The sequence below is a fragment of the Vibrio sp. M60_M70 genome (assembly GCF_037162085.1).
Classification (GTDB): Bacteria; Pseudomonadota; Gammaproteobacteria; order Enterobacterales; family Vibrionaceae; genus Vibrio; species Vibrio diabolicus.
Window position 1 is genome coordinate 1,384,116 of record NZ_JARLUL010000002.1, and the last position, 57,671, is coordinate 1,441,786.

A 57,671-nucleotide genomic window follows, 5' to 3' on the forward strand; every position below is an offset into this window, starting at 1 on the left:
CCATAGGTGCCCGTGACGGTGGTGTTTGCAAAAATCGGATCGTCGCCATTATCAACATCAGTAATAGCAATGGAGCCTGTTGCGGTCGCGACATCACCGAGGTTGCCTTCGCTCACCTTGCTGGTAAACGTACCGTCAACAATAGGCGTGTCTTCGGTGCCCGTAATATCAATCACGATCTTTTGTTGGGTGCCATCGGTTGCCGTCAGGGTGACGGTGTCTTGCACCTGGTCACCCTCGTCCAGCTGTTGAACCTGGCTTTGGTCCAGCGTATACGTCCACTTCCCATCCACCAATACCAGCTCACCATAGGTGCCCGTGACGGTGGTGTTTGCAAAAATCGGATCGTCGCCATTATCAACATCAGTAATAGCAATGGAGCCTGTTGCGGTCGCGACATCACCGAGGTTGCCTTCGGTCACCGATCCCGTGAACGTGCCCGTCACGACTGGCGCGTCTTCGGTGCCCGTAATATCAATCACGATGTTTTGTTGGGTGCCATCGGTCGCCGTGAGAGTGATGGTGTCTTGTACTTTTTCACCCTCGTCCAACTGCTGAACCTGGCTTTGATACAGCGTATACGTCCACTTTCCATCCACCAATACCAGCTCACCGTAGGTGCCCGTAACGGTAGTGTTGCTGAACACTGGCTCATCGCCATTATCAACATCAGAGATAGTAATAGTACCTGTTGCGGTCGCGACATCACCGAGGTTGCCTTCGCTCACCTTGCTGGTAAACGTACCGTCAACAATAGGCGTGTCTTCGGTGCCCGTAATATCAATCACGATGTTTTGTTGGGTGCCATCGGTCGCCGTCAGGGTGATGGTATCTTGCACCTGCTCACCCTCGTCCAACTGCTGAACCTGGCTTTGGTCTAGCGTATACGTCCACTTTCCATCCACCAATACCAACTCACCATAGGTGCCCGTAACGGTGGTGTTTGTAAAAATCGGATCGTCGCCGTTATCAACATCAGAGATGGTGATGGTGCCTGTTGCGGTCGCGACATCACCGAGATTACCTTCGGTCACCGCCCCCGTGAACGTGCCCGTCACGACTGGCGCGTCTTCGGTGCCCGTAATATCAATCACGATGTTTTGTTGAGTGCCATCGGTCGCCGTGAGAGTGATGGTGTCTTGTACTTTTTCACCCTCGTCCAACTGCTGAACCTGGCTTTGATACAGCGTATACGTCCACTTCCCATCCACCAATACTAGCTCACCGTAGGTGCCCGTAACGGCAGTGTTGCTAAACACTGGCTCATCGCCATTATCAACATCAGAAATAGTAATGGTACCTGTTGCGGTCGCGACATCACCGAGGTTGCCTTCGGTCACCGACCCCGTGAACGTACCGTCAACAATAGGCGTGTCTTCGGTGCCCGTAATATCAATCACGATCTTTTGTTGGGTGCCATCGGTCGCCGTCAGGGTGATGGTGTCTTGCACCTGCTCACCCTCGTCCAGCTGTTGAACCAGACTTTGGTCCAGCGTATACGTCCACTTTCCATCCACCAATACCAGCTCACCATAGGTGCCCGTAACGGCAGTGTTGCTGAACACTGGCTCATCGCCATTATCAACATCAGAAATAGTAATGGTACCTGTTGCGGTCGCGACATCACCGAGATTTCCTTCAGTCACCTTACCGGTGAACGTGCCTGTCACGACTGGCATGTCTTCGGTGCCCGTAATATCAATCACGATCTTTTGTTGGGTGCCATCGGTTGCCGTCAGGGTGATGGTGTCTTGTACCTGCTCACCCTCGTCCAACTGCTGAACCTGGCTTTGATCCAGCGTATACGTCCACTTTCCATCCACCAACACCAACTCACCATAGGTGCCCGTAACGGTAGTGTTGCTGAACACTGGCTCATCGCCATTATCAACATCAGAGATAGTAATGGTACCTGCTGCGGTCGCGACATCACCGAGGTTGCCTTCGGTCACCGACCCCGTGAACGTACCGTCAACAATAGGCGTGTCTTCGGTGCCCGTAATATCAATCACGATCTTTTGTTGGGTGCCATCGGTCGCCGTGAGAGTGATGGTGTCTTGCACCTGCTCACCCTCGTCCAACTGCTGAACCTGGCTTTGATCCAGCGTATACGTCCACTGCCCGTCCACCAATACTAGCTCGCCGTACATACCCGTAACGGTAGTGTTGCTGAACACTGGCTCGTCGCCATTATCAACATCAGAGATGGTAATGGTGCCTGTTGCGGTCGCGACATCACCGAGATTGCCTTCAGTCACCGCCCCCGTAAACGTGCCCGTCACGACTGGCGCGTCTTCGGTGCCCGTAATAGAGATCACAACTTCATGCTCAGTGCCATCTACAGATAAAACGGTAATACTTCTGATGATTGGGTCACTGTCATGATCCAAAGCCTGCACTTCTTCGTGCTCATTATTCAGCTGATAATTCCAGTTACCGAAAGCATCAATTGAGAAGACGCCCCAATAACTATCTTGAACCTCACTCTGTGATTGGAATAACGCTTCACCTGTATTTGGATCAGTAACACTGAGGTTGCCAGAAGTTCCAAGCGTCACGTCTTCTTGAACGGCACCTCTATCTTCACCATCAATCAACGCTTCAGTTTCACCAAGCTCTGAGGTTGTGAATCGAGAAATATTAAATAGCGTTGTACTTTGCTCTGTCGTCACGCCGGCGGTTTCAAAAAAAGTACTTGCTAGTACTTCTGCCCCCGTTCGTTCAACAGTGCCAGAGGCCGTCAAACTTGAACCCGTAACTTCACCAGCTTCAGTAGCATATTCATCACCTAGTTCGCTCGGGTCTTGTCCTTTTTCGATGGCCTCTAATATTTTCGCAAGCTTGTCGGTAGAATCAGTTTGAGCTTCACCTTCTGTGTCAGCAATATATACATGCTGAGGTTGGATCTTCCCCTCTACTAATTCAACGACCACTTCTCCCGGTAACAAGTTTTCTTTAGACGCAAAAGCTTTAATTTGACCATCTAGGCCGATTACAACATAGGTTTGTGCGGTTAATTTTGATGGTCCAACCAAGAGCTTATACCTCATTTAGTAAATACAAAAATCTCAAAGTCCATAAAACTAAGAAAGTAATAAGACTTATTTTCAAGAAGCGATATACACAATTGGGCGTAAGCTAGCATCAATTAACCCACCTAAAACACGCAATTATCCTATCAATAATTTTCATGTTTTAAATTTGTTTTATTTTGCACCGTAAAAACATATGTTATGCGACCTATTTTTAATATTCTTTAAACTTGTCATTAAATTTTCATTGAAATAGCAGCTTACATTCCAAAAAAGCAAGCAAAGGGAAACGTTTGCCTTGGGTAATATTAGTAATCTTTAATATTTATTTTTGAAAAATAACTGGCGTTAAATTATTTGGGGAGATTTTAGTGAAGCTAAGTAATATTAGTATCGCGTGTTTTGGTTTGCTAATACCACTGGTTTCTAGCGCACAAACTTTAGAACAAGCAATAGCGACAACATTTGCAACGAACCCTGATATCAAAAGTGCGTTTAACGAGTATATGAGTAGTCGTTATATTATCGATAAATCACGTGGAGCATATAAACCTAGTCTCGATATTGACGCGGGTATCGGTTACGAGAGCATTCACCCTTCCGACTCTACTGGTAAGAGTGATACCGAGATGACCCGTAAAGATATGGCAATTACTCTTACCCAGTTGATCTGGGATGGTTCAAAAACCCTATATGACATTGATCGTACCTCTGCAGATGCAGAGTCTGTGCGTTATCAGTTGCTTGCAGATGCCCAAAATGTTGCGTTAGAAGTCATCAAAGCTTATTTGGATGTAGTAAAAACACAAAAGCTGACTGCGCTTTCCACTAGCAACCTAAACACACATAAGCGAATTTATACTGATATTAAAAAGCGTACAGAGTCAGGAATTGGCTCAGTTGCCGACCTTAACCAGGTTAAAGCTCGTTTAGCAAAAGCTCAGAGTAATGTTTTAGCTGCACAAAATAACCATAAAGACGCTCAAACAGCATTCTTTCGCTTAGTTGGTGAAGCACCAACTAACCTTATTTTTCCGCACGCAGACCAAAACTTTATCCCCAATTCTCTAGACGAGGCCCACTCGCAGGCTTTTGACAATCATCCTGTCATAAAAATAGCACTCGCAGATGTCGATTCTGCCAGGTTCCAATATAAACAAGCGGATGCAAACTATTTCCCAGTCATCTCATTTGAAGCGAAACAAAGCTGGAACGATGATGTAGGAGGAGTAAATGGTCTCAACTCTGAAACACAAGCAATGCTTCGTGTCCGATACAACCTTTACAACGGTGGCCGAGACTCTGCGAACAGTGACAGTATGGCCTATCAACTCAATAAAGCGAAAGACCTCAGAGAGCGAGCATACCGAAGTGTGGAGCAAGAGCTCCGCCTTTCGTGGAGCGCTCTTGAACTGACTAAACAACAAAAGTCTTTTTTAATACAACACGTTGATTCCATGTCAAACACCGTTATTGCATACCAAAAACAATATCGTATTGGAAAGCGCACCCTACTTGATCTGCTGAACACTGAAAACGAGTTGTTTGAATCACGCAAAAACTACTTAGAAACACAATTTGCACAGCAATACGCACAATATCGGACCCTGACTTCAACCGGGCAGCTTTTAGACGCATTGCGCGTCGACATACCGGAAGCGTGGACTCAATCGGTGGAGTACTAAATACAATGAAAAAGAACCTTCTAATCACTCTGGCTTTAATCATAATTAGTCATCATAGTGCGTACGCACAAGATGAGCTGACGTACATTCCTATACCAAAGGCGAATCAGATTGCTGACCTAAACGACTTGGACAAAGATGGTGTGATAAACGCTCGTGATCTTTGCGCAGGCACTCCAATAGGGGCAGAAGTGGACAATGATGGTTGTGAAACCTATTTGCATAAAGAAGAGCAATACCAACTTAAGATTTTGTTTGATAATGACTCTGCTCTTATTAACCAAATTTTTAAAAACAAGATAGATGAGTTGGCTGCATTTCTTAAAAAGTATCCAACCACTTCTATAGAGATACAAGGATACGCAAGTAAGGTAGGACGCGCAGAATACAATTTAAACCTATCTCGCCATCGTGCAGAGAATGTACGCAATCTATTGATAAAAAAAGGAATCCCGGGTGACCGCCTCGCAATTATTGCTTTTGGCGACACACAGTTAGCAGAGCCGGGTATGGATCGTGTCAGCCACGCATTAAACCGCCGCGTTACTGCCACTGTTGTCGGCCAGCAAGGGATGGTTAAAGATGAGTGGACGATATTCACTACCTTCCCAGAAGTAAAATAAACTTATACCCCTGCTTATTTGCATAGATGAGTGGGGGTATTTTTATGCCATTACGCCCAACTAATTAGACACAACTAATAAAACAAACACTAACATTAATCATAACTCACTAATATTATAGTAAAAATTAAAAGTGAGCCTTTGCTCTATATTAGTAGTAATATATTAGAGTCAAAATGAGAACCACCAATACTTTTAAATGGGAAGAAGATAAGCCAATCAATAACACTGAGGGGTTTAAGCAATCACCTTTCTTCACCACAATATGAAATCAATTTATTATATAGCTTTAATAAATCAATCATCTATTGAGGAAACATAATAAAACATGACAGAAACATGTCTTCGTAGATTGAGCCAGTTATTAAAACATTACAAACACTCTCAAACGTATCAGGTAAACCTCGACGATTTAGAACTGGTTTTTTCAACTTCTAGACGCAACATATCTAATATACTGAGAATACTTGACAGCTACAATTGGATCCATTGGGAGCCAGGTCGTGGCCGTGGGAAAGCCAGCACACTAAAAGTGACGGTAACAATACATCAAGCCCTCTACTTTACGATTCGTAATGAAATCAACAATGGTAGCTTTGACGTCATCTCGAGGTTACTTGAGCATTACCGTAGCACTGCTGTAAGCGCACTTAGCCAAGCACTCGCAGAAGTTTCAGAAGAAAACAAAGATTCAAATACACTCATCGTCAGCCAGTATCCTTGGGTAGATGAGCTAACCCCTTCACTGACTTATCGCTTTTCAGAACTGCAGGTAATACGCAGCTTGTATGACACCCTATTTACCGTTGATCACTACGGTCAATTAAAAAATCACCTCGCTTGTGAGTACAAAAATGAAGGCAGTTGTATATATATTTGGCTCCGCCCTGATATCTACTGTCACGATGGGCTAACATTACAAGCAGAAGATGTCGTACACTCTTTAAATAAGCTCGTTACAACAGATGGCCCCGTCCAAAAATTACTTCAGCAAGTCACTCGTATCAGCTTCGATAATGCCAAACAAGCTATACGTATTGACTTAAAGCAGCCTAATAACTTATTCATTTACTGCTTAGCAACCGCAAATGCGTCTATCACTACTCGACGTCAGAAGAGCTTTAAAGGTCGCAGTATCACAATAGGTACTGGCCCATTTGTACTTAGGCATTGGGATACCGACAAAATAGTACTGAAGAAACATCATAACTATTTCGCAAAAAAGGCATTATTGGAGCAAATCACGCTCTCTCATCAAGGGACTGAGCTGGATCAATACATCAGTTATAATCAGGAAACTGACGATACCGAATGTTATATGATTCAGGCATTTTCTTTTCTAGCACGTAATCGTCGCGCCGAGTGCTCACTAAGCGAGCAAACTTGGCAGCGCCTATTTTCTTTTATCGAGAGTCGTAGATTTGAATTTGCCAAAGCGAATGGCTTGGAAACGATGCACATTCTCGATGATAGCTCTCACAACGAGGATGTTCCTCAGCTTGAGGGAACGTTGGTCATAACCCATCCAAAGTGGACGATTGATTATTTAAGTAAAGCGAACCAATGGATCGTAGATTTAATCCGTCAAACTGGGTTGCATGTAGAATTTGTGGAGCTAACTGACGCTAGTAATCCTCAACTTGTAAAAGAACAAGCCGACTTGCTCTTTGTCGAAGATGTCGTTGAGCCACCTTTAACCTATGGAATTTATGAGTGGCTATTAACAGGTACAGGTATTCGATTTGCTCTTCACTCTGATGAATTTGAACAGCATGTTAATCACGTACACGATGCAGTCTCAGATCCCACGCCTGAAAAACGTTTGGAGGGAATACTCTCAGAGCTCAGAGATGATACAACAATCTTACCATTGTTCTGGGGGCAAGAAAAAATCACCAGAGCGAAAGGTGTAAGCGGTGTTCAACTCCGTAAATCTGGGTACAGTGATTTCTACAAACTAAGAGTCAGGGCCGGACAAGACTAATCTGTTAGAAGCTTCTGTTTACTAATTACTTTTGTAATCTACGATGTGAGTTTTCAAAATAATGCTTAATCACACTAAGCGAGCACAAAATTGAACTCACCGACGACTCGACCATCAATGTTGACAGGCTCAAACTGCAAATAATCACGGGCTTTTCCGCCCCACCACTCGTTACCAGTTCGCCCTTTCAAATAAAGCTGAGTCGTTAACAGCTCTTTCTCTCCACGCCACAATTTTACGTGGATGTGGGAGGTCGAGAGCTATATGGAACCGGAAATAACGTTTGAAAAAGGTAATTCCCATCTTCGCCAGTTAAAACTGCACCAAAGCCTGCAAAGTGAGGATCAAACTTATTATTGTTAGGTTGATTCGGGTGATCATAGATGCCTTGTCCATCACATTGCCATATTTCTATTTTCATTTCAGACAATGGGTTTCCTGCTGTATCCATTACCTTACCCTGAAGAAAAATGGGCTCACCAATAAGACCTTTCGACTGCAAAATCAAATTTTGACGAAGTGGCACTGGAACCACGGGATAAAATGGCCCTTCCGTTTGAGGCGGTGTCGGCTTCATTGGGCTAGCGGATTTTAGCGAAGGCGCAAATATTAGCGACCATAAAGCTAAAAAGTGTCTACGTTCCATATCATCACCAGTGATTGTTTACCTTACTTAAGTTTGGTGATTCTTGATGATTTTTCCAGCGTAGCAGTACACTAAAACAAACATGCCTCTGTTCAGGGCAACGCTGAACAGAGGCATTTACAAATTAGCTACTAATAATTAAACGGCTTCAAAGGCTAGTGCTTTCTTCTCTACCTGACGGAAGATAAGAGTGAGCAAACCATTTACGGTTAAATAAAATGCGCCTGCAATACCAAATACCGTCAACGTATCGTAAGTTTGTGCGTTAATGCGCTGCGCGTAACCCATCAGATCCATGATCGTGATCGTGCTCGCTAATGACGTGCCTTTGAAGACCAAAATCACTTCGTTCGAATAAGCCGGAACGGCACGACGAATAGCGTATGGCAGCAGCACTTTCAGTGTTGCGGTTTTGTTCATACCTAATGCACGACACGCTTGCCATTGACCGGAAGGAATCGCGTTAAACGCACCTTTAAACAGCTGAGTACTGTACGCCGCGGTATTCAACGCTAACGCCAACATCGCACAGAACCAAGGTTGGCTTAACCATGTCCAGAATACGCTTTCTCTTACAACATCAAACTGACCCGGACCGTAGTACACCAAGAAGATCTGTACCAACAAAGGCGTACCAGTAAACAAGGTGATGATGCCACGGCTTACCCAATGCAAACCCGGAGTACGTAGGATCAGAGTCAGCGTCATCATCAAAGCTAAGAGGCAGCCGACAACCAAGGAAGCGGCGGTTAATTGAAGGCTAGTACCTAAGCCATCCACCATTTGCCAAACGTGTTGTTCGTTCATGCGGTTGCCTCCTGTCCCATGCTCATACCTTGAATTGAGAATTTCTTATCAATCAGTTTTACGGCACGTTGCGTAATCAAAGTAATGCCTAAGTAAATCGCCGCAGCGGTTGCGTACCATGTAAACGCTTCATGCGTCGCTGCAGATGTTAGCTGCGCTTGTTTCAACAAATCCGTTACGCCAATCAGTGATACAAGCGCGGTGTCTTTCAGCAGAACCAACCATTGGTTAGTTAAACCTGGTAGTGCGTGTCTTACTGCTTGTGGTAAAACAATGCGAACGAAAGCGTGTGCTTGACTGATGCCGAGTGCACTTGCTGCTTCTCTCTGCCCTCTTCCAACGGCTTTTAATGCGCCACGTAGAGTTTGAGAAGCGTAGGAAGCGAAGATCAATGACAACGCCACCACGCCAGACAAGAACGGGCTAACTTCAATAAAGTCGCCGGTGATTAAAAACAGAACCTGCGTCGAACCAAAATAGATGAACAACACGACAAGGATTTCTGGCAAGCCACGTACAATCGTCACAAACGCCGTCATTGGCCATTTAACGAAAACGCGGCGAGACATTTCACCACTGGCGAATACCACTGCCAGAATCAAACCGACTAAAAGGCTTGTGAAGGCCAGCTGGACAGTCATCCAACTAGCTTGAACAAGCGATAAAGAGTAACCCGTTAGTGCCATATTACTTACCGAAGTACTTGTTGTAGATTACGTCGTATTCGCCGTTTGCTTTCACTGTTTTCAGTGCTGTGTTCAGCTTGTTCACTAGCTCGTCGTTACCTTTATTTACTGCGATACCGAAACCGTTACCGAAGTATTTAGGGTTAGTGACGTGCTCACCCACGTAAGCTAGGTTGTCTTCTTTCTTGAACCATTCTGCTACGACTGCTGTGTCACCGAATACAGAATCAATACGGCCATTTTTCATATCGATGAACGCGTCTTGGTAGCTTGAGTAAGGAACCGCGGTTACGCCCGGCATTTGCTCAATCAGGTAGCTTTGGTGTGTTGAACCGTTTTGAACACCAACACGCTTACCTTCTAGTGCTTTTTGATCAGCCACTTTTTCTTTGATAGAAACAAACGCTGCTGAGTTGTCATAGTATGCATTCGTGAAATTCACTTGCTCCAAACGCGCCTCAGTAATGTCCATTGCAGAGATTGCCGCATCGTAGCGCTTGAATTTTAATGCTGGGATCAGGCTGTCAAAAGATTGGTTGTGGAAGGTGCATTTTGCTTCGATTTCTTTACATAGTGCGTTCGCCAGATCCACATCAAAACCTTGGATTTGGTTGTTTTCATCCATGTATTCGAACGGTGCGTACGTCGCTTCCATCGCGAATTTGATCTCTTCTTGTGCTACTGCGTTTGCTGCCATAGTTGCAGAAGAAAGGCCGATTAGTGAAGCTAGTAGAATCTTTTTCATTGCAATACTCCGTGTGTACTTAGTGGGCTGACACTCGCAATGACAGCCGAGCTTATCTGTTAAATAGACTGAACTTTAAAAACGTAATTTAGTGATTTAAGTAGTCAGCAAACTGGGCGGTTTGCGGGTTAGAAAACGAATCATTTGTGCCGTGCTCGACGATGTGCCCTTTTTCTAAATACAGTACGTGGCTAGCGATTTTCTTGGCGAAATCCACTTCGTGCGTCACAACTACTTGTGTAATTCCGGTTTCGCTTAAATCTTTAATAATCTTAACGACTTGGTTAGTAATTTCCGGATCAAGCGCAGCGGTCGGTTCATCAAAAAGCAAGACTTCCGGTTTCATCATCAATGCACGAGCAATCGCTACACGTTGTTGCTGACCACCAGAAAGTTGCATCGGCCATGCATCCGCTTTGTCTGCCAAATGCAGCGTTGCGAGAATTTGCATTGCCTGCTTCTTCGCTTCTTCTTTATCCATGCCAGCGACTTTTACCGGAGCCTCAATCAGGTTCTCCATCACTGTCATATGCGGCCATAGGTTGTACTGCTGGAACACCATGCCCACTTTACGACGAAGCGCTAAACCTTGCTTCTCTTTGATTTCAGTTGAAAAGTCGAATGCGTCATTAGCGATGTTTAACTGGCCGTTATCCGCTCCTTCAAGAAGGTTAAGAACACGTAGTAGAGAGCTCTTCCCTGCACCACTCGGACCGAGTAACACCAGTGTTTCGCCGCTTTCACACTTAAAGCTGACATCGTGAAGCACTTGTGTCTCACCGTAGGATTTATTGATTCCGCTTACCTGAATAGTCATGCTGACATACCGCATTAATTGTCACTTGGTATTTATATTACTCAATTGGACTTTTTATGCAATAAAAATGTATAAAAATTTAATTTGTTAATTTTTTGTATGATCAGAAACCACCAAGACAGAGTATCTGACTGGTTTGAAGAGTGAGTTTTAACTGAATTTGTTGAAGAAAATCCAACGACATGGTGACGACCGAAACAAGGTTAAAATGGTGGTTACTTTTGTGCTGACGTGTAGAGGAAGTTTTGAGTCGATGAGGATACTCTATTCCAAGCACACCCGCTCATTTTTGCACAGCATCCCCTGTTAGTTTTCCTGTAAAGTCCTCTATGGTAGGGGCCAGATTACGACTTCGCGAATGGACTATAATTTCTTTTTGTATCTGACTCTTAATTTGAGTCATCTAAGTATTAATGGGATAACTCCATGTTGAAGTTGCATTGTTTTTCTCTCGTTACACTCATTTCTTTGAGCTTGCTTTCTGTACCCAACGTTTGGAGTAAAACAGCAATCGTGTTACCTGGGTTGCATGAACAGGGTATTGATCTTCAAGATAAGCCTATCTCTGCTGCCGCTGCACTTGAATGGGAGTTGGATAATGCCGATATCGTGTTTGGAGCTTACGAAAATAAGAGTGATAACGAGCGTGTAAAAGCGCTTGGTTACATGTACAACCAAAAGCTGGAACTTAACTCAGGTTGGCTGGAAAACGATATACGTAACCAAGCAGAACTGAATGGAGTTGACTACGAAGATTTCTTTCTCCACTTTTCTGAAGACACTATCATCGCAGAGGTTGACTCAAGCCATGGCGAGAATACTCTACTCAATCGAAAACCGATGATCTTTGTCTATACGGCTAGCGCTGACCACGCCGGTTTTTGGCTATATCAACCACCGCCATGGGATGCTGATGTATTTGGCCAGGCGAATAATGGTGGAGCCCTCTATGTCTATCACTCAGAGAAGTTCGACCGCTTAGCCTTTACGTTCTCTCAGCTTGCTCAAGGTGGCAGCTTTACGATTGAATACCCTTCTGCTATCGACTCGTTTGGTCAGGTATCGGAGTGGAAGCCCTTTGATATTAAGAAGGATAGAACACAGGGCATGACCAAAGACCAAACAGTAAACTGGTCTGTTCCTTCGGATTGGGTTCGCGCTACAACGCATGATGGTAGCGGAAAAACTTATGGTGGCGGTCAGTACTTTGGCTCCACCTTTTTACGCGACGGCGGCCGCCTTTACTTTGCGAAAATTACTTGGCATGACGACAACATAGAAAACCGCCCACGTCTCGAAAACATTCAACTCAAAGATAGCTTCCCTGTCGTCAATGTCTCAGGAGCACCAACGGAGACACCTGAAGGTCAAACCATTCAACGCTGGCGACAAATTCGTGGCTTCGACAAATCTGCAGATCGAAACCAAGACAATTATCTTTCTTGGCATGAATACAAAAACCGTTCGAATAAGAATGCAACGGCACGATTTCGTTGGGAGTCACGGGTTATTCCATTTGGTCGTATGTGGAATCAAACCTCTTCTTGGGCATTGACCAATCTCGGCAATCCCGTTTTTACCAATACAATGCGCCACTATTACCAAGCTGAATGGGCGAAACAAGGTTTAAATGGTGCGTACAACGACGACACGAATAAGTTACTCGGAGAAAATCAGTTCTACGTTTATTCCGGTGGTACGGTGGATGAGCTTGGTTTGGTGGCGGGTAGCCAAGCTGCTGACGATGCGTACCAAGCGCAATTCTCGGCGTTCTTAAACAAATTGGCGACGCTGGATGCGGATGCGTTAATTGGCCTCAACATAGGCGCGGCCAACTTATTCGGTCGTAACGGCCAAAACCACTTGGTTGGTGCTGGCTCCTTGTACTTGCGCGAGCATTACCTTTTCCCTTCTACCGGCTTTAGTGGCTATGCTGGCTTGGCTAAGTTTTGGGACAACTCTTCTCTCGCCAAAGTTGGCCAGAAAGTGATTTATCAAGCAACAACGCGTTATGGTCGCGTTCAATACTTTGGTAACACACAAAACAATTGGAAGCAGGACCAATATTCTGCACTAGCGGTGTTCTACTTAAACTATCACCCTGAGCACAGTTACTTTAGTCAGTGGAATAATGGTTACGTATATGGAAGCAATAACACCACCGGTAACAACTTCTGGAAGGCAGGCGTACCAAAGAATATTGCTTATCAACCTAGCACCTTGCTTGCCATCGATTTAGGTACGCCAGCCAATCAAATCCCAGATGGGTATCAGGCGACTCCGCTAATGATCTCCACCAGCACGCCCTATTCCGCCGATTACACGGTGATTGGAGATGCTTCTATGAGCAAAGTGGCTCATCCTGACTTGCCTAATGGCGCTATCGAATTGTTACCAACCCATACGTACTTTGCGTATCGCTCAGACGATACGGTAGTGATGCATGGCCCTACGGAGATGGTGTTAGCCCGAGAGTTCACCAAAGGCCGAGTGCTGTATCGGACTGATTTCTTTGGCAAGAATATCGATTACTTCTCCTCACCGAAGATAACTATCGCACTTCCAGAGCCTATGCGACCTGTAGATCAAGACGGTAACATCGGCGACTATGTTTCTCACATTGAGATCGGCGGCTACGAAGGGGGGTTCTTGCTGTATTAACTCCCTTTCAACCACTCTCACTAAACGCTTCATAAATCGCCGTTTTTATGCTTAACGTCACTGAAAAAACCTTGTTCACTGAATCTTTATAAACCGATGTATATACTGAAGTAAATGACAACGACAAGGAAATTCAGTCACATGAAGACGACACCTTCAATGCTCTCTGTTCTGCTGCTATCAGCATTATCAACTCACGCAAATGCGGATGAATGTGGAAAAATAACCATCGCGGATATGAATTGGAATTCGGCCAGCTTAATGGCGCACATCGACCAATTTGTCTTAAATGAAGGCTACCAGTGCGATGCGGAATTGATCCCTGGTGATAGCGTTCCTACAGGCACCTCTATGATTGAAAAGGGGCAGCCTGACGTTGCGCCAGAGTTATGGACAAACGGTATTAAAGAAGCACTTGATAAAGGGATTGCGGATAAACGCTTGCGTATCGCTGGTGAATCGCTTGTCAATGGCGGTGAAGAAGGGTTTTGGGTTCCCGCCTATCTGGTAAAACAATATCCAGAGCTCGCGACGATAGAAGGCGTCATCAAGCACGCCAAACTATTTGAACACCCAGAGGATGATGACAAGTTCGCCTTTTATAGCTGCCCTGCTGGTTGGACATGCCAAATCACCTCCGGTCACTTGTTTAATGCATTAGGGTTAAGTGAGCACGGCTTTGAGATGGTTGACCCAGGCTCTGGCGCAGCATTAGCTGGCACCATCGCCAAAGCCTATGATCGCAAAATGCCTTGGTTTGGTTACTACTGGTCACCAACACCCGTATTGGGCAAGTATGATATGGTCAAAGTGGATTTTGGTAGCGGAACGGATCTGGAAGAGTATCGCAACTGTACCACCCAGCCTGATTGCGCTTCACCAAAAGTAACAATGTACCCACCTTCTCCAGTTCGCACAGTAACAACTGAGGCGTTTGCGAGCAAAGAACCCCAAGCATTCGCGTACTTGCAGAAACGCGGATTTACCAACGAGCAAATGAGTGAAATGCTGGCCTGGATGGAAGATAACTACGCAGATGGTGAAGAAGCGATGTTTTACTTCTTTAATACCTACCCTGACTTATGGAAAGGTTGGGTATCTGAAGACGTAGCGGTGAAAATAGAAAAAGCGCTTTGATGATTGATACTTAGAGTGCCACAAATCATTTAACCTCCCATACCGTTTGAATAAACGGCATGGGAGACTAATCAACGATTCGTTAATACATGGTGTGGCCATTCAATGTTTCTTTAGGAATCTCTTGCAGAGCGTCCCAATGTTCGACGATTTTCCCATTATGATCAAAACGAAAGAAATCCATCGTCACGTATTCAATATCATTAGGCCATGTTTGGTGAGTGTGTAGTGCCACCAAATTCCCCTCAGCAATGGCTCGCACAAACGTAATGTCTTTATTGGGATACTCGTTTTGCATCCGCTCAAAATACTCGATAAAAGCCTCAGGGCCATTTCCAACTAATGGATTGTGCTGAATGTACTCATCGCCAACGTAGTCTTCAACTGCCTTTTTTGGATTACCTCGATAGGCGGTTTCGTAAAACGCAATGGCATTTCTTTTGTTCTCTTGCAGGTCCATTTTTCTTCCCTATGTCGCTCTACTTGGTATTTAACGATAATCATAGCCTTAGAACCTAAGAAGTGACCGAACATCGCGCACAAAAAAGGCCGCTAAACCGCAGCCTTCTCACTTGAAACTTGGAATCACCGTCCCTTCAGAGCTTAAACCACACCACCAGCGCCCTGCATGGAACGCTCACTATTCTCCACTAGCAATGCAGTTGCGGTTTGTTTCAATGTTTCCCACTCTTGGTCTTCGACAAAAATACCATTTTGCCAAGAGGCTTGTTGCGTGTTGCTTAACTCATCGCCTTCAATGTGAATGGTGTATCCCTGTGCGCTTTTCTCGATATCGAAATCGTTCACAGAGAGTTCGATAACCATACTATGCAAATTCGTATCATGCCCATCAAACTGATCCGAGAAAAAGACTTCTGGCGCGATTCGTCCACGGTTTAACACATAAAGCGTTCGTTTTGGACTAGAGCCATTGACCCATTGTGCACGGCACGCGATGCCTTTTGCAGAGAGCTTCAACAACTCACTAAAACCTAGCCAACGGTTATGGCACTGTTTCAATGTGATATTAATCGACTTGCTGTTGATCATTTTCTCAAGTGCGAAATCCAACACGGCGGGTAAGTGGCACGCCACACTGCCATTGTGCAAATCCATCTCGATACTCGATGGCGTGCTGTTGGTCACCGATACGGCGCAGTCCGAATCTAACCCAAGAAACAGGCTGGCGTTATTAAAGTGACGCACCCCGTGCAAGCCAACCATTTGCAAGTCCGCCACCATGTTCGCAATGACATCCGCCTCACCACAGTGACGGCGCATGCCAAGAAATGCCTTATTAACCGCGGCCACCAATTCGTTGTGAGAGACGATCATAATGCAAATCCTCCGTTGATTTTTTGATTGTCACTTTGCGCAATTTCTTCTCGTTCCGGCATGCTCGGGAAAATCCATGTGTCCGCCAGTTTAGGATCGTGAATTTCATCTAACAGCGGCGCACCTTGGAAGAAAGTAACTCGAACCCAACGATCCGAGCGCGGATCAAACTTAGTCGCACCAAAGATCGCCAACTTACAACGCAATAAGTGCATTGGCAGTGCATCTTGGCGTAGCACGTTCATTTGAATATCACCCATTGCTCGATTGCCTAACGTCCATACGCGACGTGTGATCGAACGGTAAGTCGGTTTTTGCAATAGAAACTCTGCTACGGACATTTCTTCATCACAACCAAGCAAGGCGTGGTACAAGCGATTCACTTGTCTGCCGATATCAAGCGGCAGCTCTTTTTCTTCTCCTGCCTCTTCCCCACGAACACCAAGCCTTGGTTCTTCTTTGTCTTGTGAACGATACCAGAACCAGTAGTTGTTCTCGGCTAGTGAGTAATCCGCATCAATCGCCCAGCGGTATTTGCTTTGCAACACCTCAAGTAAATCTTGGATCTTTTTCCCGCCCGGAATAGATAACGTTTCATCCGTATTCATTTGGCTGGCAAATTCGTCCACTAAAGATGGGTAGAGCTCGATCAAGCAAGAGGTGAGGATTTCTTGGGCTTCCACACTCATTGTTTTCTTTTGCTCGACCAAACTCGCCCAGTTCGGATGTGATGCCATTAACGTTGTTAGCTCCGATAGCAGTTGTTTGATGTCTGCTGTCGCTTGATGATTGAGCCTGTCTTGATGTTCATTGATGGTGATGACTTGCTCTAAATGACGCTGCGCTTTTTGTAGTAATCCTTGCAAAGGAGCATGGAATGAAGCTTCACACGGCATCGCAAAGACTCGCGCTACCGCACGTTCGCGAGAGGTCATCCATTGGTCAACGATGCACGGGTGATTAATCAAGTATGGAGCCATGCCCAAGCCAGTAGCATTGCCGACACCAAGGTAGCGCTGCAAGCCACGATGCAAAGCCACCGCGTTGTCGCCTCCTTGCTGAAGTGCTAGGTAGTGCACCCAATCCAGGCTGAATTCACGCAACATATATACGGCACACATTTGCGCACTAAAAGACTGGCTGAAATCTGGGTTATTCTCTAACAGTTTGAAATCGGCGATACCAAACTTTCCGTTACCATAAACAGCTGTGGTGCGCAGGATATAACCCACTTCCGCCAGCTCTTTTGGCTCGGGCTGCTTGCCTTGAGAAAGCGCGCTAACAATGTGCTCAAACACGCGCACGCTTTTGTTTGCGCGAGCCAGAACAAGTACGTTGTTTGGATTGCGTCCCGCTTCTTGCAGCGGTACATTTGCTCGCAATCTTTCCAACAAAGTAACATCAACATCGCCTTGAACCAGTGCGAATGTGACGTCCCACTTTTCAGCAATGACGCGGTCATTACGCTCGTCATCAGCAATTTCATCACAGAAAACCACCAAATGATAAACGTGCTCTGGCGTGGTCAACTTGTAAATAACGTGACCATAACCACGTGGACAAAGTTGCCACTCATGCTTGGTTACTTGCCAGTTTTGGCTTGCCATATTACGAATCAGACTACGAACAAAGCTGATTCGGTTTTGGTGCATTGCGCCAAGCCTTTCGGCTGCCATGACAATCGCTGCATCGCGCATAGTTGCTTCCGTATAAGTAGAACGATGTGCATCCATTTTGCTCACCACCTATTTGTTATTGTAAGAATACTAGGGTTTGTGCGGATGCAGGAGGAAAACACCCGCACAAGCTCCACGTTGTTTGAATTAGATAATTGTTATAGTCCTTGCTCTTTCGCCATTTTGATTGCGATTTGCGGTGCATTCCAAAGTGACGGCAACAGAATCAGCGAAACCGGAACCGCGGTAATTACAATGAAAGATTGCAGTGCAGAGATGCCGCCAGAGCCAAGCGAAATCAGGATCAGAGCTGTCACACCCATCATTACGCCCCAGAAGGTACGGATGATCGCATTCGGCTCCGTTTCACCACTGATCACGACACTGATTGTGTAGGTCATTGAGTCGCCCGTCGTGACGATGAAGATCGTGGTTAAAACCAGAAATAGAATTGAAGTCAGCATTGGCATTGGTAGTTGCTGAGTCACCGCAAGCAAAGCACCTGGCAAGTTAAAGCCTTCAAACGCCGCACTCACACTACCCGGCTCAGCAATTTCAAACGCAAGGCCAGATCCGCCTACAATCGTGAACCAAAAACAGGTGGTGAGCGGAGCCACAATACTGATGGTTGAAATAACTTGGCGAATAGTGCGACCACGGGAAATACGCGCAATAAAGATTGCCATCATCGGACCATAACCAAGGAACCAGCCCCAGAAAAATACTGTCCACCAGCTTAGCCAACCTTCATCACCGCGGTAGGTCGCCATTGGGATAAAGTTATCCAGCATGCTTCCGACACCTTGAATGTATCCGTTAAAGATAAAATTCGTAGGGCCAAAAAACAGGATGTAAACCATCAATGCCATTGCCAGAATCACGTTGTAACGACTAAGCAGTTGCATGCCTCGGCTTAATCCACTGAGTGCAGACAAGGTGTAAAGCGCAATCGCAAACAAAATGATAATAAGCTGAGTGGTAAAGCCATCAGGAATATCAAACAGCGCATTTAACGCGTAGCTAACCTGCAAGCCTAGAAACCCAATTGGCCCGATGGTGCCCGCGGCTACCGCGATAATGCAGCATGCGTCAATCAATGCACCGAGTTGGCCTTTAAGTGCTCGTTCGCCCAACACTGGATAAAGTAAAATACGGGGTTTTAGCGGTAAGCCTTTGTCGTAATGCAGGTGCATCACCACGATGGAAGTTAAGCTACCGACAATCGCCCAAGCCAGAAAGCCCCAGTGCATAAAGGATTGCGACAACGCATTCACCGCACCTTGCTGCGGGTTATCTTGCGCGCCGTATAAAGGGGGTGGGCTAACATAGTGTGCTATAGGCTCAGCCGCGGCCCAGAAAACACCACCACCAGCCAATAAGGTACAGAAAATAATCGCCATCCAGCGGAAAGAATCCATTTCTGGTTTAGCAATCCCGCCCAACATCACCTTGCCTGTTCGCCCTGCAGCCAAGCCAAGACCAATAAGAAAAGTGAGAAGCAGCAGTAACTGCCAGTAAGGACCAAACACCTGCACAGCCCAGCCAAAGCCGGCGTTAACGATCGTAGATAATAGCTCGCCGTCATAAAGTGCAATAGCAACGAACAACGCGATAAAACCACCGCTATACCAAAAGGCCGGGTTATTCAGTCCTAATTTGTCCGTCGTGTTTTCTGTTGTTGATGTGTTGTGTGTTGCTTTTGACTTGTCCGATGACACGCTCATCGTGGAAGCTTTCATGCTATTGGTTAAATCAGACATACTCTGGCTCCAGAGGTTCTTTGCAGCTGCCAAAGACTGGCTACAAATGTGAGTTTTACGCCTGCCGTATTGTTGTTATGTAGGCAGGCGGTTCCTAATTTTGGGTGTACTATGAAATAGGCTCTAATCCTTCTTTGAGGAAGTTAAACCAGTTTTCACCCAATATTTTTCCTGCCTCAGATTCACTGAATCCGTGACGCATTAATCCGTTGTAGATGTTCTCCATCCCTGCACTGCCGCAGAACCATGGCAGCGCATCTGGCCATCCCGAGTTACTTGCCGAACCTTCGCCGTAATCCATCGCTTTTGACCAACGACCGTTGCGCATCCACTCCAACACTTGTTGCGGCTGGTTTAAGCACAAATCGCTACCGATACCTAAATGGTCAACGCCAAACATGTCTGCGGTTTTCGCAACCATCTGGCAGAAATCATCCAGCGTGCACTGGCTGCCATTTGGCAAATGGAACGGATATAAACTGAATCCAATCAAACCGCCGCGCTCCGTCAGTGCTTTGATCACGGTGTTGGACTTGTTACGCAGTGCGTCATGCGCAAATGTCGGGTTAGCATGGCTGATACAAATTGGACGCGAAGAGAGCTCGATAGCTTCCAACGTTGAACGCTCCGCGCTGTGGGACATATCAATGATCATCCCGACTCGGTTCATCTCTTCAATCGCTTGCTTACCAAAGCGAGTTACGCCGGAATCGTTTTGTTCGTAACAACCTGTCGCCAGTAAGCTTTGGTTGTTGTAGGTCAGTTGCATGATCAGCAGACCTTGGCGGCGCATCACTTCAATCAGGCCAATTTCATCATCGATAGGTGAGCAATTTTGCGCGCCGAAGAAGATGCCGACTTTGCCTTCTGCTTTGGCTTTTTCTACATCTGCCATTGAATAAATAGGCATGATGAGGTCCGCATTTTGCTCGAAGCGCAAGTTCCACTCAGCAAAACGCGTTAAGGTTTCGCGCGCAGTTTCGTGGTAGACGATAGTGGCATGAACGGCGGTAATGCCACTCGCCTTGAGTGTTTGGAAGTACTCTCGATCCCAATTGCAGTACTGCAATCCGTCAATCACAATCCGTTGTTGGTACATAACCACTCCTTAAACAATTTCTTAGCCTTTCAGTGCGGGTAGCTGACACCATCAGCTACCCTGCTGTTCTTAGTAAGGGCGCTGATAAGCGGTTTTCACCACGGTGTAGAACTCTTTGGCGTACTGACCTTGCTCACGAGGACCAAAGCTAGATTCTTTACGGCCACCAAATGGGACGTGATAATCTGTACCCGCAGTTGGCAAGTTCACCATGACGCAGCCCGTTTGGACTTGCTGTTTGAAGATCGCGCTATTGCGCAGGCTTTGCGTAATAATGCCGCCTGTCAGGCCAAAGCGCGTATCGTTCGCGACTGCAATTGCCTCATCCAGATCAGAAACGCGAATCACGCTTGCCATTGGTGCAAAGACTTCTTCTTGGTTCACTTCCCAGCTGTTTTGTGTGTTCAAGAACAGGGTTGGTGACATGTAGTACCCGTCATGCTCTAGGCTCAGACGCTCGCCACCAAAAGCCAGCTCTGCGCCCGCTTGGCGAGCGTTTTCGATCCACTCAAAGTTCGCATTCAGCTGGTTACCATCAACAACAGGGCCCATGAATACGCCCTCTTCCAGTGCGTGACCCACTTTTAATTCGCTCATGCGTTGGATTAGCGCTTCAACATACGCGTCGTGAATTCCGTCCATAACCACAAGACGAGAAGACGCGGTACACTTTTGACCCGCACCCGAGAATGAGCCTGCGATTGTGGCTTCAACGGCAATTTGAATGTCTGCATCATCTGCCACTACGAGCGCGTTTTTGCTGCCCATCTCTAGCTGACAACGCACAAAGTTTGGTGCCGTTGCCGCCGCTACTTTACGGCCTGTGTCCACAGAGCCAGTGAAGCTCACGCCGTTCACATCTTTCGAATTGATAAGGGTATTACCAACTTGCGAACCGCTACCCAAAACGAGGTTAAACGTGCCAGCAGGTAAACCTTGGCGATGGATAATCTCAGTCAGTGCAACGGCACTTGCTGGAGTTAGGTTGGCAGGCTTCCAGACGACACTGTTGCCAAACGCAAGTGCTGGCGCGATTTTCCAAGCCGCTGTTGCTGTTGGGAAGTTCCAAGGAGAGATAATGGCGATAACGCCGACGGCTTCGCGAGTAACTTCAACGGAGACACCTGGACGGACGGAAGCAGCGTTATCGCCAATTTGACGCAGTACCTCAGCAGCAAAATATTGGAAGAATTGGCCAGCACGGTAAATCTCACCTCGACCTTCAGCAAATGGCTTACCTTCTTCACGCGACAGCAAAGTGCCCAATTCGTCACATCGTGTAATGAGCTCATCACCAATCGCTTGCAGCACTGCTTGTTTGCGCTCGATTGGTGTTTTTTCCCACTCTGGCTGCGCTGATTTAGCCGCTTGAATCGCTTGCTCTACTTGAGACACACTCGCTTGTGCGAAATCGCCAATGTTTTCGCTGATATCAGAAGGGTTAATATTGGCGATGGTGTCCATGCCCGATTGCCATTCACCTGCTATATAGAGGGATTTTTCTGCTTGAACATTGTTAATAAAAGTCATGGTTCTTTCCTTGTTCTTCCGATTTGTGATGGCAAGCCACCCACTCACTGATCTCAATTATTCTTGTTGGATTTATTCTGGTTGGCTTGCCGACGCGTAGACGACAAACTCCACCAACATTTCTTCTCGTGCTAACCCTGCAACCACCATGGCGGCGCGATTTGGGTACGGCGCTTCAAAATATTCCGCGTACACTTGGTTAACGGTTTTTAAGTATTCTCTGTCGGTCACGTAAATCAGGACCTGCAATACAGAGTCCAAAGACTCCCCTGCACACTCCAGGGTGTGAATGAGATTGTTAAAGGTTTGACGTGTTTGTGCTTCGATGCCACCTTCAACAACCGCGCCTGTATCATCAATAGGAATTTGTGCTGTATACAGAGTTCCATTGTTAACAATCGCCCATTCAAGCGGCGCTTTAGAAGCAAATAGACTGGTTTTTACTGGATGTTTTTTAGTAGAAGTATTCACGTGCCTTTCAACCTTTGTAACAACTTTGTTTCAATACAGTTAAATGATGCACATTGACAGGCGATAAATCTAACGGTAAATTTTTTACATTTGATAAATAAAACTTATCACCTCATTGAGAATAACGTAAATAAAGGGATTAAGAGGCATTAGGGATGAGTATTAAGCTTCAACAATTAATGCATTTTGTGATGGTAGTCGAGGAAGGGGCTTTCGAGCCGCTTCACATCGTGCAAATCGATCTCAGGCTGCGCTCTCCACGTCGATAAAAGAGCTAGAGAAAATGCTAGGACAAACGCTGTTTGAGCCCGGCAACAAAACCAAATTAACGCCTTTTGGTGAGATTTGTTTGCCCAAGGTGGTTCAGTTTCTCAATATCTACAGTGCGCTGGACAACGATCTCAAAGCTGCCGCGGCCGGACAGCAAGGGAGAGTGCGAATTGCGAGCGTTCCTTCTGTTGCAGCGAAACTCATCCCGAGCGTGTTGGGTGCCTTTTGCGAGCAGTATCCAAATGTAGAAGTAAGCTTAATCGATGATAACGCGGCGGGCGTCGAGGCTCGCTTACTCTCCGGTGAAGTCGACTTGGCGCTCGGTAACCCCTCTCACCTTGATGAGGGCGGCATTGACTTTACACCGCTGTTGTCCGACCCCATTGGCGTGGTGTGTTTAAAAGATAACCCTATTGCCGATCAAACAGAGGGAATCGAGTGGCAAACTTTGCTCGAACAGCCTTTTATTCGTAACGGCACCTGTACGCTTCTCGATCCAACCCCAGCCAGAGCGCTGAGTGAGCAAGCGCTCTATTCGGTCGAGAATATCACTTCGCTGTTTTCTGTCTTAGAACTTGGGATTGGTGTCACGACCCTACCGAAGCTTGCTTTCCCAACCAATGAAACACGCTTGGTTTGGATCCCGCTTATCGATCCACCGCTTGAAAGGCAAATTGGTATCTTTACGTTGACTGACCGCACGATCTCGCCTCAAGCTAAAGCGTTTCATGATTTGTGTGTACGTTATCTAAACTATCAAGATGAAGATACGTAGTTCGAAGGTTTTAGCTAACAGTGGCTCCATTAGATTTTAGAGCCACTGTTATTTGATATTAAGTGACAGATCCGGTCATATGAAATGACGACGCTCTTATTCCACTTATTCTGGCTTGATATTCTGATTCATTCTGAACAAATTATTTGGATCAAACTTCTTCTTCACTTCTTGTAAGCGCGCAAAGGTTGGACCGTAGGCAGACTCTGTACGTTCAGCTTCGTCTTGTGTAAGGAAATTGATATACGCTCCGCCACTTGCATAGGGCTTAGTCTTGGCAAAAAATTCCCTTGCCCAGCTGATGCAAGCTTCATCATCTTCTGCTAAATCCCATCTTCCATGTACATTTAATACATAGTTTGCATCACGGCTAGAATAAGCCATAGACTCGGGCTCAGGTCTAGAGGCAGCGCAGCCAAGAGAGGCGATAAAAATCTCACACTGAGGCGATGGTAACTTACCTGCGTATTCTATCGCTGCATCAATCACACCTTCGCTTAGCGAGTTAAAATTGCGCGATTTCCAATAGTTACGTGCGCCCGGAGTAAGCAATGGATCAAACGCTTGCTGCCACGCCGCAAATGGCTGTACACCAACGTGCTCACCATGTGCATCACCAAACTCTCTCAACGGTGCAATTAACTTCTCACCTTCAGCCGGGTCACCCGCATAACATATCGCGAGTACAACCACTTCTTTTCCGTGAACGCTTTCAGGTAAGAATGGGAGTGGCGGCGCTTTCCGACTCACCATCCAGACACTTAGATCATCAGGGGCCGACTCAGTGAATTTCGCAAACTGGGTGATAATGGATTTCGCTTGCTCAAATGGAAAGACAATGAGACCACTTAACACCTCTGGACCGACAGGATGTAGCTGGAATTCAAAACGCGTAACGATACCAAAGTTACCGCCGCCCCCACGTAACGCCCAGAACAAATCGGCATTTTCTGTCTCATTCGCGAGCAGTTGACGACCATCTGCAGTTACGACATTTGCAGAGACCAAGTTGTCTATCGTCATACCATATTTTCGGCTCAACCAACCAAAACCACCACCAAGCGTTAACCCCGCAATTCCCGTGGTTGAATTAATGCCGACAGGCGTTGCTAATCCATATTTTTGTGTGGCCTCATCGACATCAGCCAACGTACAGCCAGGTTCAACGAAAGCCCTTCTTTCGCTTTCATCCACTTGAACATGATTCAAAAGCGACAAGTCGATCATCACACCATGATCGCAAACCGCATTGCCCGCAATATTATGCCCACCACCTCGGACCGAAAGTAGCTGATTGTTATCCCGAGCAAAGTTAACCGCCATCACGACATCATCGGCAGACTTGCAGCGAGCGATAACACCGGGACTGCGATCTATCATGCCATTCCAGATTTGACGAACTTCGTCGTACGTAGGATCTCCGGGCAAAACAACATCACCCTGAAATTGATTTTTGAAGTGTTCAATGGTTGCATTTTCTAGACTATTCATATTAATTGCCTCTCACGTTTTACATGAGGCTTGCAAAGCACAATGCAACGACAAGCTAATACAAGTCCCTCACAATTAAACGTGACGTTTGAGTAGCTATTTTCAGCAAATAAACAAGGCCCCACAGTAACGATACCGCAGGGTCACAAATTCCCTTACTCTCTTGGGTTCGATAAAGCTGAAACACAGTTATAAAAATCAGATAGTTATCGCAATGATACCGCACCTCAAAGCACCTTCTGTATTCTTTACCCTGCGTGACACTCGCACCTAATTATTAATAAGTTCATTGTAAGTTTAGAATGCAATTTAGTTTCAGATATGAAACTTTGTCTTATAATTAATATTTTTAATAATTAATTATATTACCTTTATTTATCAATTAAATAGGATTATAAAAATATTTCGGACTGCGAATAGTGAATAGCCGTTAGAGGCAGTGATATTGAATTAAATAGAATAGCCTTCTTAGTATTTTAGAAGACTATTGCATTATTAATCAGTGACATACCGTCACTTAAGGTGGGTTATTTACGACGATTTCGATTCTTATACACTACGCAAAAGTTACCACGTTTGGTACGGCACTTTGAGCAACGTTCGCAATCCACTGGCGCTCGATTACCCTCTTTCCAGCGCTTTATTAACTGAGGCTCAGCCAATAAAGGACGTGACACAGCGAAAAATTGGATATCTGTGTTTTCTGCAATTTTCTCAATCGCATCAATGTCACTCAATCCGCCGACAGTAATCACCGGTATGTTAACGTCCTGACTGATCACGTGCCCATATTCGTGAAAGTAACCTTCTTCTTGTAGTGTATAACCATCGAACGTTTCACCAACAAGTTCGTTTGCTTTGCCGTGAACATTGCCAGATACGATGATCGCATCAACGCCTACTTCTTCAAGTTTCTTACAGACGACGCGAGTTTCATCGAACGTTAAACCGCCGTCAAAGAACTCTGTTGCCGTCAGTTTAACGAGGATGGGAAATTCGCTCCCAACCAGCTTTCTGGTTTCAGAAAAAATTTCTAAAAGGACACGCATGCGATTTTCTAAGCCACCACCGTATTCGTCTTCGCGACGATTATAGTACGGGCTTAAAAACTGGTTAATTAAATAAGTGTGCGCCGCATGAATCTCTACGCCGTCAAAACCAGCGTCTTGAGCACGTTTACTCGCCAATGCGAATGCCTTTACGATGTAGTCGATTTCGTCCTTAGTCATCACTTTGCCTTGCGTATTCGTGCCACGCTCAGGCACGTCACTCGGAGCGAAGATGACACGCTCACCGACGTTGTAGGTGGTTTTGGTTCCACCGTAAGCAATTTGCATTACGATTTTAGAATCGTGTTGATGTACTAGCTCTGTTAGCTTTTTGTATTCTTCAATAAAAGAGTCGTTGTAGATCCCCATCATCCCAGCGTTGGGTTTCTCTTCTTCCACGATATTGGCATAACCAGTAACAATTAAACCCACTTCACCTTTCGCCAACTCTTCGTAAATATCGTAAAGCTTATCCGTCATGTGGCCATCTTCGGTCGCCATGTTCTCCCACGTTGCGCTGCGCACAAAACGGTTCTTTAGGGTCATGTTGCCAATGCGGGCTTCGGAAAACAAAATGCTCAAAACCAGTCCTCTTAATGTTGTCTTTATGGTTCTATCTTTTCCCAAGTAACCAAGAACAAAAAAGGAACAGCGATACCCAACGTATGGCTGTTCCTTCTCTGAATCCGTGAGACCTGCAAACTACAGGCGCACCTTAATGCCTCGTGGGTGGCAAAACTTTAATCTGGATTAAGGTTTAGTGAGATAAGCTTGTAAGAAAAGCAACTCGGCCGATTTCTCAGTTTACCTTCACTCTACATTCTGGGGGTAAGATCTTCTCTTTTTCGAATGAGACTTCACAATCCACAAGAACGCTTCCTCCCTCATGTAGATAAAAGTAATCAAGCACGAAAAATACTTTATTATCACGCACTCCATACTCTTCTACAAACACGCCAGCACTCTGGTTGAAATCCAGTTTTTCATTATCTAGAGAAATGGAGGCAACTCGAAATACATCATTTATTTCATAATCTGAACGATTAATTGTATCGACTTCAATCACTGGATTAATCTCCATGTTGTGGATAATAAGCCTGACAAGAATATCTCCAATACGATAAGTTTCCACGGAGCTAACCGAGGACGGAACTTGGGCTAATACGCATGAAGAAATTGCAACAATTGAAAGAAGAGTAAAACGACGAAACATGAACCAAGACCATAGTAAAAAGGGATAATCATATTATCTCTTTTAGGCATGAATTCGAGTCTAGCAAAGCATGTAGCTCTCAGAATGGGAGCTACATAGAAGTGATATAAAGAATTTCAAACTCAATAAATAAACGGCAACGGAATAAGCTCTAATCCTAGTACACCACTGATCCCCATCACCACTAGCAGTGAGACTTTAAACACCGACTTTGACCAAGCGATGTAGTTGCTGTCATCAATGCTGCGAAAGGTCACTTTCGTCCACATAAAGCAAACAACCGCTGCAACCGCTAAGTATTCATACCCGGCTTCACCAAGTAAAAATAACCCCAACGATACTGCTCCAAACGCCACGACATACGCTTTCATGTGTCGATGCGCTTTATGAATGCCTTCTTTAACTGGCAATACGGGAATCCCGGCTTCTCGGTAGTCTTGCATGCGGAACATGGCAATGGCATACGAGTGCGGCATTTGCCAGAGACAGAACATGGTAAAGAGTAAAATCGCTTCCAAGCTAATGAAGTTTGTTACCGCCAGGTAACCCACCAATGGCGGGACTGCGCCTGAAATACTTCCCACTAAGGTTCCATACACCGAGTTACGTTTGTACCACATCGTGTAAAAGAACACGTAATACACGTAGCCAAGCAAAACGACGACAGCGGATAGTGGGTTCACTCGGATAAATAACAGTGCGGTTCCTACCAGCAATAAAGCAAGTGCATAAACAAACGCAATATCGATATTGATGTTGCCTTTCACTGTTTCACGATTTTGTGTACGTGCCATCTTTTGGTCGATATCACGATCAAAAATATTATTCACCACACAACCTGAAGCGATGACTAACCCCACACCAACTAACGTTGTAACGAACAACATTAGACTGGCTGGTTCTGTTTTTGCGGCGAGGAAGAACCCCGCCGCAACAGAAATCAGGTTGCCGAAAATAATGCCCGGTTTGGTGATAGACAAATAACTTTTCAGCATACCTTGGCCTACAACTTCATGTTGACGTTCATGTTGTAGATGATCCATACCGAGCCAGCGATAAGGATAAGTACAACAATGGCGGTAAACATCAGTGATACAAGGTTCCAACGTCCGTCGGATGTTTTTGTTTCCATGTGCAAGAAGTATTTGAAGTGAACAAATATCTGCACTAATGCACATCCAAATAGAATCGCATAGGTTGTTGTATCTGGTAATGATTTCGTCCAAACAAAGTAGAACGGAATTACCGTCAGAATCAGTGAGGCAATGAAGCCTTTCACGTAATCTGACGCACTGGTTTCTACATGTTGATCCATTACATTACCCCCAGTAAGTAAACGATGGTAAAGACACAAATCCAGACGATATCTAGAAAGTGCCAGAATAGGCTTAAGCAGTTAAAGCGCATTGCCATATTGTCGTTCAGACCTTTCGTCGACAGTTGATGGTACGCTACCGCTAACCAAATCAGACCAAAGGTTACGTGCAGGCCGTGCGTACCAACCAACGTAAAGAATGCCGATAGGAATGCACTTGTTTGTGGACCATAGCCTTCTTCAATCAGGTGATGGAACTCATAGACCTCCATACAGATAAAGCCAAGACCAAGCGCGAACGTTACTAACATCCAACGTTTGAGACCAGCAACGTTGTTGCGCTTCATCGCGATAATGCCAAAACCAAATGTGATACTGCTAAACAGCAGCAGCATGGTTTCGACAAACACGAATGGGAGTTCGAAAATGTCTTTACCTGTTGGGCCCGCAATTGAATTGCTCGACAGCACAGCGTATGTCGCGAACAAGGTCGCAAACAGTACGCAGTCACTCATCAGGTAAACCCAAAAGCCAAATAGCTTGTTGCCATTCGTGTCATGGTGGTGATCATGGTCGTGATGTGCTGCGATATTAGTTTGCATACGTCACCTCCAGATCATCTTTACTTTCGCTGTCTTTCACTGAGTTTTTCTTCGCTTCTTCAAGCTGAGCTCGACGCTCGGCCTCAATTGCTTTGATCTCTTCAACTTCCACGTAGTAATCCACGTCATCGTTGTAGCTGTGCTGAATACACGTCACGATAATACCGACCAAACTTGCCGCCGCTAGCCACCAGATGTACCAAATCATGCCGAAGCCAAATAGGAGCGACCAAGCCGACACGTAGATGCCTGTTGCCGTGTTTTTTGGCATATGAATACGTTCGTATTCCACTTCTTTAGTTGGATCGAACTCGCCACTTTGTTTCTGGTACCAGAAGGCATCCAGCACATCACCTTTTGGCAGGTGTGCAAAGTTGTAGAACGGCGGTGGAGACGATGTTGCCCACTCAAGAGTACGACCACCCCACGGATCACCAGTTAGGTCACGGTTTTGCTCGCGGTCACGGATACTCACGTAAATTTGGATGAACTGAGACAATACGCCCAGCGCAATCACAACCGTACCTGCTGCGGCAATCGATAACAGTGGGAAGTATTCAGGGTTGATGTCTTGGCTTAAACGACGAGTCATACCCATAAAGCCCAGCGCGTAAAGCGGTAGGAACGCCATTAAGAAACCAATAATCCAAAGATAGAACGCACGTTTGCCCCAAGTTTCATTCATGGTGAAACCTGTCGCTTTCGGGAACCAGTAAGTGATCGCAGCGAAACATCCAAACACCACACCACCGATGATAACGTTGTGGAAGTGAGCAATCAGGAATACTGAGTTATGCAGAACGAAATCTGCGCCCGGAACAGCCATTAGTACGCCTGTCATACCACCAACAGTAAAGGTGATCAGGAAGCCCACCGTCCACATCATTGGCGTCGTAAAGCGGATGCGGCCTTTGTACATGGTGAATAGCCAGTTGAAGATCTTCACCCCTGTTGGGATAGAAATAATCATCGTGGCAATACCGAAGAAGGCATTTACGTTCGCGCCAGATCCCATCGTAAAGAAGTGGTGTAGCCAAACGACAAACGCAAGAATCGTGATAACTACGGTAGCCCAAACTAGCGATGTGTAACCGAACAACTTTTTACGTGAGAAGGTTGCGGTGACCTCTGAGAACACACCAAAAATTGGCAAGATCAAAATGTACACTTCTGGGTGGCCCCAAGCCCAAATCAGGTTGACGTACATCATTACATTGCCGCCAAGATCATTGGTAAAGAAATGCATACCTAGGTATCTATCCAGCGTTAGCAGAGCGATGGTGACGGTCAGGATTGGGAATGAAATGATGATCAAAATGTTTGCACACAGAGACGCCCAAGTGAAAACTGGCATCTTCATCATTGGCATAGACGGTGTACGCATACGCAAAATGGTCGCGAAGAAGTTCACGCCTGTTAACGTCGTACCGACACCTGATATCTGCAGCGCCCAAATCCAATAGTCGACCCCGACTCCTGGGCTAGCCTCAATACCTGAAAGCGGCGGATACGCCAACCAACCGGTGCGACCAAATTCACCTAAGCCGAGAGACATGTTTGTTAGGATGACACCAACAACAAACAGCCAGAAGCTCAAGTTATTCAGATACGGGAAAGCTACGTCACGCGCACCAATCTGTAATGGCACGATGATGTTCATCAGACCAATAACCAATGGCATCGCTACGAAGAAGATCATGATCACGCCATGGGCAGTAAAAATTTGATCGTAGTGATGCGGTGGTAAGTAACCTGCTTCACCCGCAGAAGAAAGGAGTTGCTGACTACGCATCATGACTGCGTCAGCAAAACCACGAACAAGCATCACCATCGCTACTGCGATGTACATGAAGCCAAGTTTTTTATGGTCTACTGAAGTAAACCATTCATTCCACAAATATTGCCACTTTCCGGCTTTAGTTACCGCGTAAACTACGGCTAAACCAACCAGCGCCACAACCGCTAAGGTGATGACGATAATAGGTTCGTGGAATGGAACTGAATCAAGAGTTAATCTTCCAAACATTACGATTATCCTTGGTTTTCAGGCAAACAGTTCATTGAACCAGGATGCTGAGTCACAACGTCGGTGAACAAGAACGGAGGAACGCTAGAGAACAAAGTGACTGGCTCTGCGATACTTGGCGCTGCCAGTGAGCTGTATTGCTCCCAATCTTCAATACGTTCAGGGCTCGCCTTCACTTTCTGCACCCAATTTAGGAACGCAGCACGATCAGACATTGCTGAAGCTGTGAACTTCATTTGCGAAAAGCCTTCGCCGCTGTAGTTCGATGCAAAACCCTTGTAGTCACCTTCGTGGTTCGCTATCAGGTTGAGCTTGGTAACCATTCCTGGCATCGCGTAGATCTGTGTACCTAAGCGAGGGATGAAAAACGCGTTCATGATGTTGTCCGAAGTCAGTTTGAACTGCACTGGCACATCTTTCGGGAACGCCACATAGTTCACCGTCGCAATGTTTTCTTCTGGATAAATGAACAACCATTTCCAATCGAGTGACACCACTTCGATGGTCATTGGTTTAACATCACTTTCCAAAGGTTTGGAGGGCTCTAGTTCATGAGTCGAACGCCATGTGATCGTCGCAAGAATCGCAATGATGATGATTGGAATTGTCCATACCACCACTTCGATTTTGGTCGAGTGTGACCACTCGGGTGCGTACTCTTCTTCAGTGTTAGAGGCGCGGTATCGGTAAGCGAAGTAAATCGTCATTAAAATCACAGGGATTACAACGATCAACATCAGCAAAAGAGCAGTAATAATTAGCTCTTTTTCCTGCACACCAATGGCACCTTTGGGGTCAAGTAAAGCTGAATTACATCCTGAGAGCATAAGTATGACGGACGCCAAACTTCCCTCGACAAGATGCGTTTATATCTTGAGGCTTCCATTAACTTTCTCGATGGTTGTCTGGTTTCAAAACAAATGCCAATCACAGTAAATAAGAGCTCAAAAACAGCGCAGGGGAATGTTTGATAAAAAGGCAAAAATTTTGATAAGTAGTTATTCTACTTACAAATTTTTCAGCGCCGTTATCAAGCATCTTAACCAGCTAGAATGAGCAATTACTTGCTACGATTGGTATCAAGCTAAGAACCAGTTGTTATAGTCATTAGAATGTTTATGTGTTGAGCATGAGTAACGTCGGGATCAGAGCGAAACAAAACGGAATTGAGTGGAGATCAAAACCACACTATTAGTGTGAGTTTATTGTTACACTTTGAAACACAATGTTACATTTGGCGCATTATGAGGAGTAAAAAGTTAAAGCTCATTAGCCACAACTGGAAACTAACCTTCCATTAATGAAATCCACACACTTTAAATAGGAGATTAACCTCAACACGAACTTCACGTGCTTCAAAGTTAATGTCTTTTGAAACAGACAGTTGCAAATTCATTTTGATGAGACTGACTATCAACTGCATTTACATAGATAGCTTGAGTACGAAGGGGAAATTAAAAGTAGAAAATTGTGATCAATATCAAATTAATGATTTCACTTAGTATTTGAGTGGTATTTACTTCTCATTATTTACTTTTGGCAAACCATTCGCAGGGCGAATCCAAATATGAGTAATAAACACTTACGTTACTCAGAACTGGCTCTCGGAAAAATAGGAAATGCTGAAAGGGAAAGAAGCTTGTCATTCCGGTCTGTGGGACCTAACCCTAGAGCTTTTACATACGAATGCCTCCATCCACTTCTAAAACTCTGCCAGTAAAGTAATCACTCTCAAGAATGTATTTTACTGCATGCGCGATTTCACTTGTTTCACCCATCCTTCCAATTGGGATCATCTTTTCTAGCCGTTCTATGGCTTCTGGTTTCATTTGCTCTGCCATCGCGGTATGTACCACACCTGGTGCAATCGCCGCCGCGCGGATACCGTATCTTGCTAACTCACGGGCCCACGTTGTCGCCATGGTTGCGACCGCCGCTTTAGACGCAGAATAATTGGTTTGACCGATATTCCCTGCTCTCGCGACACTAGAAATATTGATGATAACGCCTTGTGAGCCGCTCTCAATCATCTTGACGGCAGCTTCACGCCCACACAAAAATGTCCCCGTAACGTTGACGTTCATGACCAAATTGAATTGATCCAAAGACATCTTACTGATCACGCCGTCTTTTGATTTTACAAGTAACCCATCTCTTAGCACGCCAGCGTTATTGACTAGCCCATTGAGTTGGCCAAAATCTTGGATAACCGCGTCAAACGTGTTTTCAACGTCGATTTCGCTCGTTACATCCACTTGATAAGTCAACGCTTTCGCACTCAGCATCCGGCACTGCTCTTGTGTTTCCATTAAACCGCTAGCGTTTACATCTAATAACGCTAAATCTGCACCGGCTTGAGCAAGCGTAATTGCCATCATTTGCCCAAGTCCTTGCCCTGCACCTGTAATGGCAATGACACTATTTTTAATATCCATAGTTACTGCACTCCATCGCTAATAATGTTCCCTATTTCAAACCTGTTTAGGTGGTCCGAAATGATGAGTTTTACTTCACCATTTCAGACGGCTTTGTAGCAAAACTCAGTCTAGCCTTTCTTACTCTTGTAAAACTCAAACAAGCTTGAGAAGTCGAGCTCGCCGTGGCCGCTCGCGTTGTGGAAAGAATATAGATTACGCGCCAGTGAGCCCATCGGAACCGAAGAGTGTGTTTGTAACGCCGCATCTAACCCCAAACCGAGATCTTTCAACATGAGTTTGCTCATAAAGCCCGGTTGGTAATCGTTGCTGGCTGGTGCACTGTCCATCACGCCTGGGCAAGGGTTGTAAAGCTCCAATGCCCAATTTCGGCCAGAGCTTTGCAGCATGATGTTTGATAACACTTTGGGATCGAGCCCATGATCGATACCTAGATTTAGCGCCTCGCACGTACCAGACATTAAAATGCCGAGCATAAGGTTGTTACAGATTTTCGCCATTTGACCATCGCCCGCTTTACCGGCATGGAAAACATTTTTTCCCATGTACTGCAAAATGGCATTGGCTTTAGAAAATGCCTCATCCGAGCCACCAACAATAAAGGTTAATGTCGCCGCTTTAGCGCCGGCAACACCACCCGAAACGGGCGCGTCGACAAACAGCACGCGTTTATTTGCCGCTTCATTGGCGACTAATCGCGCAGAGTCCGGATCAATGGTTGAACAATCAATCATCAAGGTACTTGGCGAGACAAGATTGAGGACACCTACGCCGCCGTGTAAGTCACCAAGATACACGGAACGAACGTGAGAACCTGCTGGTAGCATCGTGATGACTGTGCTTGCACCATCCACGACTTCCTCAATAGAGCTCGCCACCACCGCACCAAAAGGTGCAAGTTGCTTTGCCGCTTCGCTATCGACATCGAATACTTGCACGTTAAATCCAGACGCTAATAGGTTTTGCGCCATCGGATGCCCCATTCTTCCTAAACCGATAAATGCGATGGTACTCATGATCATTCTCCTTATTGACCTAGTGTTTGTTCACCCAAATCAGCAAGCGGATGTTCGTCATCCGGCCAAAGTGAGGTAAACAAGGTATCGATGACATCTTCATCGACTTCACTGACACTGTTAAACATCCAGTTAGGTTCGCCATCCCGGTCAATAAGCCGAGAACGGACGCCCTCTTTAAACTCACCTAATAAGGCGCTGCGAACCGATAAACTCAGCTCCAAGCGGAAGCAATCTGCAAGTGGTAAGCTGTGGTATTCTTTCACTTGTCTGAAGCAAATATGTGCGGTGATCGGACTGCCCGCGGCGAACGTTTGTTTCGCGTTTTCTATCCACTGACTGTTCCCTTCGATAGCCATGATTCGCTGTGCTATTGCATTAAGATCAAAGCCTTTGCACGCTTCCTCTATCTGATCTAAGTATGGACAAATTTGCGTGGTTGGTTTGCTATCAATAACCTGTTCTTCCATTAATTGTAGTAGCGCAGTTACCAACTCTTTCGCATCTTCTTTGCCCCACTGGAGCCGCTTTAGCTCATCCAGTAAGGTGGGATACTGCTCTTCCAACAGTAACCAATCGGCCAAACCAATAGTGACAGCGTCACTTGAATTCACCATTGAACCTGTCAATCCGAGGAATAAACCCACTTGCGGATCTATCTGGCTTAAAAACCACGTACCTCCCACATCAGGATACAGTCCGATATTGATTTCTGGCATAGCAAGGCGTGATGTTGTTGTCACAACTTTATGGCTGGTTCCCATAAAAAGTCCCATTCCACCGCCCATGACAATACCTTCTCCCCAACCGATAATAGGCTTGTTGTAAGTGTGAATGAGATAGTCACACTCATACTCCAACGAGAAATAGTCCGTACAGAACTCTACGATTTTTTCTTTACTCTCGTTATGCATGACGTGATACATAGCTCGAACATCGCCACCAGCACAGAATGCTTTTTCTCCAGCGCCAGTGAGTACCACACAAGTCACATGCGGATCGTCTTGCCACTTGATAAGCTGATCGTTAAGTTGAACTAACATGTCATACGTCAATGCATTCAATGAAGCGGTGTTGTCTAACGTTGCGATACCAATGCGGTGCACGCCATCTAAGCACTCTATTTCACTAATGGTTACCATCCCTGCCATGTGGCCTCCTATCGGTTTTTCCATTGCGGTGGGCGTTTTTCTAAAAAGGCGCGAACACCCTCAACTTGATCTTCCGTATCAAAAAGATTCAGAAACAACTCTCGCTCTTTCATTAAGCCGTGCTTAAGTGGCGCAGAGCGCATATTTTGAATGAGCGCCTTACATGCAGCGACAGAAGATGGCGACTGGTTCGCAACAGATTCAGCAAGCTCCAACGCTTTACTTAAAGCTTCGCCTTTGGGAACTAACTCCTCAGCCAAGCCTAGTTCTTTTGCTTTGTCAGCGCTGACTTGCTCTCCACATAAAATGATACGCTTTGCCCAGCCTTCCCCTACTAACGCTGTGAGGTTTTGGGTACCGCCAGCGCAGGGCAAAAGTCCGACTTTGGTTTCAGGTAAAGCAAGTACCGCTTGCTCTTCAACTACTCGAATATCACAAGCTAATGCCACTTCTAAACCTCCGCCCATGGCGTAACCATTAATCGCGGCAATGGAAACACCACGGAATTCCGAGAGCGTTTCAAAAGCTTCACCAAAGCATCGCGCCATGTCTAACGCAACCGCTTTGTCACCATCAGAAAATAGCTTGAGATCAGCACCAGCAGAGAAAAACTTGTCTCCACTGCCGGTTAAAACCAGTGCGTAGACCTGCTTATCATTGTTAAGTGTGAGTATCAGCGACTTCAGTACCTTGAGGCTCTCTGCTGTCCATGTATTGGCTGGCGGGTTGTTCATTGTCACCACCGCAACGTGATTAGTGATCGTATGTTGAATGGCTTCTTGGGTTAATGGCATATCTGAATCCTTTCTCAATGAGCAAATCCAATACTTCGCTACAGCAAGGCCGATTCCTCAGAGAGCAAACGGCGCGCGATGATCAAGCGCATAATTTCGTTCGTTCCCTCCAGAATTTGATGCACACGCACATCTCTGAAATGACGCTCCATTGGATACTCTTTGATGTAACCATAGCCGCCATAAAGCTGCAGCGCTTGGTCGCAAACCTGAAAGCCTACATCGGTTGCGAACCGTTTTGCCATCGCGCAATAAGCCGTGGCATCCGGGTCATTTCGGTCGAGCTTACTGGCGGCATAGCGCACCAACTGCCGCGCAGCCACTAGCTCTGTCGCCATGTCTGCCAATTTGAATTGTAAGGCTTGAAACTGCGCAAGCGGCTTGCCGAACTGCTTACGTTCTTGAATATACCGTGCCGCCTGATTAAGGGCCTGTTGCGCCGTACCGACGGAGCAGGTCGCAATATTTATACGCCCTCCATCAAGCCCTTTCATCGCAAAGACAAAACCTTGCCCTTCTTCGCCCAGTAAATGGCTAGCTGGAATAACGACATTTTCAAAAGTAACCGCTCGTGTTGGTTGGCTGTTCCAACCCATTTTGGGTTCTTTGCGCCCATAGCTGATACCATCTGTTTGAGCAGGAACAACAAATGCAGACACGCCTTTGGCACCCGCTTCTCTGGTTCTCGCCATCACGACCAAAACATCTGTCTCTCCTGCGCCAGATATAAAGGTTTTGCCACCGTTGAGCACATACTTATCTCCCTTTTTTGTAGCGGAAGTGGTCAGTGCAGCGGCGTCTGATCCTGCGTTGGGCTCGGTTAAGCAATAGGAGCCTAACCATTCCCCCGTAACTAACTTCGGACAGAACTGCGTTTTGGCTCCATCGGTAGCAAAACTGGCTATCATCCAACTGACCATGTTGTGAATCGTCATAAACGCCGTAGTGGACGTACATCCCATGGCCAGTTGTTCAAAGATAATTGAAGCATCTAAGCGACTCAGCCCTAGGCCACCTTGCGCTTCTGGAGTGTAGAGACTCAGGAAGCCTAACTCTCCCGACTCTCTCAATACGTCTTTGGGGAAGATCTGTTTTTCATCCCACTCCGCCGCCATCGGTGCTAAACGCTCATCGGCAAATTGCTGAGCGGTATCGGCAAATGCACGTTGATCTTCATTAAGTTCAAAGTCCATAAAAGCTCCTTCTATTCACTCAGCGCAGTTGGATGGTCAAATTAGGCCCCGTTGGAATATCGTCATCAAACCAACGTGCCGTCACCGTTTTAGTCTCGGTATAAAAACGTACCGCTTGTTTACCATACGCATGCAAATCGCCATAGAAACTGCCTCTCCAGCCAGTAAAGGAGAAAAATGGTAAAGGGACTGGAATTGGCACATTGATCCCCACTTGACCGACTTGAATGTCATGCTGATATTTTCTTGCAGCAGCGCCATTAGCCGTAAAAATGGAAGTGCCGTTCCCGTATGGGTTACGATTCACTAACTCAATGGCCTCTTGCAACGTTTCGACTTCCATACAAACTAAGACAGGGCCAAATATCTCTTGCGTGTAAATCGACATATTCGCTGTTACACCGCTAAACAAGGTTGGGCCAATCCAGTTTCCATCAGGAAAGCCTTCCACTTCACACTGACTGCCATCCAGTTCACACACTGCGCCTTGTTGTTTGCCATCTTCAATTAGGTCCAATACGCGTTGTTTAGCTTGCTCACTGATGAGTGGGCCATAAGCAGCTTGCTCATCGTCCCAAGGCCCTGGGTGTACTTTCGCCATTGCCTGTTTGAGGTCTGTAATCCATTGTTTTGAATCGCCGACAAATACCGCAACAGAAATTGCCATACAACGCTGCCCCGCCGCCCCAACGGAGGCCCCCACTAGGTTATTCACCACTTGTTCCTTGTTCGCATCAGGCATGATCACCATGTGATTTTTAGCACCAGCAAAAGCTTGAACGCGTTTAAAGTGTTTCGTACCCGTGGTGTAGATATAACGGGCAACAGGAACCGAGCCAACAAATGACACCGCTCGAATGTCAGGATGAGCCAGCAGAAAGTCGACTTGGTCTTTGCGACCATGAACGATTTGCAACACTCCTTTCGGCGCGCCAGCTTGCTCAAATAGTTCGGCTAAACGAATAGAGGTCAACGGCACTTGTTCGGAGGGTTTGAGCACAAACGTATTACCCGCAGCGATAGCGATTGGGAACATCCACAACGGAATCATGGCAGGAAAGTTAAACGGCGTAATGCCGCAACACACACCCAGGGGCTGAATCATTGAGTAACTATCAATGTCCGTGGCAACGTTTTCGACGGTTTCGCCCATCATATTGCTGGCAATGTTTGCAGCCTGCTCAACAACCTCTATGCCTCGCCACACATCGCCTTTAGCATCCACTAAAATCTTACCCGTTTCATGAGAAAGCAGTGTGGCAAGCTCATCATGATGTTCTTTGAGAAGGTGCTGATAACGAAGCATGACTCTGGCACGCTCGGATACTGCCACTTCCTTCCAGGATTGGAATGTCTCTTTCGCATTATCAATGGCGGCTTCCATCTCGTGATCCGTTGAGCAGGGAACGTACGCAATGACATCATTAGTGGCAGGATTGGTCACCTCAACCCAATCCGAAGTTTGAGATTCACGAAACTCTCCACCAATAAACAAGGGAACTAAACGAGTCATCATTTACTCCTTTCTGATTTCAATTAAAGCGGTATTTCAATGCCTATCGCCGTTGCCTCTCCACCACCGATACAAAGTGACGCAACGCCTCGCATCACTTTTTTGGCGTCTAGATCACCGTCGGTACCTAAAGCTTGTAGCTGACGCAAACTATGAATCAATGTCACCAGAATTCGAGCGCCACTTGCGCCTATCGGATGCCCGAGTGCACACGCTCCGCCTTTAATATTGACTTTGCTTATATCAAGCCCAAGTTCTGCTACCGCGATTTGTGTCACGACAGCAAAGGCTTCATTTATCTCCCACAGATCCACTTCGTCAATTGACCAATCCAACTGGGACAACAACTGTTCAATCGCATAAACGGGAGCCAAAGTATATTCAGCAGGTTTTCTGGCGTGTGTAGCGTGAGACTTGATAACGGCGAGTGGCTCAAGACCTTGGTGGTTCGCAGTCTCTTCATCCATTAGAACAAGCGCTGCAGCGCCATCGGAAATCGCACTCGAATTAGCCGCGGTCACCGTGCCTTTTTTATCGAATGCAGGTTTGAGTTGAGGGATTTTATCCAGAACAATCGAGCGCGGGTGCTCATCGTAATCCAGCGTTCCTTGTTCAGACTTGGTGTTGAATTCAATCGGTGAGAGCTCGTCTGCAAATAAGCCCCGATCTTGAGCTTCCAACGCACGTTTTGCCGACATCACTGCCCATTCGTCCATTTGCTCTCTGGTAAACTTAAGCCTGTCTGCGACGTGCTGAGCATAAACACCCATTAAGTGCCCTTCGTACGCATCTTGCAATCCATCGAGAAACATGTGGTCATAAGTCGACTGGTGGCCCATGCGCATTCCCTTTCTCGCCTCTTTCAATAAATACGGCGCATTGGTCATACTCTCCATACCACCAGCAATGGCCGTTCGAATCGTTCCAGCTTTGATAAGATCGTGCGCCAACATGACGCTCTTCATACCGGAACCACACACTTTATTGATAGTCGTGCACCCTACACTCATGGGTAAATCCGCACCAATTGCCGCTTGTCTCGCCGGGGCTTGCCCACAACCCGCAGGGAGCACACATCCCATGAAGACTTCATCTACAGATGTCACATTCACTTCGTGCATTGCCGCCTTGATCGCCAGTGCGCCTAATTGGGGAGCGGAGTAAGTTTGCAACTTTCCTTGAAAGCGCCCGATCGGCGTTCTCTTCGCGCTGACAATCCAGATGTCTTTTTCCATGATTCGCATTCCCTTGAGGTATATGTGAACACTAGACTGACTGATGACGCCCTTGCATGACATTGCTTACCAAGTGCTACGCCAGTCTTTGTCGCCCTTTCTCACTGACAAACTTTCATACTGCGATTTCTTGACGTTTACGTAAGCATAGCACTAGCCTTTACAATGAGATGAAAAAACACACCAAGTAGGCGTTTATCTTTCAAAATTTGCGTTCGGCCTTTCCGTTGAAGGTTCGATTTCCAGAAACTGGATTTTTATTCGAGGTAAGTATGTTATGGAAAAATACAAGATCAGTGACCTCGCCAAGGAGTTTGATATTACCACTCGCAGTATCCGGTTTTATGAGGACGTAGGTCTGATTGAACCAGAGCGAAAAGGCAACATGCGCGTTTATCAACGCAGAGATAAAATTCGTCTCAAACTGATTTTAAGAGGGAAACGGCTCGGTTTTTCACTGGCAGAAATTCGTGAACTTTTCGAGCTCTATGACATGCAACAAACCGAAGGACAGTTATTGAAAATGCTCAATATCATTGAAGAGAAACAAGCCGTCCTACAACAGCAACTCAATGACATCAGCGTCGTAATGGCAGAGTTGAATGCCGCTAAAGAACGCTGTATTCAAACACTCAAAAGCAAAGAGACATAACCGCTATACTCAAATAGCGACACTGCAATCGGCTTTTCCACCTTACCTCTGATATCGGGAGACGTTATGAAAAGCACCTACGCCCCACTCAATTTCGGACTTGGTGATACCATCGATATGCTCCGAGACCACGTTAATGCCTTTTCTACGGAACATATTGCTCCCATCGCCGCAGATATAGACCGCGATAACCAGTTTCCAAACCATTTGTGGCCTTTGTTTGGAGATATGGGGTTGCTCGGTGTCACCGTCGATGAAGAACTTGGTGGTGCAGGCATGGGATACCTTGCTCACGTTGTGGCGATGGAAGAGATCAGCCGAGCCTCTGCCTCCGTCGCTTTAAGCTACGGCGCTCATTCTAACCTGTGCGTCAACCAGATCTTTCGCAATGGCACGCCTGCTCAACGCAAGAAATACCTTCCCAAACTCATCGATGGTACGCACGTTGGCGCCCTAGCTATGAGTGAGCCCAATGCCGGTTCAGACGTGATAAGCATGCAACTGAAAGCGGAGAACAAGGGTGACCATTTTGTACTGAATGGCAACAAAATGTGGATCACCAACGGTCCCGACGCTGACATAGTGGTGCTTTACGCTAAAACGGATGTCAATGCAGGTTCACGAGGTATTACCGCATTCATTGTTGAACGCAACGTCGAAGGTTTCAGCCATGCTCAAAAGCTGGACAAACTAGGCATGAGAGGCTCGAACACTTGCGAACTTGTGTTTAACAATTGCGTAGTGCCGAAAGAGAATATTCTTGGCGATCTGAATCAAGGCGTCGAGGTGTTAATGAGTGGGCTGGATTACGAGCGCGTCGTCCTCGCTGCCGGACCACTCAGGATAATGCAAGCTTGCATGGACATTGTGGTCCCGTACGTACATGAACGAGAGCAGTTTGGAAAGTCCATTGGCGAGTTTCAGTTAGTTCAGGGCAAGATCGCCGATATGTACTCTCGAATGAGTGCAGCAAAAGCGTATGTATATACCGTCGCAGCGGCTTGTGATCGAGGTAACGCAACACGCAAAGATGCCGCAGGAGCGATTCTGTACAGTGCAGAACTCGCCACACAAATGGCACTTGATGCAATACAGTTGCTCGGTGGGAATGGCTACATCAATGAATACCCTGCTGGTCGTTTGCTACGTGATGCAAAGCTTTATGAAATCGGCGCGGGTACCTCAGAGATTCGCCGCATGTTAATAGGCCGAGAACTGTTCGAAGAATCTCGCTAAAGGAACATACGACAAGGAAGTCATTATGGCCATTATCAAAAGTAAAACTAAGCCAACTGACGAGTTATTTCTTTCCAATAAAGCTGCGATGGAAACGTTGGTCACTCAACTGAATCAACACATCGAGACCATCAAACAGGGAGGCGGTGAAAAAGCCATTCAGAACCAGAGGCAAAAAGGAAAACTCCCCGCCCGAGAACGCATCGCGCGCTTGCTTGATGACAACACTGACTTTCTTGAAATCAGCCAGTTTGCCGCCTGGCAAGTGTATGACGAATCCATCCCCTGCGCTGGCGTTATCGCCGGCATTGGTTTCATAGCGGGGATTCAATGTATGGTCATCGCCAACGATGCTTCGGTAAAAGGCGGAACCTACTACCCACTCACGGTAAAAAAACACCTTAGAGCGCAAGAGATAGCCCAACGTTGCCAACTCCCCTGCGTATACTTGGTGGACTCCGGTGGTGCAAATCTCCCTCATCAGTCCGACGTCTTCCCCGACAAAGAACACTTTGGTCGCATTTTCTTTAACCAAGCGAGGATGTCAGCAAAAGGCATCCCTCAGGTTGCTGTTGTGATGGGGCTTTGCACTGCTGGGGGCGCATATGTTCCTGCCATGGCGGATGTGTCCATTATGGTCAAAGAGCAAGGCACCATATTTTTGGCGGGACCGCCTCTAGTTAAAGCGGCCACTGGCGAAGTCGTGACGGGTGAAGAGCTCGGCGGTGCAGACGTGCATTGTCGTAAATCTGGTGTTGCTGATTATTACGCTGAAAATGATGAGCATGCCCTAATCCTTGCCCGAGAAGCCATTGCCAATGCCAATAGAGCAAAACCGATTAAGCCGGAAAACACAGTGCTACCTCCCCGCTACGATGCTGAAGAAATCTACGGAATCGTGAATGCCAACTTACGACTATCATTCGACGTTAGAGAAATTATTGCCCGCATCGTCGATAATTCTGATTTTGACGAATTCAAAGCCTTGTACGGCAGAACGTTAGTGTGTGGCTTTGCTCGCGTTCACGGACACTTGATCGGTATTGTGGCAAACAACGGCATCTTGTTTTCTGAATCGGCACAAAAAGGCGCGCACTTTATTGAACTTTGCTCCAAACGGAAAACACCGCTTCTCTTTCTCCAAAACATTACCGGATTTATGGTCGGGAAAAAGGTGGAAGAAGAAGGCATCGCAAAACATGGCGCCAAGCTGGTGATGGCCGTCGCTTGTGCTGACGTACCAAAGTTTACCGTAATCATCGGTGGGTCGTACGGTGCTGGCAATTATGGCATGTGCGGCCGAGCTTATGATCCAACCATGATGTGGATGTGGCCGAACGCTCGTATTTCTGTGATGGGCGGAGAACAAGCGGCAGGCGTCTTAACACAAGTTCGAAAAGACGCGAAGGAACGCCAGGGAGAAGTATGGTCAGAGCAAGAAGAACATATTTTTAGAGAATCAATCATAGACTTGTATGAAACACAAGGACATCCCTATTTTGCGAGCGCTCGGCTATGGGATGACGGAATTATTGACCCCAAACAAACGCGTCAGGTGTTGAGTCAGGCGCTAACGGCAGCATTAAATTCTCCTATTCCTGATAGCGAGTTTGGCGTCTTCAGAATGTAAATATCCAAAGATGAATTAAGGAAGTTAGTATGCAGGAAATGCAACCAAGCATTATTCCCAACGCCCAAAGGCAAGATGATGTTCTTTGGCATGTCGATGACAATGGCGTAGCGACCATCACTCTAAACAGAACAGCCAAGCACAATGCTTTTGACGCTTGTACGATCGACTTGCTGATCCACCGCCTAGATTATCTCGCTTTACGAACGGATGTGCGATGCTTGGTATTAAAAAGTAACGGCAAGCACTTTTCATCCGGGGCCGACCTGAATTGGATGCAGTCGATGGCCGACAGCACGAGGCAAGATAATTTCGTTGATGCCCAAAACTTGGCAAGACTCATGGAAACACTAGATTCGTTCCCTCAACCCACCATCGCGGTTGTACAAGGCTCCGCTTACGGCGGCGCGCTGGGATTGATTTGTTGCAGTGATATCGCCATCGCGAGCCAATGTGCTAACTTTTGCTTAAGTGAAGTTAAGCTTGGTTTAGTTCCGGCAACCATTGCGCCTTACGTCATGCGCGCGATGGGGAATCGACAAGCTAGACGCTATATCTTAAGTGGTGAAGTCATTTCAGCCGAGGATGCCGAACGGTTTGGTATTGTGCATGAAGTGAAAGAAGCCAAACAACTTGAAAGTGCGGTCGATAGCGTGATCAAGACGTTACTACTTAATAGCCCAGATGCGATGCGTAAAGCAAAAACGCTCTGTCACCAATGTCATCAAAACCCCATCGATCAACAACTGATTCACTATACTAGCAAGCTCATTGCGGACATTAGGGTATCGCCACAAGGCCAAGATGGCTTGCAAGCGTTTCTTGAAAAACGAAGCCCAAGTTGGGTAACCAAATCACAGGACAAGTAATGCTGCCTTCCAAAGTAAATATTGTCGAAGTAGGTCCACGAGATGGGTTGCAAAATGAGTCTCCTGTTGCGACCCAGACTAAAATCCGGTTGATCAACTTACTCTCTGATACTGGGCTAACGCATATTGAGGCGGGCTCTTTTGTTTCGCCCAAATGGGTGCCACAAATGGCGGACTCAACAGAGGTCATGAAAGCAATAACAAGGCGAAGTCATGTTACTTATTCTGCCCTGACACCAAACCTAAAAGGCTTCGAACAAGCCTTGGAGGCTGGTGCCAATCAGGTCGCAATTTTCACTTCATCATCAGAAGGATTCTGCCAACACAATATCAATTGCTCGATTGCAGAAAGTTTAACTCGCTTCGAGCCTGTAATGCGATTAGCCACCAAACACGGCATCCCTGTTCGAGGCTATCTATCCTGCGTTGCCGATTGCCCATACGACGGTCCGACAGACCCTAGACAGGTGGCGAGCGTGACCAAATCCCTCATCGATTTAGGGTGCTACGAGGTGTCTCTAGGTGACACCATCGGCACAGGCACGCCAAATCGAATTGCAGCCATGCTGGAGGCCGTCATGTTGGTTACACCTCTCCCCCTGCTTGCTGTCCATTTCCACGATACATGGGGACAAGCGCTCGCCAATATTCATCAAGCATTGAGTATGGGCATCAATACCATCGACAGTAGTGTAGCTGGGCTAGGTGGATGCCCATACGCTCATGGGGCCTCGGGGAATGTCGCGACGGAGGATGTACTGTATTTATGCCAAGGATTAGGGATCGAAACGGGGATCGACTTGGAGCTGTTAGCAAAAGCTGGCTGGATGATCAGCGAAGAGCTTAATCGAGAACCCACGTCAAAAGTATCGCTAGCTTTGCGTAACCGTATGACATCTCTAACTTAAGGCGTTTATTAAACCTCGTAGTTTGCTTTGATACCAATATCAAAATGAAGTGGCATCCGCCACTTTGATATAGACAGGAAGCCCATAATTAAGCCAGACAACCCTGTCGCAATAGTCGCTACCGTCAGTATTTCGAAACAAAACGCAAAGGTTGCGATGGCAAGTAGCACTGGCACCGCTTTCAAGCCTGGAACTTTAAAACAAAAGGATTCTTTCAGCGCCACACCGGAAAAAGTGACAAAGACAAAACCAAGAGAAAGCCACACGCGGGATAAGTCTGGATCGCTCACCATGAAGAGCAGTCCCACCCAAGTTGACCAGCTGATGACAGTACGCACAGTTTTACTGTAGACATGGATATTTGCTGCAGTTAATACGCCTGCAATGGCGATGAGCAGCAACACATTTCGATCATAAAATGCCGAACCTTCAATAAGGTGCAAACCCGATATCGTCATCGCGATAAGTCCAAAGGCAAATACGCTAATTCCTAAACGGTATAAACAGACACTTAAAATATCTAAAAAGTCTAGTGATTCCTGATACTCAGTATTGGCCATGCTTCACTCCTAAATTGTTCCCTACCCAAACCTCTTGAAGCTACCTAGGGATAGACAAACGAAATCGACCGCCAGTACGATAAATAATAAGAGAGAATAAGATAAGCACACAGCCTACTAGCTTATTTGCCGTTAGCACTTCGCCATACCACAGCACGCTTAGAATGACGGTCCAAACTGGCTCTAATATCATGATCAAGGCAGCATTACCTGCCTGAACAAATTTTTGCCCCATGGTTTGCATTACGTAACGCAAGCTCGTCGCTAGCAAAGTGCTCAACGCGAACCACCACCAAATGGAGGAGTCAACCTCTGCCGGAAAAGACTCCATAAAGAAAGAAACCAACAAACCTAAACAACCAGCAGAAAAAAGCTGCACGCAAGTAAGCAGCAACACAGGTAATTTTTGAGAGTATTTACTGTTCACATTAAAATGAAGCGCAAGAACCAGTGCCGCCCCAAGAAACCAAAATTGACTGGCCGATTGCTTCCAACCGCCAACTAAAGAGAGACAGGCGAGACCTAATACCGCGATAGGCAAAGAGAGCCAGAAAATTCGTTGTGGTCGTTGACGAAACATAACCCACGCAACAATAGGCACAAATAGCATGGAGAGACTCATGATAAATGCGCCTTCCCCGAGCGTGTCGCTGATGGAGATGGCGTAAATCCATGTCATAACGGCACTACCTAACAGTAGCCCGACACCACCAGCAGAAAGCACATCTCTCAAATTCGCTTTCAACAAAGGTCGATAGCACAACGGCAGCAGACAGAGCGATGCAATAGTAAATCGCGCCCCGATAAAGCCGAAAGGTGGTAAACCCTGTATTGTTTCCTTAGAAAAGATCCAACCAAGTGCCGCGATCATCGTTGTCGCAACCAGAATAACCGTCGCTTTGCGTTCTGAGTTAAACATAAGTACTCACAAAATATGGAACACAGTATCGCAGCAAGGGAAGTTTGCTGCGCTGTTGTATCAATTTGAAAGGAGTTTCTGTCGAGCGGAAGTGAAAGCCCGATTCTCTCCTGTGTTGTTGTTAAGCAGATTGAAGTTCTGCGGTCGGATACATTAAAGGCAGGTAAAGTCTTAAGGCAAGCGTTTTCGTATACTAAATTGCCTAAGCATCTTATGCACTAAACAAACTGGCTAAAACTTGGACAGGATGTCGAACTACCTCCCCTTCAAAACGCTTAACTTGACTGCGGCAGGAATATCCCGTGGCTAACACACGCTCGGTGGGCAGGTTCTTTATATTCGGTTTCCAACTCAGCTGATAAATAGCTTCAGACGTACTTTTCTTATCCACTTCATGGCCGAATGTCCCTGCCATACCGCAACATCCCGTAGGTATCACATGCAGCTTTAAGCCAAAGTGATTAAAAATAGACTGCCAAGATTTCTCAGTCTGCGGTATTTTGGTCTTTTCTGTGCAATGCGCCATCAAATACCAAGGTTCTTCGTCTGATGCGCGTACTGCTGGCCATTCGTTGAGTGCATCCACCAACCATTCATGAGCCGTATACACTGTAAATTCGCCTCGCTTTTCTTTTAAAACCTGACGGTATTCATCACGATAACAAAGCACTAAGGCTGCATCGATACCGATCATAGGAATTTCAAGCTCAGCAACTTGGTTGAGAAAATCCGATGTGTTTTGTGCATTTCTGGCGAATGCCTTAAGGAAACCTTTTACATGTTGAGCTTTCCCATTGGGTTTGAAAGGCAGAACAACAGGGTGTTTCCCTAACCGCTGCAATAACTGAATAAAGTCCGAAACCAACTCGGCTTCATAAAAGCTGGTAAATGGATCTTGAACAATCAAGACGTAATTTTGCTTCACTTCTGGGGAAAGCGATTCTAGATACGCAAAGTCGAACGGGCTCACTCCAAGCGCCTGACATCGACTTTGCAACGTAGGGATAGATAGCACTGGCGAATCAACAAAACCGATGGATGTCTCTAATACTTGCGTAACAGGCCTACTAGATGCAATTCGATTAACCAGCTTGGGGGCTTTTGCCATAACCGGCAGCAGTTGCTCAATATTCGACACCAGATAGTCGCTCAGAGGTCTGCGATAACGCGAGTGATAAACGTGTAAAAAACGTGCTCTAAAATCAGGCACATCAACTTTAACAGGGCACTGACTCGCACATGCTTTGCACGCTAGACAACCGTTCATCACCTCATAAACTTCATGCGATAAATCATCAGATGCGGGGCGAGATATCAGTTGACTCAGCTTCTGAGCCAAAAGCTTAACCGATAACGTTTGATTGAGAAGCTGTTGTTCGTTAGCGAGCAAATCGAAGCCACTGTCATTAAGGCGACGCAGCCATTCACGCATTATCCCAGCCCTCCCTTTCGGAGAGTGGCGACGATCGGCTGTTACTTTAAATGATGGACACATTGGGCTATCAGCATCGTAATTAAAACACAGCCCATTGCCATTGCAAGACAGCACGGGCTTAAGCGACTCTCGGACTGCTACGGGGATCTGACGATCATAGTAGCCACGCTTGGTCGCTGTGACTTTTACCATTTCAGCGTCGCTATTCAGTGGTGTGCAAATCTTCCCCGGATTCATTTTATTGTCTGGGTCAAACGCCGCTTTAATGCGCCTTAATTCAGTAAAGAGCTCATCACCAAAGAAGGCAGGTCCATATTCTGAGCGATATCCTTTACCGTGCTCTCCCCACATTAAGCCATTGTATTTTGCCACCAGCGCGACCACATCATCGGACAGTTGATGCATCAACGCTTCCTGCTCAGGGTCACACATATCGAGCGCCGGACGCACGTGAAGGACGCCAGCATCCACATGACCAAACATGCCATAATGCAGGTTATTGCTGTCTAGCAACGTACGAAATTCCGCGATAAAGTCCGCTAAATTTTCAGGCGGCACACAGGTATCTTCCGCGAATGCAATCGGCTTTGCCTGACCTTTAGTCGCGCCAAGCAGCCCAACCGCTTTCTTGCGCATTCCATAAATAGCCTGGATGTCTTGGGGGTCGCGACAGACTTGATAACCGATGATACCACTGCGTCGGTGAGCCATTTCTTTATCGAGAATTGAAAGCAAGCGTTCAACTTTATCCTCAATATCATCGTCGTGACTGCCTGCGAACTCGACAAAGTTAAGCCCTTGCATCTCTTTGCCCCGCACATCTGAGATCGCGTGTTTTACCGAGTGCCAGACAATGTCTTCTCTTGCAAGATTAAGCACCTTTGCATCAACCGTCTCTACCGATAGCGCCTCTGCTTCGACCATCAAGGGAGCATTTCGCAATGCAGAATCAAAGCTATCGTATTTAACGTTCACTAACCGTCGCGTAGTAGGTATTCGCGTAAGATTGAGCTTGGCTTCAGTGATAAAAGCTAACGTGCCTTCAGAGCCACATAATATTCTCGTGACGTCAAACTCTTCACTCTTGTCGTTTATGGCATTTTTTAGGTCATAACCAGTAAGAAATCGATTCAGAGGAGGAAACTTATCCAGAATCTGTTGACGCTTGTCTCGACAAACTTCCTCCGTAATTTTTAACGCTCGCGATACTGCATCACTGTTTAACCATTTGTTTTGTTGAATTGCTTCGGTATCGAGCACCGAACCAGCCGCCAATACGGCTTTGAGCGCCAACACATGATCCGAGGTTTTACCATATTGCAAAGAGCCTTGGCCTGATGCATCGGTATTAATCATCCCACCTAATGTTGCGCGGTTGCTGGTCGACAGATCTGGCGAGAAGAAATAACCATAAGGGCGAACGATGTCGTTGAGTTGATCTTTGACTATCCCAGTTTCCACTCTCACCCAACCTTCCTGCTCGTTGATCTCTAACACTCGATTCATATAGCGAGACAGATCAACCACGATCCCCGAGTTCAATGATTGTCCGTTGGTGCCCGTTCCGCCTCCTCTGGGCGAAAAGGTCAGGTGCTTAAATTCATCATGTGCACTGACCTTGCCAAGTATTACCACATCATGATGGTTGGCAGGAAAGACGACCGACAAAGGAAGTTGCTGGTAGACGCTGTTGTCAGTCGCCATACTCAATCTAGTGGTATAGCGGGCATCAGTATCCCCCTTGAAACCAAGTTGTTTAAGGGTGTTAAAGAACTTGATAACCACAGGATCAGAGGAAACCTGTAACGGAAGTGCAGGAAGCATAATTTGAATCAGTGCCTTACGGTTGTCTTTTTAGGTTCGTAATAGAAATGCGGAGTTAAAAGCGGTAGAGGCGCTTGGGGTTATCGACCAGAATCTTGCCAAACAGTGTCGTATCTTGCGTCCAGTGCCACAAGGTATCTAACAACTGGCCATCATTTGGCATCTCAGCAGCAAAACATGGGTGAGGCCAATCCGATCCCCAGACGCATTGCTCTTCATTCGCTTCTAACAAAGCTTGAGCAAACGAAGAAACGTCATCATAAGGCGGTGATTGAAGCGACAAACGATACGGCGCCGACAATTTTGTCCACACTTTCCCTTCGGCCTTAAGCTTCAATAAGGTTTGAAAACCAGGATGAGAAATAAGCTTGTTTGTTGGCATATGTCCAAGATGATCAATCACTACGGGCACGGGTAAAGCCCTTAATCGCTGATATAAGTCATCAAACTGCGAAACATCAATTAAGCATTGAAGGTGCCAGTGTCGCTCTGCAAGGCGAGCCGCTAAACGTTCAACATCACGCCACTCAATACCACCTTTAAACAGTAGATTCATCCGCACCCCACAAAATCCCGCTTCTTGTAGCTCATCCAGCGTTTGCTCGGACACATCCGCATCCACGACCGCGACGCCTTTGTAGTCGTAACCTTGCTGGCGTAAATACCGTAATGTATCAAGATGCAACTGGTTGTCATTGCCATACACACTCGGCTGAACCAGCACGCCATGACGGATGCATAATTGCTGGTGCAAATGCAGGTACGCGCCGACGCTGGCATCAGGTGGTGTGTAGGTTCGCGTTTCACAGTACGGATAACGTGAAGAAAAAACGTGGGCGTGACAATCAACCGCGCCTTCAGGAATCGCGATTGTTGGTTTATTTACAAATGGGTCAGCCGCTTCACAAAATGGAATTATGCTCATCGAAAATCATCCTGTCAGAAAGGTAGAGGTGCCATCAACGAAAGCACCTCTTAAAGACTTAACTGAAGTTCTCACTCAACCAGTTCGCGATCACGCCAGAGAACTGAATAAACTTAGGATCGTCGTCCAACATCCACTCGGTGTGACCACCTTCCGGCAGTAAGAATAGAGATTTCGGCCCAGGGTATTTCGCGTACAGCGACTTTGCTTCGGTCACTGGGTGAAGGTCGTTTTCTGCACCGTGCGCAATCAAGATTGGCGCGTCTGCAAATCGCTCGTCCAGTAGAGCTTCCGGTTTGAAATTGATGAGAGAATCCGCAAAGTCCAGATCAGATGTCACGCCGTAGCCTGGCGCTTTGACCAGTTCAGTGAATACATATTCGCGGCTTACTGGATCAAGCGGGTAGATTTCAAATGGATCAATCCCCTGCTTTTCTCCACCAAGAGCAAGACGTGTACGCTCTTCTAACATAAATTGACGGAACGCTTTCCAGCCGTGCTCGCCACGTTGAGCAACCTGAACACGTACCGCATCATAAAAGCCGTTCATGGAGATAAGGCCATCAATCGCATCTTGGCAAACTCGGTAAGCATCAAGAATTAATCCCCCCGCCATGCCCCAGCCAGCCAGTACGACTTTGCGCCCTTCCTCGTTAGCGCGCTGTTTCACAACCGCAACCGCGTTGGCGATGTCGCGTACTTGTTCATCCAGAATAACTCGCTCACGAATACCCTCAGATTCGCCAAAGCCACGGTAGTCAAATCCGAATACCGTAAAGCCCTTCGCAGTTAAGGCTCTCGCGTAACGCTCTGGGTGAATATTTTTTTGCCCAGTAAAGCCTGAGCAGACAATAACGATCGGTAAGTCTGGGTTGTTAACGTTCTCGTCAGTAAAGAAAGCGCCATCAAGGCGTAGACCATCACTAATTACTGGGGCTTTTTGTTCAATCATAATTATCTCGTCCAAATGAATGTGTATGCTCGACAAAGAACTCCTTGTCTTAAGTCACATCATGTTCGAATTTTGATAGCAATAATTTAACAATTGCGACATTCTTATCCAGAAATACGACATAGATGAACTGCCCACTTGGTGACCACAGAGAATGAAAACGACACACACGTATCGCATTGGTTTTTTCCTTATTCCTGATTTTTCGATGCTCTCTTTTTCGGCGGTTATCGAACCTCTTCGAATGGCCAACCGCCTCGCTGGTTGCGATTTGTATCAGTGGGATATTTATGGATTCGAAGATAAAGAAGTATCGGCCAGTAATGGCGTTTCATTCTCGCCAACACAGTCAGTCAACAACATTGCTCATTTAGACTTGCTGCTGGTTGTAGCAGGTATTGGCGCCCATGTTGCTGCTGCGAGTGGCTCGGTGAACCAGTGGTTAAAGCAAGCGCTTCGTCAAGGCATCGCCGTGGGTTCGACTTCGACAGGCAGCGTGTTGTTAGCAAAAGCTGGCCTGTTAAAAAACAAAACGTGTACCGTGCATTGGGAGTCCGCCAACAGCCTGGCAGAGGAGTTTCCAAACATTAACGTGACCAGTGAGTTGTACGAATTCGACCCACGCACACCAACTTGTTCGGGCGGCTTAGCCGGTTTGGATATGATGCTTCATTTAATTACAAACCAACATGGGAGCGACTTGGCGAATCAAGTGGCTGAGCAATGCATTCACCCTGCGATTCGACCGGCGCATGATAAACAGCGGATGTCGTTAATCCGTAAACACAACATCCGCCACCCGCGCCTGCTCGACGCTGTAGAGATCATGGAAGCCAACATGGAAGAGCCGCTAAAGTGCTATGAAATTGGCGAGCAAGTAGGATTATCGGTCAGGCAGATGGAAAGGTTATTTTTGCAATACTTGCAAGACAAACCAGGTAATTACTACCTTCAATTGCGCTTAGAGCGCGCTCAACATTTGCTGTTGCAAACCATGCTGTCCATTACTCAAATCAGCACCGCTTGTGGGTTCAGTTCTACATCGTATTTTGCGCGCTGCTACAAAAAACGCTATGAAAAAACGCCGCGTGAAGAGCGACGTTTAGCTTAAGATTGAGTAAGAGAAAAGAAGTTCGATCTCATCGTGATGTGTCAGGCGACGTGCCAGGCGGCTTATCGGACAACGTGCCTTGGTAAAGCAGTGATAGCCAAGTAAGTACCTGCTCTTTACTGGCTTTATTAAGTTGCAAACAGCCCTCTTCTATCGCTGACACGCGCGAAGCGGGCAGTTCTTTCTCTGCCAAAGTACGAAACTTACCTCGCATCTCGTCTCGACTGAGCGGATTTTCAGGATTACCTCGCGCAATACAGGGAGGCGAAGTCAGTTTGTCGCCATTTTTCAACGTCACCACGACATGCGCCCAGCGTTCGGCTGGAAACTTATCATTGTAAGCAGGCTCTTCAATTAACTTCATCCGCTCCGTAATTGCCAAGCGAGCAGGATCTTTCAGTCCTTTGGTAACGGCTTCTACCGTGACCGTATTATCCATGACCGCACTCGCGACTGAAAATGGCAAACTGTACTGAGCCTGCTCGGTTGTCTCAGGGCGCTTGGTATGCAGGCACACCGCCTGGTGAAAGCTGTGAACTTCGATAAGTTCAATCTCATCAGGTTTTAGTTTATTTTCTTGTTGCAGTGCTCTCACCGCTTCAACCGCAGGTTGAGCCCAACGACAAACCGGATACGGTTTAAAGTATTGCTCCAGAATATACCAGCGCTGCCCTAAATCTGCCCACAAAGCGTGAGTTTGTTGGTCCAGCAGAGTCACGGCTGGCGCGCCAGTAAATCCTTCTTCTGCCAGCTCTGCACTGGCAAAGCCCACCATTGCTCCCCAGCCAGAGCCGTCTTTGAGCATGGTTGGATGTTCAATACAACGCATCATTTGGCTGCGTGGACCATAAAACTCAGCAATGCCGAGCGCATGCTCTGTTTGTGCCTCCGTTAAGTCTTTTCTTCTTGCAGACACCGCAGCGACGCCCAACGCATTCCAAGCACCAGAAGTATGATAATCACAAGCGGTTTGATGCAGCGCGATTCCGGCGCGAGTTGCTATTTCGTAGCCAATGACGAGGGACGTTAATAACTCTTCTCCCGTAACTGCTGACTCATGCATACTGGCGAGCAGCCCCGGCAAAACAGCGACGCCAACATGGCCTTTCGTCAGGACTTGGCCGTCGTGCGCGTCCATACTGTCAATCAACATGCCGCCATATAGAGTCGCCCCACAACCACTAGCTGTGTGATCAGAAAACAGCATCGGCGTATCACCGGCAAACTGCTTCTGCGCGAGTTTGGCTACCATGTTTTGCAGCTGCGTCGCTTTACCAGCTGCGGCGACACCTAACAAATCCAAGACGCAATATTTCGCTTGTTCAATAACGTCAGCAGGAAGCTGTTCAAAGGTTAATTCGTGAATAAATCGATGAATAGATTGCATCATCTACTGCTCCAGTTTTAGCGTTTTGCCTTCGACAATAGCGTTGTGATCAATGGTGTATTGCTGTCTCGCATGGTAGGCAGCTCGAATCTGGCTTTATCAATATCGTCCAATGACAAGGTCGCAGTTATCAAGGTTTCACCATCTTCTGCCTGCGCCAATAGCTCACCCGTTGCAGACAAAATACAGCTTCCTCCCCAAAACCACGCTTCTCCCTCTGGCCCGTAACGATTAGCCATCAAGACTGGGGTTCCGTAGAGCACCGCATAGAATTTAACGTTAACCAACCAGTTGTCTTCATTGGAAAAGTCTTTACTGACAATCCTGCTGGCCGAGTTGATCGGCGCGAGCAAGATTTCAGGCTTATCGAGTAGCGCGCAATGAACCAAAGGTGGATTCCATAAATCGGCGCAAATTAAAACCGAGCCTCGCCAATTATCATCAAGAGACACGCTGGTGGTTGCGTCTCCCGAATGAAACCACTTGCCCTCTTCAAGCCCACCATAGGTTGGTAAATTGATTTTGCGATGCACAGCAACCACCGTACCACCGAGCAACCAAGCCATCGCGTTGTAGTACTCTCCCGGAGCGGCCTGTTCAACAAAGCCGACAATTACGGACATGTGCGGTGCAAGTTGCGCAAGCTCTTTAAGCCGAGCATCATCACGCTTCATGGCGACTTCACGCACTGAGGATTGGAGCTGGTATCCGGTCAAGGAGAGTTCAGGAAACAGCAATAGCTGCGACCCCAAGGCCGCAGCTTGCTTTATGTAATCCTGATGAGTATTCAGATTGGCATTCACATCGCCTAACTGGGCGTTGATTTGGGCCACACTAACTTGCAGGATAGTCATGGTATTACCCCAAGTTATGCTCAGATAGGAACTGGCTTGCGACTTCTGAGATCGAACGTCGCTCCACATCAACTTGTTGATTCAAAGTCGACATCGTATCGCCATCGATCGCCGCAGAAAGCGCGTTCATTTGCTCGGCAAGCTCTGGGTTCACATCTAGCGTTTCTTGGCGAACCACAGGAGTGATCGCGTAATCAGGGAAGAACTGTTTGTCATCCGTTAAAACGGTAAAACCGAATGCTTTGATACGACCATCTGTTGCAAATACAAGCGCAGCATCGACTTCTTTCCCTTTCAGCGCATCATAAGTTAACCCAGTATCCATGCGTTTCACTTGGTCACGTGAAGCTTTGAATTTGTAGGTTTTCTGTAAAGGTCGGAAGCCATCTTTTCGTGCATAGAATTCCGCATTCAAAGCAATGGTCATTGGCGGGTCTTGGCGCATTTGCTCGGCGAAGTCGGATAAGGTTGAAATGCCACGTTGTTTCGCATCGTCACTGCGCATAGCGAGCGCGTAGGTGTTGTTCGCTTTTGAAGGGTTAAGCCAAACTAGGCCTTTCTTGGCATCCAGTTCCTTAACGCGTTGATACACTTGCTCTGCTGGGAGCTTGTCTTTGACTTTGTTGTAAATGATCAGTGATGTGCCCGTGTATTCCCAATAAAGATCAATCTGGCCGTTTTCTTGCGCTTTACGCAAAACCGCACTGCCCATGCCCGAACGTTTATCAACGTCGTAGCCTTTTTTGGTTAAATATTGAGACGTGATCTCCGTTAAAAGCTGTTGTTCTGTAAAGTTTTTACCACCTACGACGATTTCCGCGGATGCGTGAAAACTTGAAAGCAGTACACCAACGGCCAGCAAGCGGCGAGTAATTTGCTTCAACATGTTTGACTCCTGTCTGTGTTCAATTTTTAGGATTGTTATTGTCTAGCTCTAATAGGGTTACAGCCTTTAGGTACAGTGACATAGGAAACGGCTCCTACCACACTGTCGATAGCGATAGCCAGCATCGCTGTAGGAATAGCGCCTGCCAGCATCATGATGGGTTCATCCAGATCAATACCGGTAAAAATGAGCTCCCCTAACCCACCACCACCAATTAAGAAGGCCAGTGGAACGGTGCCCACGTTGACAGCTAACGCCGTGCGGATACCGGCAAAAATGACGAACAGCGCATTAGGAATTTCAACCTGAAACAACATTTGTAACTCGGTCATACCAATGCCTGACGCCGCTTCTTTTAAATGAGCGGGCACTTCTTTCAGTCCGATATAGGTGTTTCTGACAATCGGTAACAACGAGGCAATCGTCAGCCCAAATACCGCTGGCACGGTGCCAATGCCAAGAAAGCTCATTGCCAGCGCAAGAATGGCTAAAGTAGGAATCGTGGTCCCCACATTCAAAACCTGCATCGCCGATTCTGCGACTTTCTGAAAACGGGGACGGCTGAGCAATACGCCGACGGGAATCGCGATTAGGATCGCCAATCCACCAGACAGCAGCACCAGTTCAATGTGCTGAACCGTCAAATAAACAATGTCTTCTTGGTAGTAGAGGAAATCATCGATCGTACCCGCGCCTTGTAAATAAATACCCAACGCAAAGACACACGCTAATAAAACGAAATAGTAGGTTT

Annotated in this window: 47 protein-coding genes and 2 pseudogenes (2 of these 49 cut by a window edge); 12 read left to right on the top strand and 37 right to left on the bottom strand. The window is 46.5% G+C overall.

Translation table 11 applies throughout. From position 1 onward, the window contains the following. Window positions 1-3,035: the 5' end (the start) of a VCBS domain-containing protein gene (locus P4S59_RS21825; protein WP_337169050.1), read on the bottom strand. Its footprint begins 6,115 nt before the window's first position; only the first 3,035 of its 9,150 coding nucleotides appear in the window; the start codon lies at window positions 3,033-3,035; the stop codon falls past the left edge of the window. A gap of 368 nt (window positions 3,036-3,403) precedes the next feature. On the opposite strand from P4S59_RS21825, the gene P4S59_RS21830 reads away from it, so the two are divergent. The 3 genes from P4S59_RS21830 (at window position 3,404) to P4S59_RS21840 (ending at window position 7,324) form a co-directional block, all read left to right on the top strand. Further along, on the top strand, window positions 3,404-4,717 hold the full coding sequence (locus tag P4S59_RS21830) for a TolC family outer membrane protein (RefSeq protein WP_074190888.1): 1,314 nt from the start codon (window positions 3,404-3,406) through the stop codon (window positions 4,715-4,717). Window positions 4,718-4,722: 5 nt separating this feature from the next. After that, window positions 4,723-5,340, top strand: coding sequence for an OmpA family protein (locus tag P4S59_RS21835; RefSeq protein WP_199804406.1), 618 nt, complete (start codon window positions 4,723-4,725; stop codon window positions 5,338-5,340). Window positions 5,341-5,668: 328 nt separating this feature from the next. Continuing rightward, a complete protein-coding gene (locus P4S59_RS21840; RefSeq protein ID WP_337169051.1) occupies window positions 5,669-7,324 on the top strand; it encodes an ABC transporter substrate-binding protein in 1,656 nt (551 codons plus the stop codon). A gap of 74 nt (window positions 7,325-7,398) precedes the next feature. On the opposite strand, the pseudogene P4S59_RS21845 reads toward P4S59_RS21840, so the two are convergent. From P4S59_RS21845 to artP, 5 genes and pseudogenes are all read right to left on the bottom strand, one after another. Continuing rightward, a pseudogene (locus P4S59_RS21845) lies at window positions 7,399-7,970 on the bottom strand (protocatechuate 3,4-dioxygenase). A 138-nt stretch (window positions 7,971-8,108) separates the two neighbouring features. Next, window positions 8,109-8,777 carry an arginine ABC transporter permease ArtM gene (gene artM / locus P4S59_RS21850; protein ID WP_048625186.1) on the bottom strand — a complete coding sequence of 223 codons (669 nt, stop codon included), beginning with the start codon at window positions 8,775-8,777 and terminating at the stop codon, window positions 8,109-8,111. Continuing rightward, entirely contained in the window at window positions 8,774-9,463 is a 690-nt protein-coding gene (gene artQ, locus P4S59_RS21855; protein WP_005388570.1) for an arginine ABC transporter permease ArtQ, read from the bottom strand. The genes artM and artQ overlap by 4 nt, the downstream gene beginning before the upstream one ends. A gap of 1 nt (window position 9,464) precedes the next feature. Then, window positions 9,465-10,208 carry an arginine ABC transporter substrate-binding protein gene (locus tag P4S59_RS21860; RefSeq protein WP_152813847.1) on the bottom strand — a complete coding sequence of 248 codons (744 nt, stop codon included), beginning with the start codon at window positions 10,206-10,208 and terminating at the stop codon, window positions 9,465-9,467. 88 nt (window positions 10,209-10,296) lie between these two features. Next, window positions 10,297-11,025, bottom strand: coding sequence for an arginine ABC transporter ATP-binding protein ArtP (artP, locus tag P4S59_RS21865; RefSeq protein ID WP_017634245.1), 729 nt, complete (start codon window positions 11,023-11,025; stop codon window positions 10,297-10,299). 426 nt (window positions 11,026-11,451) lie between these two features. Between artP and P4S59_RS21870 the strand changes: the two genes are divergently transcribed. Further along, complete coding sequence (locus P4S59_RS21870; protein ID WP_337169052.1) at window positions 11,452-13,686, top strand: hypothetical protein; 2,235 nt, start codon at window positions 11,452-11,454, stop codon at window positions 13,684-13,686. A gap of 141 nt (window positions 13,687-13,827) precedes the next feature. Beyond that, the gene (locus P4S59_RS21875) at window positions 13,828-14,823 is read left to right on the top strand and encodes an ABC transporter substrate-binding protein (protein ID WP_085343647.1); all 996 of its coding nucleotides are present in this window, start codon (window positions 13,828-13,830) and stop codon (window positions 14,821-14,823) included. A gap of 82 nt (window positions 14,824-14,905) precedes the next feature. Here the strand turns inward: P4S59_RS21875 and P4S59_RS21880 are convergent, their stop codons facing one another. The 7 genes from P4S59_RS21880 to P4S59_RS21910 all read right to left on the bottom strand — a co-directional run bounded on the left by P4S59_RS21880 (window position 14,906) and on the right by P4S59_RS21910 (window position 22,694). Beyond that, a complete protein-coding gene (locus P4S59_RS21880; protein ID WP_048625191.1) occupies window positions 14,906-15,283 on the bottom strand; it encodes a nuclear transport factor 2 family protein in 378 nt (125 codons plus the stop codon). Between the two features lie 143 nt (window positions 15,284-15,426). Beyond that, complete coding sequence (locus tag P4S59_RS21885; RefSeq protein ID WP_085343646.1) at window positions 15,427-16,158, bottom strand: DUF3726 domain-containing protein; 732 nt, start codon at window positions 16,156-16,158, stop codon at window positions 15,427-15,429. Then, window positions 16,155-17,891, bottom strand: coding sequence for a hypothetical protein (locus P4S59_RS21890; protein WP_085343645.1), 1,737 nt, complete (start codon window positions 17,889-17,891; stop codon window positions 16,155-16,157). The genes P4S59_RS21885 and P4S59_RS21890 overlap by 4 nt, the downstream gene beginning before the upstream one ends. 101 nt (window positions 17,892-17,992) lie before the next feature. Further along, entirely contained in the window at window positions 17,993-19,594 is a 1,602-nt protein-coding gene (locus P4S59_RS21895; RefSeq protein ID WP_085343644.1) for a BCCT family transporter, read from the bottom strand. A gap of 109 nt (window positions 19,595-19,703) precedes the next feature. Further along, window positions 19,704-20,693 (bottom strand): membrane dipeptidase, encoded by a 990-nt coding sequence (locus P4S59_RS21900; RefSeq protein WP_006742451.1) that lies wholly within the window; start codon window positions 20,691-20,693, stop codon window positions 19,704-19,706. Between the two features lie 69 nt (window positions 20,694-20,762). Beyond that, window positions 20,763-22,223 carry an aldehyde dehydrogenase family protein gene (locus P4S59_RS21905; RefSeq protein ID WP_337160572.1) on the bottom strand — a complete coding sequence of 487 codons (1,461 nt, stop codon included), beginning with the start codon at window positions 22,221-22,223 and terminating at the stop codon, window positions 20,763-20,765. A gap of 72 nt (window positions 22,224-22,295) precedes the next feature. Continuing rightward, window positions 22,296-22,694 carry a RidA family protein gene (locus P4S59_RS21910; RefSeq protein WP_012842492.1) on the bottom strand — a complete coding sequence of 133 codons (399 nt, stop codon included), beginning with the start codon at window positions 22,692-22,694 and terminating at the stop codon, window positions 22,296-22,298. Between the two features lie 155 nt (window positions 22,695-22,849). On the opposite strand from P4S59_RS21910, the pseudogene P4S59_RS21915 reads away from it, so the two are divergent. After that, a pseudogene (locus P4S59_RS21915) lies at window positions 22,850-23,739 on the top strand (LysR substrate-binding domain-containing protein). A 105-nt stretch (window positions 23,740-23,844) separates the two neighbouring features. Here P4S59_RS21915 and P4S59_RS21920 read toward each other — a convergent pair. The 15 genes from P4S59_RS21920 to P4S59_RS21990 form a co-directional block, all read right to left on the bottom strand. Beyond that, window positions 23,845-25,230, bottom strand: coding sequence for an FAD-binding oxidoreductase (locus P4S59_RS21920; RefSeq protein WP_337169053.1), 1,386 nt, complete (start codon window positions 25,228-25,230; stop codon window positions 23,845-23,847). Window positions 25,231-25,757: 527 nt separating this feature from the next. After that, the gene (locus tag P4S59_RS21925; RefSeq protein WP_085343641.1) at window positions 25,758-26,861 is read right to left on the bottom strand and encodes an NADH:flavin oxidoreductase; all 1,104 of its coding nucleotides are present in this window, start codon (window positions 26,859-26,861) and stop codon (window positions 25,758-25,760) included. A 217-nt stretch (window positions 26,862-27,078) separates the two neighbouring features. Beyond that, the gene (locus tag P4S59_RS21930; RefSeq protein ID WP_337169054.1) at window positions 27,079-27,492 is read right to left on the bottom strand and encodes a hypothetical protein; all 414 of its coding nucleotides are present in this window, start codon (window positions 27,490-27,492) and stop codon (window positions 27,079-27,081) included. Window positions 27,493-27,614: 122 nt separating this feature from the next. Next, window positions 27,615-28,535 carry a heme o synthase gene (gene cyoE / locus P4S59_RS21935; RefSeq protein ID WP_085343639.1) on the bottom strand — a complete coding sequence of 307 codons (921 nt, stop codon included), beginning with the start codon at window positions 28,533-28,535 and terminating at the stop codon, window positions 27,615-27,617. After that, window positions 28,496-28,807, bottom strand: a complete 312-nt coding sequence (gene cyoD / locus P4S59_RS21940) for a cytochrome o ubiquinol oxidase subunit IV (RefSeq protein ID WP_012842490.1) — start codon at window positions 28,805-28,807, stop codon at window positions 28,496-28,498. Before cyoD ends, cyoE begins: the two co-directional genes overlap by 40 nt. Next, on the bottom strand, window positions 28,807-29,409 hold the full coding sequence (gene cyoC / locus P4S59_RS21945) for a cytochrome o ubiquinol oxidase subunit III (protein WP_005375782.1): 603 nt from the start codon (window positions 29,407-29,409) through the stop codon (window positions 28,807-28,809). The genes cyoD and cyoC overlap by 1 nt, the downstream gene beginning before the upstream one ends. Continuing rightward, complete coding sequence (gene cyoB, locus P4S59_RS21950) at window positions 29,399-31,435, bottom strand: cytochrome o ubiquinol oxidase subunit I (protein WP_005375781.1); 2,037 nt, start codon at window positions 31,433-31,435, stop codon at window positions 29,399-29,401. Before cyoB ends, cyoC begins: the two co-directional genes overlap by 11 nt. 5 nt (window positions 31,436-31,440) lie before the next feature. Next, on the bottom strand, window positions 31,441-32,262 hold the full coding sequence (gene cyoA / locus P4S59_RS21955) for a ubiquinol oxidase subunit II (protein ID WP_443089054.1): 822 nt from the start codon (window positions 32,260-32,262) through the stop codon (window positions 31,441-31,443). A gap of 849 nt (window positions 32,263-33,111) precedes the next feature. Further along, the gene (locus P4S59_RS21960; protein WP_074190874.1) at window positions 33,112-33,870 is read right to left on the bottom strand and encodes an SDR family oxidoreductase; all 759 of its coding nucleotides are present in this window, start codon (window positions 33,868-33,870) and stop codon (window positions 33,112-33,114) included. A gap of 110 nt (window positions 33,871-33,980) precedes the next feature. Further along, window positions 33,981-34,886 (bottom strand): 3-hydroxyisobutyrate dehydrogenase, encoded by a 906-nt coding sequence (gene mmsB, locus P4S59_RS21965; RefSeq protein WP_005390978.1) that lies wholly within the window; start codon window positions 34,884-34,886, stop codon window positions 33,981-33,983. Window positions 34,887-34,897: 11 nt separating this feature from the next. Continuing rightward, window positions 34,898-36,037: an enoyl-CoA hydratase/isomerase family protein gene (locus tag P4S59_RS21970; protein WP_048625200.1), complete on the bottom strand. Its 1,140-nt coding sequence runs from the start codon at window positions 36,035-36,037 to the stop codon at window positions 34,898-34,900. Window positions 36,038-36,045: 8 nt separating this feature from the next. Then, window positions 36,046-36,831, bottom strand: coding sequence for an enoyl-CoA hydratase (locus P4S59_RS21975; protein WP_337169055.1), 786 nt, complete (start codon window positions 36,829-36,831; stop codon window positions 36,046-36,048). Window positions 36,832-36,869: 38 nt separating this feature from the next. Next, entirely contained in the window at window positions 36,870-38,024 is a 1,155-nt protein-coding gene (locus P4S59_RS21980) for an acyl-CoA dehydrogenase family protein (RefSeq protein WP_337169056.1), read from the bottom strand. A gap of 19 nt (window positions 38,025-38,043) precedes the next feature. Beyond that, window positions 38,044-39,537 carry a CoA-acylating methylmalonate-semialdehyde dehydrogenase gene (locus P4S59_RS21985; protein ID WP_337169212.1) on the bottom strand — a complete coding sequence of 498 codons (1,494 nt, stop codon included), beginning with the start codon at window positions 39,535-39,537 and terminating at the stop codon, window positions 38,044-38,046. A 23-nt stretch (window positions 39,538-39,560) separates the two neighbouring features. Then, a complete protein-coding gene (locus P4S59_RS21990) occupies window positions 39,561-40,772 on the bottom strand; it encodes a thiolase family protein (RefSeq protein ID WP_337169057.1) in 1,212 nt (403 codons plus the stop codon). Window positions 40,773-41,049: 277 nt separating this feature from the next. On the opposite strand from P4S59_RS21990, the gene P4S59_RS21995 reads away from it, so the two are divergent. From P4S59_RS21995 to P4S59_RS22015, 5 genes are all read left to right on the top strand, one after another. Then, window positions 41,050-41,424 (top strand): MerR family transcriptional regulator, encoded by a 375-nt coding sequence (locus P4S59_RS21995; RefSeq protein ID WP_012842485.1) that lies wholly within the window; start codon window positions 41,050-41,052, stop codon window positions 41,422-41,424. Between the two features lie 66 nt (window positions 41,425-41,490). Then, on the top strand, window positions 41,491-42,660 hold the full coding sequence (locus P4S59_RS22000; RefSeq protein ID WP_337169058.1) for an isovaleryl-CoA dehydrogenase: 1,170 nt from the start codon (window positions 41,491-41,493) through the stop codon (window positions 42,658-42,660). Window positions 42,661-42,685: 25 nt separating this feature from the next. Further along, entirely contained in the window at window positions 42,686-44,290 is a 1,605-nt protein-coding gene (locus P4S59_RS22005; RefSeq protein ID WP_337169059.1) for a carboxyl transferase domain-containing protein, read from the top strand. 29 nt (window positions 44,291-44,319) lie between these two features. After that, window positions 44,320-45,159, top strand: a complete 840-nt coding sequence (locus P4S59_RS22010) for an enoyl-CoA hydratase-related protein (RefSeq protein ID WP_005390997.1) — start codon at window positions 44,320-44,322, stop codon at window positions 45,157-45,159. After that, a complete protein-coding gene (locus P4S59_RS22015; protein WP_337169213.1) occupies window positions 45,159-46,067 on the top strand; it encodes a hydroxymethylglutaryl-CoA lyase in 909 nt (302 codons plus the stop codon). Before P4S59_RS22010 ends, P4S59_RS22015 begins: the two co-directional genes overlap by 1 nt. Before the next feature lie 8 nt (window positions 46,068-46,075). Here the strand turns inward: P4S59_RS22015 and P4S59_RS22020 are convergent, their stop codons facing one another. The 5 genes from P4S59_RS22020 to P4S59_RS22040 all read right to left on the bottom strand — a co-directional run bounded on the left by P4S59_RS22020 (window position 46,076) and on the right by P4S59_RS22040 (window position 52,682). Beyond that, window positions 46,076-46,627 (bottom strand): DUF2301 domain-containing membrane protein, encoded by a 552-nt coding sequence (locus P4S59_RS22020; protein ID WP_145472038.1) that lies wholly within the window; start codon window positions 46,625-46,627, stop codon window positions 46,076-46,078. A 40-nt stretch (window positions 46,628-46,667) separates the two neighbouring features. Continuing rightward, the gene (locus tag P4S59_RS22025; protein WP_048625206.1) at window positions 46,668-47,546 is read right to left on the bottom strand and encodes a DMT family transporter; all 879 of its coding nucleotides are present in this window, start codon (window positions 47,544-47,546) and stop codon (window positions 46,668-46,670) included. 211 nt (window positions 47,547-47,757) lie between these two features. Next, window positions 47,758-50,805 carry a D-2-hydroxyglutarate dehydrogenase YdiJ gene (ydiJ, locus tag P4S59_RS22030; protein ID WP_337169060.1) on the bottom strand — a complete coding sequence of 1,016 codons (3,048 nt, stop codon included), beginning with the start codon at window positions 50,803-50,805 and terminating at the stop codon, window positions 47,758-47,760. A gap of 55 nt (window positions 50,806-50,860) precedes the next feature. Continuing rightward, complete coding sequence (locus P4S59_RS22035) at window positions 50,861-51,730, bottom strand: amidohydrolase family protein (RefSeq protein ID WP_337169061.1); 870 nt, start codon at window positions 51,728-51,730, stop codon at window positions 50,861-50,863. A 58-nt stretch (window positions 51,731-51,788) separates the two neighbouring features. Beyond that, window positions 51,789-52,682: an alpha/beta hydrolase gene (locus P4S59_RS22040; protein WP_167418992.1), complete on the bottom strand. Its 894-nt coding sequence runs from the start codon at window positions 52,680-52,682 to the stop codon at window positions 51,789-51,791. Window positions 52,683-52,836: 154 nt separating this feature from the next. Here P4S59_RS22040 and P4S59_RS22045 point away from each other — a divergent pair, with 154 nt between their 5' ends. Beyond that, window positions 52,837-53,793 (top strand): GlxA family transcriptional regulator, encoded by a 957-nt coding sequence (locus P4S59_RS22045; protein ID WP_005375751.1) that lies wholly within the window; start codon window positions 52,837-52,839, stop codon window positions 53,791-53,793. A gap of 28 nt (window positions 53,794-53,821) precedes the next feature. On the opposite strand, the gene P4S59_RS22050 is transcribed toward P4S59_RS22045, so the two are convergent. The 4 genes in view from P4S59_RS22050 to P4S59_RS22065 are tightly spaced (at most 35 nt apart) and all read right to left on the bottom strand, a layout consistent with a single transcriptional unit that may run on beyond the window. Next, a complete protein-coding gene (locus tag P4S59_RS22050) occupies window positions 53,822-55,183 on the bottom strand; it encodes an MmgE/PrpD family protein (protein WP_337169062.1) in 1,362 nt (453 codons plus the stop codon). Between the two features lie 14 nt (window positions 55,184-55,197). Further along, window positions 55,198-56,034 carry a nitrilase-related carbon-nitrogen hydrolase gene (locus P4S59_RS22055; RefSeq protein WP_337169063.1) on the bottom strand — a complete coding sequence of 279 codons (837 nt, stop codon included), beginning with the start codon at window positions 56,032-56,034 and terminating at the stop codon, window positions 55,198-55,200. Between the two features lie 4 nt (window positions 56,035-56,038). Continuing rightward, window positions 56,039-56,920 (bottom strand): glycine betaine ABC transporter substrate-binding protein, encoded by an 882-nt coding sequence (locus tag P4S59_RS22060; RefSeq protein ID WP_337169064.1) that lies wholly within the window; start codon window positions 56,918-56,920, stop codon window positions 56,039-56,041. A gap of 35 nt (window positions 56,921-56,955) precedes the next feature. After that, window positions 56,956-57,671: the 3' portion of an ABC transporter permease gene (locus P4S59_RS22065; RefSeq protein ID WP_006742426.1), read on the bottom strand. Its footprint extends 19 nt past the window's final position; the window shows 716 of its 735 coding nt (coding positions 20-735); the start codon falls outside the window, past its right edge; it ends in the stop codon at window positions 56,956-56,958.

What these genes read in the sequence shown, in the direction of transcription:
- P4S59_RS21835 (WP_199804406.1), top strand. Translation starts at nt 4,723, where the DNA reads ATGAAAAAGAACCTTCTAATCACTCTGGCTTTAATCATAATTAGTCAT.
- P4S59_RS21840 (WP_337169051.1), top strand. Translation starts at nt 5,669, where the DNA reads ATGACAGAAACATGTCTTCGTAGATTGAGCCAGTTATTAAAACATTAC.
- artM (WP_048625186.1), bottom strand. Translation starts at nt 8,777, where the DNA reads ATGAACGAACAACACGTTTGGCAAATGGTGGATGGCTTAGGTACTAGC.
- artQ (WP_005388570.1), bottom strand. Translation starts at nt 9,463, where the DNA reads ATGGCACTAACGGGTTACTCTTTATCGCTTGTTCAAGCTAGTTGGATG.
- P4S59_RS21860 (WP_152813847.1), bottom strand. Translation starts at nt 10,208, where the DNA reads ATGAAAAAGATTCTACTAGCTTCACTAATCGGCCTTTCTTCTGCAACT.
- artP (WP_017634245.1), bottom strand. Translation starts at nt 11,025, where the DNA reads ATGACTATTCAGGTAAGCGGAATCAATAAATCCTACGGTGAGACACAA.
- P4S59_RS21870 (WP_337169052.1), top strand. Translation starts at nt 11,452, where the DNA reads ATGTTGAAGTTGCATTGTTTTTCTCTCGTTACACTCATTTCTTTGAGC.
- P4S59_RS21875 (WP_085343647.1), top strand. Translation starts at nt 13,828, where the DNA reads ATGAAGACGACACCTTCAATGCTCTCTGTTCTGCTGCTATCAGCATTA.
- P4S59_RS21880 (WP_048625191.1), bottom strand. Translation starts at nt 15,283, where the DNA reads ATGGACCTGCAAGAGAACAAAAGAAATGCCATTGCGTTTTACGAAACC.
- P4S59_RS21885 (WP_085343646.1), bottom strand. Translation starts at nt 16,158, where the DNA reads ATGATCGTCTCTCACAACGAATTGGTGGCCGCGGTTAATAAGGCATTT.
- P4S59_RS21890 (WP_085343645.1), bottom strand. Translation starts at nt 17,891, where the DNA reads ATGGATGCACATCGTTCTACTTATACGGAAGCAACTATGCGCGATGCA.
- P4S59_RS21895 (WP_085343644.1), bottom strand. Translation starts at nt 19,594, where the DNA reads ATGTCTGATTTAACCAATAGCATGAAAGCTTCCACGATGAGCGTGTCA.
- P4S59_RS21900 (WP_006742451.1), bottom strand. Translation starts at nt 20,693, where the DNA reads ATGTACCAACAACGGATTGTGATTGACGGATTGCAGTACTGCAATTGG.
- P4S59_RS21905 (WP_337160572.1), bottom strand. Translation starts at nt 22,223, where the DNA reads ATGACTTTTATTAACAATGTTCAAGCAGAAAAATCCCTCTATATAGCA.
- P4S59_RS21920 (WP_337169053.1), bottom strand. Translation starts at nt 25,230, where the DNA reads ATGAATAGTCTAGAAAATGCAACCATTGAACACTTCAAAAATCAATTT.
- P4S59_RS21930 (WP_337169054.1), bottom strand. Translation starts at nt 27,492, where the DNA reads ATGTTTCGTCGTTTTACTCTTCTTTCAATTGTTGCAATTTCTTCATGC.
- cyoE (WP_085343639.1), bottom strand. Translation starts at nt 28,535, where the DNA reads ATGGATCATCTACAACATGAACGTCAACATGAAGTTGTAGGCCAAGGT.
- cyoD (WP_012842490.1), bottom strand. Translation starts at nt 28,807, where the DNA reads ATGGATCAACATGTAGAAACCAGTGCGTCAGATTACGTGAAAGGCTTC.
- cyoC (WP_005375782.1), bottom strand. Translation starts at nt 29,409, where the DNA reads ATGCAAACTAATATCGCAGCACATCACGACCATGATCACCACCATGAC.
- cyoB (WP_005375781.1), bottom strand. Translation starts at nt 31,435, where the DNA reads ATGTTTGGAAGATTAACTCTTGATTCAGTTCCATTCCACGAACCTATT.
- cyoA (WP_443089054.1), bottom strand. Translation starts at nt 32,262, where the DNA reads ATGCTCTCAGGATGTAATTCAGCTTTACTTGACCCCAAAGGTGCCATT.
- P4S59_RS21960 (WP_074190874.1), bottom strand. Translation starts at nt 33,870, where the DNA reads ATGGATATTAAAAATAGTGTCATTGCCATTACAGGTGCAGGGCAAGGA.
- mmsB (WP_005390978.1), bottom strand. Translation starts at nt 34,886, where the DNA reads ATGAGTACCATCGCATTTATCGGTTTAGGAAGAATGGGGCATCCGATG.
- P4S59_RS21970 (WP_048625200.1), bottom strand. Translation starts at nt 36,037, where the DNA reads ATGGCAGGGATGGTAACCATTAGTGAAATAGAGTGCTTAGATGGCGTG.
- P4S59_RS21975 (WP_337169055.1), bottom strand. Translation starts at nt 36,831, where the DNA reads ATGCCATTAACCCAAGAAGCCATTCAACATACGATCACTAATCACGTT.
- P4S59_RS21980 (WP_337169056.1), bottom strand. Translation starts at nt 38,024, where the DNA reads ATGGACTTTGAACTTAATGAAGATCAACGTGCATTTGCCGATACCGCT.
- P4S59_RS21985 (WP_337169212.1), bottom strand. Translation starts at nt 39,537, where the DNA reads ATGACTCGTTTAGTTCCCTTGTTTATTGGTGGAGAGTTTCGTGAATCT.
- P4S59_RS21990 (WP_337169057.1), bottom strand. Translation starts at nt 40,772, where the DNA reads ATGGAAAAAGACATCTGGATTGTCAGCGCGAAGAGAACGCCGATCGGG.
- P4S59_RS21995 (WP_012842485.1), top strand. Translation starts at nt 41,050, where the DNA reads ATGGAAAAATACAAGATCAGTGACCTCGCCAAGGAGTTTGATATTACC.
- P4S59_RS22000 (WP_337169058.1), top strand. Translation starts at nt 41,491, where the DNA reads ATGAAAAGCACCTACGCCCCACTCAATTTCGGACTTGGTGATACCATC.
- P4S59_RS22005 (WP_337169059.1), top strand. Translation starts at nt 42,686, where the DNA reads ATGGCCATTATCAAAAGTAAAACTAAGCCAACTGACGAGTTATTTCTT.
- P4S59_RS22010 (WP_005390997.1), top strand. Translation starts at nt 44,320, where the DNA reads ATGCAGGAAATGCAACCAAGCATTATTCCCAACGCCCAAAGGCAAGAT.
- P4S59_RS22015 (WP_337169213.1), top strand. Translation starts at nt 45,159, where the DNA reads ATGCTGCCTTCCAAAGTAAATATTGTCGAAGTAGGTCCACGAGATGGG.
- P4S59_RS22020 (WP_145472038.1), bottom strand. Translation starts at nt 46,627, where the DNA reads ATGGCCAATACTGAGTATCAGGAATCACTAGACTTTTTAGATATTTTA.
- P4S59_RS22025 (WP_048625206.1), bottom strand. Translation starts at nt 47,546, where the DNA reads ATGTTTAACTCAGAACGCAAAGCGACGGTTATTCTGGTTGCGACAACG.
- ydiJ (WP_337169060.1), bottom strand. Translation starts at nt 50,805, where the DNA reads ATGCTTCCTGCACTTCCGTTACAGGTTTCCTCTGATCCTGTGGTTATC.
- P4S59_RS22035 (WP_337169061.1), bottom strand. Translation starts at nt 51,730, where the DNA reads ATGAGCATAATTCCATTTTGTGAAGCGGCTGACCCATTTGTAAATAAA.
- P4S59_RS22040 (WP_167418992.1), bottom strand. Translation starts at nt 52,682, where the DNA reads ATGATTGAACAAAAAGCCCCAGTAATTAGTGATGGTCTACGCCTTGAT.
- P4S59_RS22045 (WP_005375751.1), top strand. Translation starts at nt 52,837, where the DNA reads ATGAAAACGACACACACGTATCGCATTGGTTTTTTCCTTATTCCTGAT.
- P4S59_RS22050 (WP_337169062.1), bottom strand. Translation starts at nt 55,183, where the DNA reads ATGATGCAATCTATTCATCGATTTATTCACGAATTAACCTTTGAACAG.
- P4S59_RS22055 (WP_337169063.1), bottom strand. Translation starts at nt 56,034, where the DNA reads ATGACTATCCTGCAAGTTAGTGTGGCCCAAATCAACGCCCAGTTAGGC.
- P4S59_RS22060 (WP_337169064.1), bottom strand. Translation starts at nt 56,920, where the DNA reads ATGTTGAAGCAAATTACTCGCCGCTTGCTGGCCGTTGGTGTACTGCTT.